The sequence below is a fragment of the Flavobacterium sp. genome, from assembly GCF_043722275.1.
GTDB lineage: Bacteria > Bacteroidota > Bacteroidia > Flavobacteriales > Flavobacteriaceae > Flavobacterium.
In genome coordinates this window covers 1-57,671 of sequence record NZ_JAYSPC010000028.1, presented here as the reverse complement: position 1 = coordinate 57,671, position 57,671 = coordinate 1, and the positions used below count along the sequence as shown (strand labels likewise).

The following is a 57,671-nucleotide window of genomic DNA, read 5'->3' as shown; positions in this document are numbered from 1 at the left end:
AATCAACAGATTCATAAGTGTCAATCTCTTTTTCATTTATATATATTGAATTCGTATGCTCATTAGATTCAATACCTGCTTTAGAATTATTTGCAAAAGTTTTTGAAATTGATATGTTTTTTGTGCAGTTTGTAATAACTTTTTTCTGTACATAATTTTCATTAGATACATTTAAGTTGTATTCAATCACTACATTTTTTACCTGAGCTTTCGCCGAAATTGTAAAAAGTAAAATTATTGTAAAAGCAAAATTTTTCATTTTCATTTTTTAATAAAATACGATTTAGAAATATTCTAAATCGCATTTTAGGTTTTGTTTTTGAACTATGGTTGCACCTCTTCTGGAGTGAAGCGAATACGAGGCTCCTCACCTATAAAATCGTCTGGAAAAGCTGTTGGTGCTTCAACTGACTGAAAAACGGCTAAAAGTTCTCTCATCATTTGATTGCAGCCACTTTGAGAACTAACATTTGGGAAACTCCATGTATTGGAGTAACTTCCGTGACCATCATGCCAGGCTATATATACTGAGCAGCCATAAATTACGGCAAAGCCATTTTCAAAATGCTGGATTTCAGTTGTTTTACTGTTTCCAATTTTTTTGTAATCCAAGGATTCTGATGCGAACGCTCCAGAAGCAAACATCGACAAACACAATGTCAATAATAATTTTTTCATAAATTAAGTTTTTAAAATTCGACATACTTAGACTCTCAAATTATCAAAAGCGCTTTTGAATATTCAAAAAGTTTTCAGTTAATAGATTTCAAATAAACAACATTAATTTTTCTTACAAAATGTGCAAATCACATAATGATTAAAGTTTAATCATTAAAATAGTATCTCTTAGTGAGTATGAAAAATAATAACTGTCCTCTTTGTTTTTAATACACTATTTCTGCTAAATAATATTGATAAAATTAATGGTTTTTTATAATTATGAAAATTGAATAAAAAAATAAGAGCCATACGAATGGAGAAAAAATTATCTCAAAGTTACATTGCTCATGAGTTAAGATTAGAGCAATCACAATATTGCAGAAGAGAAAAAGGTGAAATACAATTTACTTCTGACGAAATTATAAAAATTGCTCAATTGTTAAAAACCAACATTGCAAGCTTTTTTGGAGAAGAAATTAATAAACCAAATGACTCAGATCCAGAAGATTTAATAAAATACATAACAATACAACATAAATTTATTGAACAGTATGAACTTCGAATAAAAGAAAAAGATGATATCATAAAATTGCTAAGGCAAAAAGAATGATATACTTACGTTTTTTTTAAGACAATTTAAAGCAAAAAAAAAGTCTTTTCAAGAAAATGAAAAGACTTTTGTCGGGGTGGCAGGATTCGAACCTGCGGCCTCCTGCTCCCAAAGCAGGCGCGATAACCGGGCTACGCTACACCCCGTAAGCGGATGCAAATATAGTAATAAATTTGGTTTAGAAAAGGAAAATCTGAAAATAAATAAAACTTATTTTGAGATAGTTATTTAGGATTTGATTTGGTCGTAATTTTTTATAATAAAGTTTACCTTTGCATCACTTAAAACTATACATATTATGTCAGATACAATCGAAAAAATTAAATGCCTAATTATAGGTTCTGGTCCAGCGGGTTATACTGCGGCTATTTATGCAGCCAGAGCAAATATGAATCCGGTTTTATATCAAGGAATGCAACCTGGTGGTCAATTAACTACAACAAACGAAGTAGAAAATTTTCCGGGATATGTTGATGGTGTTACAGGTCCGGAAATGATGGTTCAATTACAAGAACAAGCAAAACGTTTTGGATCAGATATTCGTGATGGATGGGCAACTAAAGTTGATTTTTCAGGAGATATTAAAAAAGTTTGGATTAACGATTCAATCGAATTGCACTGCGAAACAGTAATTATTTCTACAGGAGCATCGGCTAAATATTTAGGGTTACCATCAGAACAACATTATTTAAACATGGGCGGCGGAGTTTCTGCCTGCGCCGTTTGTGATGGATTTTTCTACCGTAATCAGGAAGTTGTAATCGTAGGAGCAGGAGATTCTGCTTGTGAAGAAGCTCATTATTTATCTAAACTTTGTAAAAAAGTAACGATGTTGGTAAGAAGCGAAAAATTCAGAGCTTCGAAAATTATGGAAGATCGCGTTCGCAAAACCGAAAATATCGAAATATTAATGAACCATGATACTCTTGAAGTATTAGGTGATAACCAAGTAGTTCACGCAATTAAAGCGTTGAATAAAACTACTGGGGAAGTTCTTGAAATTCCTGCAACAGGATTTTTCGTAGCCATTGGTCACAAACCAAATACAGATATCTTTAAAGATCAAATTACTCTGGATGAAACTGGTTATATTATAAATATTCCGGGAACATCTAAAACAAATGTTGAAGGTGTTTTTGTAGCCGGTGATGCTGCTGATCATGTTTATCGTCAGGCAATTACTGCTGCCGGAACAGGATGTATGGCTGCATTAGATGCTGAAAGATATTTAGCATCGAAAGAATAAAAAATTTGTTTCAGGTTTTTATTGTTTCAGGTTTCAAGTTGTTGGAATTGAAATATAATATTTTATAAAACGAGAAAGTCCCATTCAATTAAGAATGGGACTTTTTTTATGTGAGATTGCTTGAGGAATAATCTTTCAGAAATCTATTGTGGTAAAGATGATTTTTCTTTTTCCTTATCCTTATCTTTTACAGCACTTGGTTTTTTAATCAGTTTTGCTTCTTCGCTAAAACGAGTAAGTTCTATTTTTGGATTTCCAAATAATGAAACTTCACTTTTATCTCCGGCTGCGATTGAAATACTGGTTCCGCCTAAAACCGTAGCAACTGATGAACCTTCGGTAGTAAGATTAGCTTCTTTCAAAGTAAATTTTGTTCCGTTAAAAACCGAATTATTATCTAAACGAATCGTTGCTTTATCAGCAATACCTTCAATATTTGCAGCGGCTTTTTGGTATAAATCACATTTGAATTTTATTGCAGAAACTAATGTTTTAATCGCTGAGTTTTTGCTCAACTGTAAATTAGCATCTTCAGATTTTAAGTTCAATTCGGTTCTTGTTTTATCATCAGCAAACAAAGTGAATTTTTTTGAGTTTACGTTCAGGAATAATTTCGAGTAATCAAAACTATTAAACGTAATATCATCTAATTGCAGTTCCTGAATTGCATATACAATGGCATCATTTTTTGTGATTACAGTTTTTAATGATTTTGTATAAGTAACCCGAACAGTAAGTTTTTTAAAAATAGTACTTTCTTTAGAGGTATATAACCGAAGCACTTTTTCTCTTAAATCCATCCCGATAATTTCATGTAAATTATCATCGGCTTCGATTTTAATTTCGTTTTTTTCTCCTCTTTCAAGGTAAACTTCTAAATTATCATCTGCTTCAATACCGTCAAATTCTCCTACTTCTTTAATGGAAGTAGTTACGATTTTAGATCCTTTTATTTTTTCTCTTCTTTGAGCAAAAGTTAGCGTCGTAACCAATAATAATAGGAGTAAGGCTGTATTTTTTTTCATTAATTCTAGATTTGATTTTCACAAATATAAAAAAATCATCCACTTTCGATGAATGATTTTTTTATATTTAACAGATAAATATCATTTTATCCCTGACTGATACTTCCTCCTGAACTTGCAGTTTTCTCGATTGTTTTAGGTGTAATGTCATAATTAATGCTTCCGCCGCTGCTTGCCTCCGCTTTTAAACTTAAAATAGGATGAACATTTGTGCTTCCGCCGCTTGAAACTTCTGCCTGAACTTCATTAGCAAATAATTTATTAGCATTTATGCTTGAACCGCTTGACGCTGAAGTTCTTATTCTTAATGCTTTTCCTTTTAGGTTAATCGTGCTTCCGCTTGCTGACTCAGCCGAAACATTATCAGATTCTAAATCAATATCCATTGTTGAAGCGCTTGAAGTTTCCAGATCAATATCCTCACCTTGCAATAGGCCTTTACTCATAACAGATGCAGCGCTTGAAGCTTCGATCTTGTTAATTTTAGGCATTTTTACGGTAACTGTTTTCTTGGTAACATTTCTAAAAGAACTGTATTTACATTTAATAACTAAAGTTCCATTTTCAACTTTTGTTGTAATTTCCTTCTGTAAATTATCATCGGCTTCAACCACAATTTCTGTAGTATCAGATTGAATAATTACTAAATCGATCGCATTGCTAACGGATACTTTACTAAAATCTCCCTGAACAATTCTTTTTTCAGTTGTAATATTTCCGCTTCCTTCAACTGAGTTCACGTTAAGGTTACATGAGGCAAACAATAATGCGGTAACAGTCGCAATAATGAATTTTGTAATATGAATGATTATTTTTATCATGGCTTAGTTAATTTTGATTATAACTCCGTTTTTGTCAGTGGTTAATCTGCCTTTGGTTTTTTTTCCGTTTAAAATTTCTTTTCCATTAATTTTAACCGAAACTTCGTTTACTGTATCATTTTGAATGTTTACATCTTCGTGCACATCTTCATTTACATCATTATATTCATCTTCTTCTGATGGGCAATTCAAACATTTAATTTTAGAACCTTCAACTTTATAATTGTAATTACCACTAAAGTGTAAGTTGAAGAAATCATCGTCAGAATCATCATAATTCTGTATAGATGCATCTGGTTTAAACAATTGTCCTTCCGGTAAATACAAATATACATCAACTTCCTGACCTCTGAATTTGTTTTTTACATCGGTTAAAAAATAATTATCAAGAACTAAATGATTCCCTTCAAGCTGCATTTTATAATTGATTTTTTCAGCTCTTTTTTTAGAATTTACAAATGAATTTCCTCTTGCACTTTTTTCTATTTGTAAATAAGCTGTCTTATTATCTGTGTGCAAAACATGCAGGCGAACGTCAGTTGAATAAATCAATTGGTTGTTGGCGGAATCTTGTACAAATTCAAAATCTCTGTGTTGATTTAAATCTTTTGAATAATAATCATTGTATCTGAATTTTACGTACAAAGTATCTTGTGGACTAATTCCGATTTCTTTTTTCTCAACCGTTTTATTGTCATATGAAAGCTCAGTTGCTTGTTTAATTCCAATGCTAATTGCAATAGCAACCGCAATAATCCAAATCGCTAACAAAGTATATTTTGTAATATTCCCGATAGATTTTAGGTTTGGAGATAATAATTTGAAACCTAAAAGTGTCAAAAAGAAAAACGGAATCCCAATTGCAAAAAATATTAATAAACCAAATGACCAAAGAGGATAATCTGTAAAGTTTCCTGCGTCAATAAAGTTTTGCCAGGGAAAATCAACAAAAACATTCGTTCCTAAAGTAAAAACTCCAATCAATAACATGATTAAAACACTAATACCTGACATGATTAAAATTACTCCTAAAAATTTAGCAAAGATTTTAAAAATCGTCATTACAAAGTCTCCAAATGAACTACTTATTCTCTCAGCTCCTGACTTTACCTGGTTTCCCATTGCATCATAATCAGCATTTTTAAATTTGTCTGATAATGACTCAATTTCCTCACGTACTTTTCTTTCAATATTCGAAATCGTAACCGGTTCACCAGTCATTTCTAACTTTTCAGATGTTGTAATGGCTTCCGGAGTAACGATCCAAAGAACGAAATAAGCTAAAATTCCAGTTCCAAAACCTGCAAAAACAAATACAAGGAAAATGATTTTTATCCATACAGCGTCAATCCCAAAATAGTGTCCTAAACCAGTTGCAACACCACCAATCATACCTTTTTCCTTATCGCGGTATAATTTTTTATGCTTTCTTGTAGCGTAATCAAACGACTGATGCGTTTTTTCTTCATCTTCAAGAATATAATCTTCAGGTTGACCCATAACCACAATCACTTCCTCAACATCCTTCAATCCCACAACATGTTTGTCGCTTTTTTGTTTCTCAAGTAATAATTCAGAAACACGCATTTCGATATCTTTAATAATTTCATCTTGTCCTGATGAGTTGTTAAGAGACCTTTTTATAGCGTCAAAATAGCGTGTCAATTTTAAATATGCGTCTTCATCTATATGAAAAACCATACCGCCTAAGTTAATATTTACTGTTTTGTTCATGATTATTGGTTTTGATTGGTGATTAGATTAACGGCGTCAGACAATTCTGTCCAGGTACCGCTAAGTTCGTTTAAAAATGTTTGTCCTATTTCGGTTAATCCATAATATTTTCGTGGTGGTCCTGATGTCGATTCTTCCCAACGATAATTAAGCAAACCGTCGTTTTTAAGCCTGGTCAAAAGCGGGTAAACAGTTCCCTCAACAACCAGTAATTTTGCGTTTTTTAAAGTGTCTAATATTTCTGATGTGTATGCGTCTTTTTCTTTTAATACAGATAAGATGCAAAACTCAAGAACACCTTTGCGCATCTGTGCTTTTGTGTTTTCAATGTTCATAATTTCATTTTGTTTTTTTTAGATTGAACAATTCGTTTTTTGATTGATGATGATTGATTGATGATGATTTTGATGATTGATCGTTTTTTTTGGAGCTATTTCCTGCTCCCGAAGCCTCGGGACGTTTCAATCTTTTATTTTTTAAAGAAAAAAATAAAAGGATTTCCACTTCTATCAGGGCTAAACCCTAAAATACTCTATAACTTTTATTCTTTTATTTCACGCTGAGCAAACTCAATGTCAGGCTGAATACTTATGTCAGGCTGAGCGAAGTCGAAGCCTCTATTTTATAAAAGGAATCGCAAGCGGATATTTGTATAACTCTCCGTTTGAAGCTTTGATTGAAGCGTAAATCACTAAAAAGAATTCAACAAATTTTAATAATCCAAAAAGTAAAACAGCCGTTGCACCAATACTTAAGATCCCAATATTTCCGTCGATGTTTAGATTTCTGATGATTAAATCCTCATCGTTAAAAACAGTATTTATTGGAAGGTTTTTTAACAATACGAACGCAAAAATCGGAATTGCAATTAAAGCCAAAACTAAAGTATAAAGCAAAAGACTTAATTGAAAATTCAACGTTTGCTTTCCGTGATCGTTTACAAATTCTGATTTGTCTTTGTAACTCGTCCATATTAATATTGGGAAGATATAATTCCCAAACGGAATGACATATTGACTTAAAGTACTTAAATGAGTGAACGCCGCAGTGTTCTTTTCTGATGTTTTTTCCATGATGAGTGGTGTTGTTGTTTCCATGATTAAAAGTATATAGTATTTTCTTATGCAAATATATATCTAAAGAACAGTATCTTGTTTTGCATAGTACTAAATATTAACAAAATATTAACAAAGTTAAAATTATAATACAACTTATAACGCATTGAAAATCATCTGCAACCCTTGTTATTATTGGGTGTTTATGAAAGTATTTCCAATTTATTGTGCGTGCATAGTTTTTTTGTATTTTTACATAAAAAAACAATCACATGGCATTATCGGTTTCTAAACTCAACAAATTTGTATTATTCAAACTACCATCAGCATACATTTGCGGTGTACGCGTAAAGGCAATCGACGACGATAGATGCGTGGTAAGTGTCAAACACAGATGGATCAATCAAAATCCTTTTAACTCCATGTATTTTGCAGTTCAGGCAATGGCAGCAGAATTAACAACCGGAGCATTGGTAATTTCACAGATTCAGCAAAGCGGAAAAAAAATCTCAATGCTGGTAGCAAATAATAAAGGGAACTTCACAAAAAAAGCAACCGGAAGAATCACATTTGTTTGTAACGACGGACATTTAATTGCCGATGCAATCAAAAAAACAATCGAAACAGGCGAGGGGCAAACCTTCTGGATGAAATCCATAGGAACAGATGAAAAAGGAATCCAGGTTTCTGAAATGGATTTTGAATGGAGCGTAAGGATTAAATAGTTTTATTTTTTGCCACTCTTAATAGTTATCCCATAAAAAGATTAAACATAAAGTAACCACAATTATTGTCCTCCCGAGGAACGAGGGATCTCCGCAAGAAACTACCGCAAAGTATTTTTTCTTGAATTGTCGAGCTACCTGCGGAGATCCCTCGTTCCTCGGGAAGACAAAAATGCGCAAAAAAACTTTGTCAAATTTAGAAACATATTTTTGCCACGGCCCGAGCGATAGCGAACAGGCGAAGCAATTTCACGAATTCCCGCGAATTATTTTTTCGCATTGATTTTAAAAATTAGTGCAAATTCGTGAAATTCGTGGCAAACAAAAACAATAAAAAAAGGCTTCGAATATATTTCGAAGCCTTTTTCTGTTAAATACGTTGCGATTATTTTTTAGCGCAACATGCTTTTTTGTCTTTTGCATCAGTTTTCTTGCAACAAGATTCCTTTTTAGCTTTTTCTTTTTTAGCAGGTTTAGTTTCCTGTGCACTCACGCCAATTGTAAATAAGGCAATCGTTAAAACAGTAATTACTTTTGTCATTTTAGATAATTTTAATTTTTTGTTTTTATGGTGATTCAAATATAAGAGTATTTGTTAAGGTTGATTCTTACAAGAAGTTAATGTTTCTATAATAATTGTTAATAAAGCTTAAAGTGTTTTTAGATATAGATTATAGAATTTAAAAGATTTCCAGACGAAGAACTTTGTCAAAGTTAGACACATAATTTTTGCCACGAATTCCAAAAATTTCCGCAAATTATTTTTCGCAATGAGTTTAAAAATTAATGCAAATTCGTGAAATTCGTGGCGAAAAAACCTTAAAAGGTCTTCGAATATATTCAAAATCTTTTTGTTGATATGTGAAACTTATTTTTAGAACATAATCGCAGATATTTAGACACACGTTTGATATGAACTTAAATTACTTATATGGCTTAAAAACAACTAATAATTCAGATTCAATCCAAAACCAACTCCCATATCACTATCATAATGCGTCGTAATTCCAAAGTTTCTGGCAACTATATATTTCAATCCAGCCATATATTCCTTATCTGTATTCCACATTAAATTCATTCGCAAACGTCTGGAAAGCGGAATATCCTTTCGTTCAAACTGAACTCTCACATTTCCATCGGTGTAAACCTCAACCTGAGCTTTTACAAGCATTGGCAAAGTATATTCTAAACCAGCGCTAAAAACCGAACGATTGTCTTTAGTATTGATTTGTCCGAAAAGGTTTTGTTCCTGTTCGTCCATTCCCATTCTTCGATATCGCCAGTCAAAACCGATAAATGGCATCAGCCATTGATTTTTTCCAATGTAGCGACCAATATGAGTTTCGGTTTCATAACCATGTTCGTTATTATAACCCAATCTCCATTCCGTTCCAATGCTCCAACGCGTGTTGCTGTACATTGCTTCACCGTCGTTTCCGTTTGAAGCAAAATCATTTTCGCCCATAAAATGAAACATACGATCGTCCATTTTTAGCATTTTATACGCCATTTCAGGATCATGAATCAGCGGATTTGGCGCCGAATTTTCATAACTAAAAACACGACCCATTCCAGCCATCATGTGATATAAAATGTGACAATGAAAAAACCAATCGCCATCGGCATTGGCTTGAAATTCGATCGTATCGGTTTCCATGGGCATAATATCAATCACATTTTTTAGCGGAGAATAATCGCCATGTTCATTAATAATCCTGAAATCATGACCGTGTAAATGCATTGGGTGACGCATCATCGATCCGTTGTACAATACGATTCGAACGTTTTCACCTTTTTTAATTAAAATTTTATCCGTTTCAGAAACTACTTTATTGTCTAAACTCCAAACATAACGATTCATATTTCCGGATAATTCAAAGCGTAATTCTTTTAGCCCCCCAGCCCCCGAAGCGGGAGTTGGAAGAGTGGTTTTATTAGGCGATTTCAGCATTCCGTAATTTAGAGTTGTTATTTGACCAACTTCTGTAGTGTCGCTGGACATTTGCATATCATCCATTTTCATATTTTCCATTTTCATTCCTTCCATATTATGACTGGAATGATCTTGGGTTTTTATAGATTTATCTTCTCCGGAAATTTCAGGATACATCACAGCATTCATGTCCATTTTGTTGAGAGACATTTGCATGCCCATATCATTCAATTCACCGTTCATTTTCATCATGCCGTTCATCATTTTCATCCCTTCAAAATATTTTAATTTCGGAAGATGTGAAACGGATTGTTTCGTTCCTCCCCCTAAAAATAAAGAAGCAGATCCGGTTCTGTCTTCGGCTGTAGCCAAAAAAGCAAAGGATTTTTTATCTTCAGGAATTGTAACCACAACATCATAAGTTTCAGAAACCGCAATAATCAATCGGTCGACTTCGACAGGTTCAACATCGTTTCCGTCACTTGCCACGACAGTAATTTTTCCGCCGCCATAAGTCAGCCAGAAATAACTCGAAGCGCCCCCATTTGCAATTCGCAATCTGACTTTATCACCCGCTTTAAATTGTGAAAGCTGTTGTTCGTTTTTTCCGTTAATCAAGAACTTCTCATAATAAACATCGCTAACATCCATCGCATTCATGCGTTTCCATTCGTTCGTGACTTTTGTCGAAAACTCACCATGTTTTATGGCTTCGGCATAACTTTGAGTAGTTCCTTTTTTTATCGCAAACCAATCATTGGCATTGTGCAGCATTCGCTGAATATTCTCCGGTTTTAGATCCGTCCATTCACTTAAAATTACCGGAACAGTTGGTAAATCATCAATTCCTTTTCGAAAAGTCGGATCGTCTTTCTTCTTATTGATAATGAAAAGTCCGTACAAACCTATTTGTTCCTGCAAACCCGAATGACTGTGATACCAATACGTTCCATTCTGGATAATTGGGAAAGAATATTTATGTGTTGTTCCTGGTTTTATTGGCATTTGAGTCAAATACGGAACACCATCTTCTTTATTCGGTAAAAATAATCCGTGCCAATGCAACGCGGTATCTTCGTTTTTTAAATCGTTGTGTACATAGATTTCGGCAATATCACCTTCGGTAAAAGTCAATGTCGGCATCGGGATTTGTCCGTTAACAGTAAGAGCGCGTTTTTCTTTTCCGGAAAAATTTACAATCGTATCACGAACGTGTAAATCATAACGAACTACTTTTTGAGCTTTTACTGAAAAGGCAATCAAAAAAGTAAATAGGATAATTTGTAGTTTCATATTGATTTTTTAAAGATTTAGATTGCGTAATCGCAAAGCATTTACAATTACAGAAACTGAACTCAGACTCATTGCCAAAGCTGCTAACATCGGCGAAAGCAAAATCCCAAATACAGGATATAAAATTCCCGCGGCAATGGGAACGCCCAATACATTATATATAAAAGCAAAAAATAAATTTTGTTTTATATTTTTCATAACCGAAAAACTTAGTTTTTTAGCTTTTACAATTCCGTTCAAGTCGCCTTTGACAAGCGTAATTTTTGCACTTTGTATTGCAACATCGGTTCCGGTTCCCATTGCGATTCCAATATTGGCTTGCGCCAAAGCCGGAGCATCGTTGATTCCGTCACCCGCCATTGCAACGATTTTACCTTCGGCCTGCAAGCGCTGAATTTCTTTTAGTTTATCTTCAGGAAGACAATCTGCTTTAAACGAACTTAAATGCAAATGATTCGCAACAGCTTTTGCCGTATTTGCATTATCGCCCGTCATCATAATCACTTCAACACCCTGATCGATTAATTCCTTAATCGCTTTTACACTATTTTCCTTAATTGCATCGGTAATCGTTACATAACCCAAAACGACTTTATTTACAGCAATATACGAAACGGTTTTACCTAAATTTTGTTCGGCAATAATTTTGTTTTCAATATCTTCAGAAACCGAAGCGCCAACCTCAATCATTAGTTTTTTATTTCCCAAAGCTATTTTTGAGTTGTTTACCGTTCCTATAACTCCTTTTCCGGCAATGGCTTCAAAGTCCGGAACTTCAATTAAAGTTTGATTTTTGGCTTTAGCAAAATTAACTACGGCTTGCGCCAAAGGATGTTCGCTATGTTGGTTTAGCGAGGCGATATTTTGTAATAAGAAATTTTCATTATTATTAATGGCATAGATTTTTTCTACAGATGGTTTTCCTTCTGTGATCGTTCCGGTTTTATCTGTAATCAGAACATCTATTTTGCTCATGTTTTCTAAGGCTTCAGCATTTTTTATCAGGATTCCGAATTGTGCTCCTTTACCTACGCCAACCATAACCGACATTGGAGTTGCTAATCCTAAAGCGCAAGGACAAGCAATAATTAAAACCGCAATTGCATTAATTAATCCGTAAATGTATGAAGGTTCCGGACCAAATTTAGCCCAGATAAAAAACGTCAAAATAGAAATAATGACAACCGTTGGTACAAAATACTTTGCCACACGATCTGCTAATTTCTGGATTGGAGCTCTTGAACGGCTTGCATCATTAACCATTTGTATAATTTGCGAGAGCAAGGTTTCTGAACCCACTTTTTCGGCAATCATCACAAATGATTTTGTTCCGTTTATGGTTCCTGCAATGACATTATCACCAATCTTTTTGTCAACCGGAATTGGTTCTCCGGTAATCATAGCTTCATCAATATTGCTTTCTCCCGTTGTAATTTTTCCGTCGACCGGAATTTTTTCTCCTGGTTTTACACGTAATAAATCTCCTTTTTTAATAGTATGAATTGAGATTGTTTTATCATTTCCGTTTTCCACCAAAGTAGCTTCGGTTGGAGCGAGTTTTAGTAATGCTTTTATTGCTCCGTTTGTTTGTCCGTGTGCTTTGGCTTCTAATAATTGTCCTAATAAAACCAACGTTATAATTACGGTCGCCGCTTCAAAATAAAGATGAATTGCTCCGTGATGTGATTTAAATTCGGTAGGGAAAATATCGGGAAAAAACATTCCGGCAATACTAAATAAGAAAGCAACGCTTGTTCCAATTCCAATTAACGTAAACATATTTAGATTCCATGTAATAATGGATTTGTAGGCACGGACAAAAAACATCCAACCCGCATAAAAAAGAACCGGAATCGAAAATAAAAACTGAACCCAATTCCATTTTTCAACAGACATTATATTATAAAGAGGATTGTTAGGAATCATTTCTGACATTGAAATAATAAAGATGGGAAGCGTAAATAAAATCGCAATCTTCATTTTCTTTAATAAGTCAGTATAGGTTTTGTTCTCTTCATTTTCAGAAGCTTGCATCGGGACAAGATCCATTCCGCAAATTGTGCAGTCACCAGGTTCATTCGAAACAATTTCAGGATGCATTGGGCAGGTAAATTGCGTAGCATTTATTGCAACTTCAGGAACTAAATCCATTCCGCAAACCGGACAATCTCCAGGTTTGTTGTATGTTTTATCACCTTCACAATGCATTGGGCAATAAAAAACTCCGGTTGTATTATGATTTACAGTAGATTCTTTTTTGTGTTGATGTTCTGTAGAATTGTCTTTCTTCTGACCAGAACAACACGATTTAACGGCAGGTTCTGTATGATTTTTAGAAGAAGTCATCTCAATAGTATATTTTCCGGCTTCGGTTAAGACTTCCTGAAATTTTTCAGTTGGAACATGTTTTTCCATTGTTATGGTTGCCAATGGAGGATTTAAAGTTACTTCAGCCTGAATTCCTGCCACCGTATTCAAAGTTTTTTCGACTTTTTTCCGACAGCCATCGCACGACATTCCTGAAATTATATATTGATGAGTCATTGTTTCTATTTTTAAGTATTACAATGCAAATTTCCGAAGTATGGTTTAGTTTGGTTTGCATAATTTTGAGAATGATTTGTAATATTATTTTAATCGTAAAGATTTATTGTTGGGTTTGATAAATAATCTCGCAAAGACGCAAAAGCGCAAAGTTTTTTTTCTCATTTTATGTCATTTCTGACGAAGGAGAAATCACATCTGGTATTCGACAAAGATTGGCAATTAGGAGCGGAGTTTCTCGTGTGATTTCTCCTTCGTCGAAATGACAAAACACACGTTTAATTAGTGGAAAAACTTTGCGCTTCTGCACCTGCGAGAAATAAACTCTTTACAAATCTTGATTTAATACTTTATGTTTTGAATGTTATACAAAAAATATATATTATCCTTTTAGCATAAATGCGTAAGAAAATATCACTATTGTTGTTGTAATAATAAAATAAGAGAATGACAACTATTACTATAAATGAGCGTACTAAAGCTGGTAAAATATTGCTAGAACTAGCAAAGCTATTAGCGGTTAGAAATAAAGGTGTAAAAATTCAGGAAGAAAGTTTTACAACCCTGAATTTGTTGCAAAGGTTAAGAAATCATATGCAGATTACAAAAGTGGCAAATCTAAAAGTATAACAGTTGATCCTAATGATATATGGGGAAGTTTAGGGCTGAAATAAAAACGTGCTAAATTATTAGCACGTTTTTTTATAAATTATAATTACAAATCCTCAATCTGAATACGGTTTTTATCTTTCAATTGCTTGAATGAAGTAGGAGTGAAACCAGTAATTTTCTTGAACTGATTGCTTAAATGTGCCACATTACTGTAGTTTAAAATATCAGCAATTTCGCTTAACGAAAGTTCGTTGTAAATCAATAACTCTTTTACTTTTTCAATTTTCTGACTGATAAAATACTTTTCGATTGTGGTGTTTTCAACTTCCGAGAATAAATTACTAAGCGTGCTATAATCCTGGTTGAGGTTTTCAACCAAAAAATCAGATAGGTTTACTTTGAGATCGTTGTTTTTATGATGAACTAAATCAACAATGAGATTTTTTATTCTCTCAATAGTTTTGGTTTTTTTGTCATCAATAAAATCGAAACCTAATTCCTGAAGGTTTTTAAGTAAAATTTCCTTTTGATTTTCGGTAATTGTATCTTTTAATTCAACTTCACCTAATTCAACTGAAATAGTATGAAGTCCGAGTTTCTCAAACTCAGACTTCACAACCATTTTACAGCGACCACACACCATATTTTTGATGTAGAATGTCATATTTATTTGATGGTTTCTACCACATTTCCGCAAGTCAACATTGATGAGCCGTAATACGGATTCTTAACTGCTTTTTCTTTACTTAACCAGTCAGCATCTGCCATTGGACAATATTGTTTGTAAACCGCCACATCAGATTTAGAAACTTTAATTAAATCATAAGTGTTTTTTGAAAGTGATTTAAAAGTCTCACGTTGCTTTTTGATGTCTGTGCTAGACGAAATACTTTTTGCGTCAGCAGTTAATTTTTTTACCACTTTCATCCAAACAGTATGTTCAGTACTTTTTAATTTGTCCATTTTTATGGCATTAATTGCGGTCAATAAATCTGTAGCTTTCGCCGAAGTTAATTTAGCATCACTTTTAATTAATGCATCTTTTACTGTGAAATACGCATCATAAACAGATTGTAACTGACTTGCATCAGCAATTTCAATCGAAGTCTTTTCTGTTTTGACAGTATTTGCCTGAACGAAATTTGCAGAGAATACTAATACAATTACTGCTGCTATATTTAATATTGAATTTTTCATTTTATGTGATTTTGTAGAGAATGTAAATTTTATCTCTAAGTTAAATAATTTTATTTTATTGAAGTTGCTTCTCGCAGAGAAGCAGAAAGCAAAGTTTAATTTTTTGCTTAGAACCTTAGCGACTTAGGAACTTAGGAGTTAAACCCAAATATGGCTGTCAGCAATAGAATTATTTTATTTTTGGTGGCAACCAGATCGAAGTAAAACCATCAGAAATACTAGCGGTTTTGTGATATGAAATAGATTTCTCAAGAGAGAAATTAAATAGATTAGCATTAAAATCAAATTCATTTATTGAAATCAAACTAAATGAAAGTCCAGAAGTTGTGCACCCTGAATGATCACATTTTCCGTTACAGCCATGATCTTTCTTAGAAGATTTATCTTTTTTGCAACAATCTTTCTGGCAAGAATCAGAAGTTTCTTCTTTTGAAGATGATTTCTTCTCACAATCCATTTTTTGTTCGACTCTTCCGCAGGCATAACCTGAATTGGACATCAAAAATAAGCCAAGGGTTATAAAGAGAAATAATATGTGGAATTTTTTCGTCAATGAATTGTTTTTAGAATGACAAATTTAGAAATAATTTTTTAGAGCTGCTATTTATTTAAGATTTCAAATTTTAAGTTTTCTTAAAATCACTAGGTTTCATGTTTTTTCTCTTTTTAAAATAGTTCGATAAATGGCTTTCATCTGTAAAACCAAATTCGTAAGCAATTTGTTTAATCGGTAATTGATCGTTATGAATTCGTTTTTCGATCAAAGTAGTTCTTAAATTATGAATGTAATCACGATAACTAATCGCAAAAGTCCTTTTGAAATAAGCACTAAAATAAGATTCGGCAATATTAAAATGATTGGCGATTACCTTAATTTGAACCAGTTTGGGCTGGTAAATATTCTGATGAATATAAGTTGCAATTTGTTCGTTATCTATATGCGTCGATTTCATTTGCAAATTCATGCATCGGATAGTTTCTTTGATTAATCCAAAAATGGAGAGAATCTGATAAAAAACAATTGGCGAAGTCGAAACATCGGTTTTGCAATTATAAGCCGTAATGTTTTCGACAGTATTTTTTAAAATCGTTTTGCACGGATCGTCTAATTTTAAAACGGTTTCTTTGAGCAATTTGTTTCGCATGAAATCTTCCGGCGTATTCAAAAGCAAATCATCACAAAAAAGGTTTTTATTTGAATCAAAATAATTGTCCGTGAACTTGATGTATACAAAACGAGTTCTTTTTTTGATATCAAAATAATGATAATCTTCGGGAGAAATCACAAATAAATCTCCGGTTTTATACGGAAGCGGGTTGTGATTTAAATGATGGATTCCGCTTCCTTTTTTAATATAAATGATTTCATAATAAGTATGTGTGTGCGGAACATGAGGAAATACGTCATCTTCAAATTCATGAATAACAAGTTTTTCAAACTGATTAAATTTCGGCATAGCTTAAATGTACAAGTTTATATCGCAAATATACAACTATTTTCATGTGTGATTGTGTTAAATTTGCACCATAGAAAGTCTAATCCTTTCTTGTAAAACAAATGAAAAAAAGTCTTATCGCACTCTCATTAGGAGGTTTAACGATCGGTATTACCGAATTTGTTATGATGGGTTTGTTGCCGGATATTGCCTCAGATATGAAAGTTTCAATTCCCGTAGCAGGATATTTAATTTCTGCTTATGCGCTTGGTGTTGTTATTGGCGCTCCGTTGTTAGTTATTTTAGGGAGAAATTTTGCTCCAAAGAAAATGCTTTTAATATTAGCTTTAATGTTAACCGTTTTTAACTCGCTTTCGATCATTGCACCAACCTATAATTTTTTATTCGCTTCAAGATTTCTTTCCGGTTTACCACACGGAGCCTTTTTTGGCGTTGGAGCAGTTGTTGCAAGCCGATTAGCTGATAAAGGCAAGGAAGCTCAGGCAATTGCAATTATGTTTTCGGGTTTAACCCTGGCGAATTTAATTGGGGTTCCAATTGGTACCTATATAGGACACAATTTTATATGGCGTTATACTTTTATATTGATTACGGTTGTTGGTTTGCTTACGTTTTTGTTTATCTCTTTATGGATGCCAAATCTGGAAAAAAGCGGAAACGTAAATATGAAAACTCAATTACAATTTTTCAGGAAAACAGAAGCTTGGTTAATCATCGGGATTACCGCGGTAGGATTTGGAGGATTATTTGCGTGGATTAGTTATATCGCGCCTTTATTAACAAATGTATCTCAATTTTCACCCGAAGATGTTTCATATATTTTAATTCTTGCAGGTTTAGGAATGGTTGTTGGAAACTTTTTAGGAGGCAAACTTGCCGATAAATATTCTCCGGCACCAACCGTTTTGGCATTGTTGTTTGTAATGTCAATTGATTTGGTTTTAGTTTATTTGTTCTCCTATAATCAATATGTTTCGTTATTTCTGACTTTCTTAACCGGAGCAATTTCTTTTTCGGTTATTGCGCCTATTCAAATGTTAATGATCCGTACCGCAAAAGATGCTGAAATGATAGCTTCGGCAGCACTTCAGGGAAGTTTTAATATTGGTAATGCTTTAGGAGCTTTTTTGGGAGGTTTGCCATTGGCTGCGGGATATAGTTATGCATCGCCAAATCTTATTGGTGTTGTAATGGCCGTGATTGGAATGGGTATTACTTTTATCTTAATGCAAAAACATAAAAATAATTTACAATTGCAGCGCGCTTAATATAATCTGCTTTATAAATAATATAACCCTTAAACGGAATTTCGTTTAAGGGTTTTTTTATGCTCAATTTTACCTTATTTCTTCTGTAAAGTTCTAATACAGAGTTGTTGAACTTTTTTATTCGTAAGAATAATATTGTTTTTATTCCTGATGATGTTTTAAAATTCAAATCAATTTAGATATTATGGTTTGATTATGAATAGATTTTTGATTTTTTTGCGTATTAGAAATCTAAATACAACACTTATAATACTGCAAACAGTTTTAGTGTAATCGATTGTTTTTTTAGATAATCGCAACAAATTATTAAATATTGAAAATATATTTAATATTTATATTGAACTTAAATTACACATGTCATATAAAAAAGCGCTTTTATTTTTCATATTAAATTTATTTTAGGAAATTTTTATGAATTTTAATTTTTTATATCAAAAAAATATTTATGTTTGTGTAATCGATTACAACTTTTAATTAAACTTAAAAAATGAATCTGTTTTGAAATTTATAACAGACGAAATCCCAAGTTATTATTGAAGAAATGATCTTGAATAATAAAAGAAAGCCCGAAAGATTAAAATTAGAATAACCACAAAAAACCACAAAAACTAATTAATAACTTAAACAATCAACCATGAATTTTAAAGATTTATTTAACAAAGGAGCACATTGTTACTTTGCAGTTGTTTTTTTATTGTGTTTACTCACGAGCAATCAGATGAATGCTCAGACAGGAACACTTGAAGGAACGGTTAAAGATGCTGCAGGGCTAACATTGCCGGGAGTTAATATTTTAGAAAAAGGAACAAAAAATGGAACCTCAACGGATTTTGACGGACGTTATAAATTAAAACTTTCAAATCCGAAAGCAGTTATAACCTTCTCTTTTATAGGTTTTAAAACCAAAGAAGTAGCCGTAGATGGAAAAACTAAAATTGATGTTGCCTTATCTGAAGATTCTAACAGCCTGAATGAAGTTGTTGTTATTGGATATGGAACAGCAAAAAAATCAGATTTAACAGGAGCAGTTTCTACTATTTCGGGTAACGATTTGAAAAAAGTTCCAGTTGCAAATGTAGCTGAAGCCTTAACAGGCCGAATTGCAGGTGTACAAGTAACTTCATCAGAGGGTTCTCCGGATGCTGATATAAAAATCAGAGTTCGCGGAGGTGGTTCTCTTACTCAGGATGCTTCGCCTTTGATTATTGTAGATGGATTTCCAATAAATAGTATGAATGATATTTCGTCATCTGATATTGACTCAATGACGGTTTTAAAAGATGCTGCTTCAACTGCAATATATGGATCACGTGGTGCAAATGGGGTAATTATCATTACAACTAAAAGCGGAAAAGACGGCAAAATTGCGGTCAATTTTAACATGTTTTATGGGATGAAAAAGGTGGCTAATCAAATTGATGTTTTGTCGCCGGATGATTATACTAAATGGCAATACGAATATGCTTTGCTTTCACAAACAGGAACTAAAGTAGCTTCTGATCCATCTTCATATACTAGGTATTTTGGAAATTGGCAAGATCAGGATATGTACAAAGGTTTGAAAGGGGATAATTGGCAAAAACAAATTTTTGGACGTACTGGTGAGGTACAAAGTCGTGATTTAGGAATTAGAGGCGGAACTGATAAGGTTAATTATAATTTTAATTACGCTCATTATGATGAAAAAGCTATTATGATAGGTTCAGATTATAAACGTAATAACCTTTCCCTGGCTTTAAAAAGTAAATTAAATGATAAAATTGATGTTAGTTTTACTATGCGTTATTCAGATACTGAAATTAACGGTGGAGGTGTAAATGAACAAAATGAAAAATCTTCAACAGATTCGCGTATGCGTAATATTGTTGGTTATGCGCCACTTCCGGTAGCAGGTTTAACTTCAGAAGATGTAACTGGAGATGGCTCAGATGTATTGATAAATCCTTTAACATCTGTTTCTGATAATGATCGTCAACAGTTTCGTAAAAACTATAATATGTTAGGTAGCTTTGGATGGGAGCTTGCAGAAAATTTAAAATTGAAAGTAGATTTAGGTTTGGACAATTATAACAATCTGGATTATCGTTTTTACGGACGAACTACTTATTATGTAGCTAATGCTCCACTAGGTCCATTGCAGGGTATGCCTGCAATGATTATGTCTGATACTAAAGAGAGACGTTTTAGAAATGCTAATACACTAAATTATGATTTCAAAAAAATAATGGGCGAAAATCACCATTTGAGTGCTCTTTTAGGAGAAGAAAGTATTTCATATAATTCAAATAGCGTTACTAGTACTATTCATGGATATCCTACATTTTTTGATTTTGATCAGGCAAAAAAATTAACAACACAGGGAACACCACAATCAGTAGATAATTATTACAGCCCGGATGACAAATTATTGTCGTTTTTTGGACGTGCAAATTATGACTACAAAAATCGTTACTTATTAACCGCTACATTTCGTGCAGATGGTTCAAGTAAATTTTTAAAAGAAAATCGTTGGGGATATTTCCCTGCTTTTGCAGCAGGATGGAAAATTTCTGAAGAGAATTTTCTAAAAGATCAAACCTGGATCAATCTTTTAAAAGTAAGAGCAAGTTATGGTGAAGCAGGAAATAATAACATACCTGTTGGTCAACAAATTCAAATTTTTCAATCTACACCAACACCATGGATTAATGGAGTTACCAGTGTTTGGGCGCCTTCTAAAACAATGCCTAATCCTGATTTGAAATGGGAAACAACAGTTACTCAAAATGTTGGTTTGGATTTTGGATTTTTCAAAAATCGTTTAAATGGTTCTTTTGATATCTATAAAAATGTTACCAGTGATTTATTAATTAATTTTCTAGTTCCGGGATCTGGATACGATTATCAATATCGTAACATGGGTGAAACACAAAACACAGGTTTCGAGGCTACGATAAATGTTGTTGCAATTGAAAAAGCAAAATACGGATTGAATTTTTCATTCAATATGGGAATAAACAAAAACCGTATTAACTCATTAGGCGTTATGAATAATTTTGGACAGGCTACAGGATGGGCCTCTTCACAAATTGGCGATGATTATATTATAGAGGTTGGTTCTTCATTAGGTTCTATGTATGGTTATAAAAATGATGGTAGATACGAAGTATCTGACTTTGATTATGTGGGAGGAAAATATACTTTAAAAAGTGGAGTAATTAGTACTGCTACAACTTTAGTTGGAGACGGAAGTTCTCTTAAGCCAGGAGATATGAAATTGAAAGATGTTAATGGAGATGGTAAAGTAGATTTAAATGACAAAACAGTTATTGGAAATGTTAATCCTAAAAGTTCCGGCGGTTTTGTCATTAATGGAAATGCGTATGGATTCGATTTAATGGCTGCTTTTAACTGGAGTATTGGAAATGAAGTATATAATGCTGATAAAATTGAATTTTCGACAGCAACTGCTTCAGGGAAGTACAAAAATTTAAATTCTACGATGGCTGACGGGCAGAGATGGACAAATTTAGATCCTGTTTCAGGTCAGTTAGTAACAGATCCTGCTGCATTAACACAACTTAATGCTACTACAACAATGTGGTCTCCGTATATGCGAAGCGCTATTTTTACTGATTGGGCAGTTGAGGATGCATCGTTTTTAAGATTGAATACTTTAACATTAGGCTATACGGCTCCTGAGATGTTTACTTCTAAACTTGGAGTTTCTAAATTGAGATTCTATCTAACGGCAAGCAATGTTTTTGTTTGGACTAACTACTCAGGTTCTGATCCGGAAGTTTCAACAAGAAGAAAAAATCCACTTACACCTGGGGTTGATTCAAGTCCTTATCCAAGAAGCAGACAAATGATTTTTGGGATGAATCTTAATTTCTAATTTTAAATTATTACAAAATGAAACATAAAATAATAATAGCAGGATTGATTATTTCTGGTTTATTCAGTTCTTGTCAACAATTTGAAGAGGATTATTTAGAGACACCTGCACAATCAACATTAGATGCGTCTGTAATTTTCTCTACAGCCGGACTTGCAAAAGGTGCTATTGATGGAATAAAAGTACCATTTGCCGAGACTAACTCTTACAGAGGGCGTTTTTTACCCTATTACGGATTAAATACTGACGTAGAATGGTATAATACTTCGCAAACAGCAGGAGATAAGTCTGATTTGTCTGTTTACGATGCAAAGCCAAGTAATACAGAAATGAATACCACTAATAATGCATATTCAATGATGTACTCAGGTATTGAACGTGCTAATGTTTGTATTAAAGGTTTACGTCAGTATGGAAATCCTTTGCCGGGAACAGAAATGGGTCAATTATTAGGAGAAGCCTTAACGCTGAGAGCAATTTATTATGCTGATTTAATTAAAGCATGGGGTGATGTTCCGGCTCGTTTTGAACCTATTACTTCAGCAACTTTATATTTGCCTAAATCAAGTAGAGATATTCTGTATAAACAATTAATTGCAGACTTAGGAGAAGCATCAACATTAGTTGCATGGCCTAACGAAACTGCATATACCAGTACTGTAGAGCACATAAATAAAGCATTTGTAAAAGCATTTAGAGCACGTTTGGCTTTGGCGGCAAGTGGCTATCAACAATATCCTAACGGAGTAAGAAGAAGTACTGATCCGGAACTTTCAGTTGGTATTATGTATGCATTGGCATTAAAAGAATCTCGTGAAGTAATTCAAAGTGGTTCCGCTCATTTAGAATCTACTTTTGAAGGATTATGGAGAAAATACAATGAGGAAAATACTATTGCCGGAGGAGAATCTCTTTGGGAGCTTCCTTTTGCTGATGGACGTGGTAGAATGTTGTTCACTTTTGCTGTAAAACACACCGCAGCTAGTGATCAGTTTCAAGCTAATGGAGCTAATCGTGGCGGAGTTGCAGGACCATTACCATTTGTTTTTTATGATTATGATCAGGCTGATGCCCGTAGAGATGTTACTTGTGTGCCTTACAAATATGGTGCAGCAGTTAATAATATAGCTAAACAAGAGTTGAATACATTAGATACCTGGTATTTTGGTAAATATCGTTACGAATGGATGAAACGTTATATTACTTCTACAAATGATGATGGAGTTAATAAAATCTACATGCGTTATGCAGAAGTACTTTTGATTGCTGCTGAAACAGCTAACGAATTAGAAGGTCCAGGTGCAGCAGCGCCTTATTTAAAAGAAATTCGCAGAAGAGCATTCCCTACTTCTCAGACTGTAAAAGTGGATGATTACGTAAATGCTTTAACGAGTAAAGAAGCAATGTTCAATGCTCTTGTTGAAGAAAATAAATTTGAGTTTACCGGAGAAATGGAGCGTAAACAAGCACTTATCCGTTGGAATTTACTGAAAGCAAAATTAGATGAGGCAAAACAAAAAATGACCAATTTATCAGCCCGCACAGGAGAATATGCTAATGTACCATCAACTTTGTACTATAAATATAAAGCAGATAATGTATCTCTTGATATCTACGGATTAAATAGAGGAGAGATAACAAATCCCGGAGCACTATATTCATCTGTTACCTGGACGTGGACAGGAACCGCAGCAGATGCTAAAATAAATTCATTGTATAAGCCGGGAGTTAATCCTGATAACAGACAATTCTGGCCAATATGGCAAGTATTTATTGATGGAAGCAATAATCAATTAACTAATGATTACGGTTATTAAGATCTTAGAAAAAATTAATAAAGTTATTACGATGAAAACAAAATATATACTAAAAGGATTAATAGCCACATTATTACTGGCATTTGCAATCACAAGTTGTGATAGTTATAATGAGCAACTGTTAGACGGAATTGGAAATACAAGAGAGTTTTCCCCAATTGGTCTTACAGCAAAAGTTAGAAATCAAACAACAGTCGAGTTAAACTGGACGACAAAAGAAGAGGCAGATCATTATGTTGTAGAATTTAGTGCAGATGATTCTGAATTCAAAACAATCTATAAAACTGTTGAGGTAACTCCTGCTCAATTGCCTGTTTCGGTAGCTTTAGAAGGTGAAACCACGTATTCAATAAGAATAAAATCAGTTAGCGCTTCAGGATTGGCAGATTCTAAATGGTCTGTTACAACAGCAACAACCTTATCAGAACAACTTTTTTTACCTGTACAGCCAATTGATATAGAAGCCAAACAAGTTACTTTAAGATGGACGCCAAATAGTAATGTAACGCAAATTACCGTTGCTCCGGGTGGTATTACACATGCAATAACACCAGCAGAAAAAACGGCAGGGGTTGCAATTGTAACCGGATTAACTGCAGAAACTGCTTATACGGCTACTTTGCTTAACGGTGCGAAAAAGAGAGGTGTTGCTACATTTACAACCGGAATCGATATTGGAACCGGTATTTTAGTTAAAGTTACTGATGACTTAATGCAAAAAATCGCTGATGCCGCATCTGGTGCAATATTAGTTTTAGAGCCAGGTGATTATACAGCGGCAAATCAAATAGGAGCAATTACTGTAAATAAAGCAATTACATTAAGAGGATTGCGCAGTTATGACAAACCTAAACTTCATGTGAATTTTGTATTAACTAACGGAGCCGCTAATATTAGTTTAATCGATCTGGATTTAAAAGGCGATAAAGGAGCTGCGGGAGCTGCGGTTTCAGTTATTAAATACAATGACAACAGTATTACATACGGTTCACTTTTAATAAGTGGTTCTAATATACATGATTATGGTATATCATTAATCAGTGCAAATTTAACCGCTGCTAAAATCACTTCCGTAATAGTTGAGAATACTATTGTGACAAATGTATTAACAACTGGTGGAGAATTTATAGATGTCAGAGGTTCTCAAATAGCACAATTAACCCTTAAAAATAGTACTTTTAATAATTGTGCAACAGCAAGATATTTTATCCGTATGGATGCCGGTCTTACAGGCTTAACTACCAATATATTAATTGATAGCTGTACGATCTCAAACCCAAATATGTTAGGTACTGCCGCTAATTCAATTTTATATACGCGTTTTGTTACCAATGTTATAGCTGTTAGAAATACATTGTTTGCAAATACACCTGCACCATATACAAGAGAAGCTGTTACGGCAAATCCAACTTTTGCAAGTAATAATTATTATAATTCGCCAAATCTAATTGCTAACCCAAATGCACTTGCCAATAACAGACCAGATACATCTGGAACTGCATTAGATCCGCAATTTGTGGGTGCAGCAACAGGTAATTTTACAATTAAAAATCAAACATTAATAGACAACAAAGTGGGAGATCCACGCTGGAGATATAGTTCTTTTTTAAGTTTTTAATTAAAAAAAGGGATGCAAAATTTTGCATCCCTTTTTTTGTTATAATTATCCACAAACTGAAGACTGAAAGCTGCTACTGAAAACTTTTCTAACTTATTCAATATCCAAATCAAATTTTTCAAGCAAACCCGCAAGTGCAGCTTGAGAAACTCTGGTTCTCTTAATTTTATTTTCAGATGGATCAAAAGCATAATTTCTTGAAGAACGAAAATCAGTTTTCTCTAAAATACAATCCTGGAAAGTCGCATTGGCAAGATCACAGTTTTTAAAAAGAGACAGAGACAAATCAGTATTTGAAAAATCAACATCTTTTAGAGAGCAGTCAATGAAGTTTGTTTTCTTTAATTTTTTATAAATAAAAGTCGAATAATCAAGTAGACAATCCTGAAAAGACATTGAAAATAAAAAACTATTACTCGCGCTAAAATCAAGTCCCATTAATTTACAACCAATAAATTTAATGTTTTTTAATCCGGTACTTTTAAGTGTAGAAAGCGAAAGATTGCAATTTTTAAAAGTACAATCTAAAAAGTCAATATAACTAAAATCACTTTTCGAGAAATTACAATTGATAAATTCACAGTTTATAAATTCATTATCAGATAATTTTTGATCCGAATAATCGATAGTGTCAAAAGTTTTGTTTTGATGCAATGCAGTATCCATAATATTTTGTTGATGTTGAAAAGTGTTTTTGAAAAGCGAATTTATTCTAATTCGATACAATCGAAAATTTCATTTTGAAGAGCTATTTCGTTTATTTCGTCTTCGCTTTCAATTCTTAAAATATTATCACAATCCTCAAGATCAAAATTCCAAACAGCATTTGGCAGTAATTCCCCAATCAATACATTTGCGAAATCTAATTTTGATTTTGAATCAACAGAAGTTTTAAAAACATAAATCATAATTTGCTTTTTTTACGGTACAAATTTCAACAAATGCTTTTGGAGTAAATAGGATTTTATAAGCAATAATTAGGACTTATCAATCATTTTCCGATATTGAATAGGCGTAATTCCTTCATGTTTTTTAAAGAATCGGCTAAAGTAAGAATGATCCTCGTGTCCTACCTGCATTGCTATTTCGCTGATAGAAAGAGTAGTTTGAAACAGTAAATACTTTGCTTCAAGTAAAATGGTTTCATCAATCCATTTAGTAGCAGGTTTGCCCGTGGTAGATTTTACCGATTTGTTTAAATGATTAGGCGTAACATTTAATAACGAAGCATAATAATTTACTTCATGATTTATTTTTATATGAGCTAAAATTAGCTCTTTAAACTTCGATGAAAGAACAGCAGAAGCATTTCCTGTTTTAGCAATTTTGACATTGTTTTTATTCATTTCAAAAAACAAAGCCATCAAATAGGATTGTACAATATTAAAATTGGTAATTCCAGGTTCAATATATGCAGCTTGTAACCGAATAAAAAGATTGGTTATAAAAACAGCATTACTTTCTGAAAGGCTAATCTTCGGATTTCCTCCAATCTTCAGGAAATCAAAATCATTTAACATTTCGGTATTACCATATTTTCCAATTAAAACCTCAGGATGAAACTGGCAAATAAAACCAACATGTTTTGTATTGATATGTTCGATTGCAAAAATCTGACCTGCCGGAACTATAATCATTTCATTTGCCTTGCTTCGGTATTCTTCAAAACCAATTTTTATGATATGCGTTCCTGATGTTAAAAAAAGAATAGTATGACAACTGTGTTTTGAAGGCGGAACAGCATATTGAAGCTGCATCATTTCTTCCATCTTTAAACAAAAAAAATGATCAGAATTTGATTTGAAAAGTAATTGCATAGGATTTTCCGGACCAAGAAATTTTTCACGAAATCCCTTTGCTCCATATGTTTTTACGTTTTCAGATGTCTTTGCCGTCATAATTAATAATACAATCTAAAATCGAGTAATTTGCACAAAGCATAATGTTTTTGATACAACTCTTCTACAACTTCTGTAATATCATCATTATCCTGATAAAGGCTAAAAAAAGCTTTGTCGATTGTACTGGAACTTGCAATTTTATTATATGTTGAACCATAACCGGAAATGGCACGGGCACCAGTTATATCAAGAAAATATTGAGCTTCATCATTATTTAAATCCAATACTTTAAGATTAGCAAAATGAATAATTTTGCCTTTCATTTTGCCTTCAAAAAGTTCCGCTATTTCTTCAAGACTATAATAATAATCGTGAAGGCAAATATTATTTGCTTCGCCTGGCATAACCAAATAGATAATTTCATAATCTTTAAAATTATGATCTTCATAAAGCAATACATTCAGGCTTTCTTCGAGACCTTCAATGGTATCGCAGGTTTTATAAATACTGGAAATTCCCTGGTCAATTGCAATTTCTTCTAAGTTCTTTACCGCTAGAGTTGCCGTGTCGTTGTCTACGTCCGGAACACCTTCGAGGCAGAAGATGAATTTTTCGTAATCCATACATTATATTTTCTGGTTGTAATAAGTCGTTGTTTTTCCTTTCTAACAAAAGTATTTTTTATTGTCGAAAAACAACTATCCAAAAAGTATTTTAACGCATTTTTTGACATTATGGAAAAATCCTAATTACCATAATCTTGTCATTCCGACGAAGGAAGAATCTCATCAAGAAATTTCATAAAGAAAAGTGATTCTTTTTAAACTTAGCAATTACCATAATCTTGTCATTCCGACGAAGGAGGAATCTCATCAAGAAACTCCATAAAGAAAAGCGATTATTTTTAGATTTAGCAATTACCATAATCTGTCATTCCCGACGAAGGAGGAATCTTCGCAAGAAACTCCGTAAGAAAGTAATTCTTTGTCGATTCAGCACATGAGATTCCTCCTTTGTCGGAATTGTAAAGGTTTGTAGTAATTAATTTTCAATTCGTTTAAAATATAAATTACTTCCAAAAATAATTGCTCCCATTACAAACGGAACAAAATGAGAAATTTGCCAAAAAAGTTCTTTTCCTGTTTTTAATCCATCATTTGACGTATCGTAGATTCCAATTCCAATAAAGAAAAGGGAAATGGCAAACAGACAAAATTGAATTTTATAATTGATCCTTATCATTTAAGTTTTCTTCTAAATGTAAGTAAAATTACATAATAATAATAATTAATCAGCTCTATTTAAAACCAATAATCTTTGCCACCATTTTGGAGATTCTTCGTGTAAAGTTTCAGCGTAGTTAATTAATTTAGATTCTCTTTTATTTCCGCATGCGGCACAAAAAGAAGCCTTAGGAGTTCTGTAAGGTTTAGAACAACTTTCGCATTCAGAACCGTAAAGTTCTATGCGATGATGCATAATTGCGTTAGGATTGTTTATTTCAAATCCTGTCAGATCTTTATAATAGTCAAGTAAATCTTTGAAACGTATTTTTCTGGTCATACTGCATTTACCTTTCTCAAAACCATCACGATAGAGTTTAGACGCAACTTTATATTCCTCTTCATTAAGCATAGGAACTTCCATTTTACAACGCCAACACCAAAGGTTTTTCATAGTTTTAAATTTTCAGGTTTAAATGTGTAACGATTTATGATTTTTGAGCTAATGTTTAGCTAATTTATGACACTTTATTAAGAATAGTTTACGGTTTCTCGTAATCTGAAACAAAAATCGTTATTTTAACATTTATAACACTACGTATAAATACCTGTTTTTTTAGAATAAAATTTAAATCTAAAAAAATATAAAAGCAGTTTAGATTTTAGGCTAATTATTTCAACACATAGAAACATAGATTTTTTATACCTAAAAAAGGCGTGTTAGTATCTATGTTATTAAGTTAAGCTTTTTAGAAAATAAAATTAATCTCGTAAAGGTGTTAGACCCAAAGCTCGAACGCAATCTTGTCATTTACGCAGGAGAAATTTCCGTGAGAAGCTCGACAAAGATTGGATTCACATCACGGAGTTACTTGTGGAGATTTCTCCTTCGTCGAAATGACATACTAAACGAAAACATTATTATGAAAATGATTGCCCTAGCCCCGATAGAAGTGAAAATCCTTTTGTGGCGGTCCCGAGGCTTCGGGAGCCACAAAAGATTGGAACGTCCCGAGGCTTCGGTAGCGGGATTAGCTCCTGAAAAAAAGATTTGGTTTTATCATAGAAATCGGATGACAATGCATGGCGATTTTGCGAGAGATTTGTTCGGCATAACATTATTGATTTTTTCTTGACTTAATGAAATTGAAATGGCTATTTGAAAGACATGTTTCTTTTTCTATAAAATCTATATTTCTATGTGATTAATAAATTATTTCAAATAATCTCATCAAGAGATTGGCGTAAAATTTCAACCGCATTTTTCATTTCAGCTTCGTTAAAATGTCCAAAACCCAAACGCGTGGCCGTAAGATTTTTAGTTTGATATAAAATCGTCTTCGGTAAAAATAAACCATTTATAGCACATTGTTTTTGCAGCCTTATCAAATTGAAATTATCCAGCCATTCCACCCAAATTGCCAAACCCCGAACCGGAACCTGAAATTTAATTTTCCCTTCCAGTTTTTCTTTCAGCAACAAAACAAAATAATCCCGGCGTTCTTTGTAAATCTTTTTATTTTTCTTAGAAAGACGATGTACTTCACCTTCCTTAATCCAATCGGTTAAAACCTGTTCCTTGATAACATCAATTCCCGGTTCAAGAATATTTTGGTGTTTTTCAAGTTCCTTTATAAATGCTGAAGGCGCTGCAATAAAACCATAACCAAAACCCGCCGGCAAAGACCTGCCAAATGACCCGATATAAACCACCCTTTCATTTGAATCTAAAGCGGCGAGAGGCAATACGGGATTGTTATCATAGTGGAAATCAAAATCATAATCATCCTCTATAATCACAAATCCGTAGCGATTAGCCAATTCTAAAATTTCCATACGTCTTTTAGCGCTCAGCGAAGTTGTTGTAGGATAATGATAATTTGAGGTCAGATACAAAATTCTGATTTGATGTTTCTCGCAAATTTGTTTGAGATCTTCCGTATTGATTCCGTCCTTATCAACCGGTATCGTGATAATTTGTGCGCCACTATCAGATAATGTCATGTTTGAAATATAATAACCCGGAGAAGCAACCACTACTTTATCGCCCGGCGAAATCAATAATTTGGTAACCAGATACAAACTAATTTCGTGACTATTTGTGGTGAGTAAATTTGAGGTCGAAATCCGAATTCCTCGTGTTACATTTAAAAAATTAGAAAATTGGGTTTTAAAATTCAAATGAGATGCTGTTTGAACTTGTTCCCATGTTTTAGTGCTTTTCTGGCTTTTTAGTTTTGAAACATAAAGCCTTGCGAGAACATCAGTTTGTACCAACCGTAAATCGGGTAAACCGTCGTTGAATTGATATGGTAAAGTGCTTATTTCTTTTGGATCTTCAAGAATCGTCGAATGTTTAAAGGTAAAAGCGGCACTTTGTGAACTATTTTTTTCTGCGGAAATATAATCGGTTTTCTTTTTTTCTTTTTTTTCTGATAAGATAAAAGTTCCCTTATTGGGTAAAATTTCGATCCAGCCTTGCAGTTCTAAATCCTGAAAAGCTTTAATCAAAGTGTTTCTGTTAATCTGTAATAATTTGCATAAAATGCGGGTTCCCGGAAGTTTTGTGCCTTCAGGAAGTAAACCTGTTTGTATCGCTTTTATAAACTCAAAAACAATTTGCAGATATAAAGCAGTTGCATCTTCGGGCTTAAGCTGAATGAAACTTTTAAAAGGAATTTGAACCGGACTATCCATTTTTGTAAAACTGGTATACATTAGTAGTACGGCAAGATACTACTTTTGCAAAAAAATAAAACAAATGACAAAACTTTATTTTGCAATACTGACTCTCTTAAGTCTTGGTTTACAAGCTCAGGTGCAAAAAGACACCATTAATATTGATGAAGTAATTATTCATGAAAATAGATTTAGCACGCCAATTTCTAAGAAAAACCGAAACGTTTATGTAATTGATAAAGCCACAATTGCAAAATTACCGGGACGATCTGTTCAGGAAATTCTGCAATATGCAAATGGCGTTGACTTAAGACAAAGAGGACCTTTTGGGAGTCAGGCTGACGTAAGTATTGACGGCGGAAGCTTTGAACAAACCGTTGTACTTTTAAACGGAAGTAAAATTATCGATTCTCAAACGGCGCACAATATGCTGAATCTGCCTATTCCGGTTGAGGTAATCGAAAGAATCGAAATAATTCGTGGTCCGGCAGCGATGACTTATGGAATCAATAGTTTGACCGGCGCGATTAATATTATTACTAAAAAACCAATGAAATCCGGAATTTTAGTAAATACGTATGCTGGTTCAAATTTTGAAAAAGATACACAAGATACCGGAGATACTTTTTATGGCAGCGGAATTCAGGTTGGCGGAGTTTTGAGCAAGGAAAAACAGCAACATTCGCTTTTTGCATCTCACGATAAAAGCAACGGATATCGTTACAATACCGCTTTTGAAAATAATAAAATATTTTATCAGGGAAATTATCAATTGAACGATAAAAACGAAATTTTAAGTTCATTTGGTTACATCAATAATGGTTTTGGCGCGAACGGATTTTATGCTGCTCCGGGCGATAAAAACTCAAGCGAAGTTGTACAGACTACTTTTGCAAATGTGCAATCGAAACATCAGTTATCTGAAAAATGGACGTTAATGCCCAGATTGAGCTACAGATATAATTATGACGATTACCGTTATTACGGAATTGCCAATCTTAAAGCGGGCAGAAGCCAGCATTATACCAACTCATTTGCGGCCGAAGTGAATACATCATATAAAATGGAAAACGGAGAACTTGGTTTTGGAGCCGAAGCAAGAAGCGAAGATATAAGTTCATCAAATATTGGCGATCATAATCGGGAGAATTACGGACTTTATATGCAATATAAAACCACTTTTATAGAGAAACTTGATGTGAATTTTGGCGCCTATTTAAATTATAATTCAGATTATAAATGGCAGGTTTATCCGGGATTTGACGCAAGTTACGCCATTACAGATGCTTTTAAAATCATCGGGAATATTGGAACAAGCCAACGTATTCCGTCGTTTACAGATTTATATTTAAACCAGCGTCCGGGAAATATTGGGAATCCTAATCTTGAAACCGAAAATGCTTTTCAAAGCGAAATTGGTTTCAAATACATCAAACGTAATTTTAATTTTAATGCGAATTATTTCTATAGAAAAATCAAGAATTTTATAGACTGGACAAGAAACGTAACCACAGAACCTTACCAAAGTAATAATTACGGAAACCTGAATACCAATGGTTTCAACTTGCGTACGAATTACAATGCTAATTTATCCAGCGAATCTAAACTGAATATTAGTCTTGCATATTCGTATTTAGATTTTGAATTTCAGGATGTTATTCCGGTAGTTTATTCAAAATATTCGGTTTCATCATTAGAACATCAAATAACGAATACAATCGATTTTCAGCATAAAAATTTTACGGCTTTATTTGCGACTCGTTTTAGTCAAAGAGTAACCGGACCATCATATTGGGTGAATGATTTTAGAGTAAGCCAATCTATTAAAAAATTTACCGTTTATGTTGATGCACAAAATATTTTCAATACAACATATTATGAAGTTGGCGCGGTTCCGCTTCCTTCAAGATGGTTTAGTTTAGGAGTAAAATTTGTAACTTTTTAAAGTTAAATCTAAGAACTTCTAAAATGATAATCTTAGAAATAAAATTATTGCAAATCAAATCTGTTTTTATCCGTGTTTTTTACGAAGTAAATCTGTTTTATCCGCGTCAAATTAGTCGCTGATTTTACTGATTCGCTAAAGCGAAAACGCTGATAAAAACGGATTTTTCCAATTAATTTCTCGGTAAAAGGGTTAAATAATTTCTAAATTAATGTTTTCCATTTTGAATATTAATAAAATATAAAAACGCCTTTAATCAGTTTAAGATTAAAGGCGTTTTTATATTTAGACACCATCTAATTGGCAGAAGAAAAAACAGGACTTCAATTTAATAATCAGTTATTTGTGATTGAGTTGTTGAAATTTGATACAATTTGGAACAACTAAAATCAATCTTTTTTTGTCTTTAAATAGTAGTTTTGACGTTAAACAAATTTAGTTTTTAAACCACTAAAAAGACGCAAAATGGTACATGAAAGAGTGATGGAGAAGTTGGGCATTTTAGCTGATGCCGCAAAATATGATGTGTCATGTTCCTCCGCTTTAAGCAATCGAAAAAATAAAGATAAAGGATTAGGCGACGCTAAAGGATATGGTATTTGCCACTCATTTACAGAAGATGGCCGATGTGTTTCTCTGCTAAAAATTTTACTGACAAATTATTGCATTTTTGACTGCGCATATTGTGTAAGCCGAAAAAGCAACGACATTAAACGCGCTGCTTTTACGGTTGAAGAGGTTGTTGATCTTACCATAGGATTTTACAGAAGAAATTATATTGAAGGACTTTTTTTAAGTTCCGGCATTTTTGATAACGCCGATTATACAATGGAACGTTTGGTTAGAATCGCAAAAAAATTAAGATTAGAACATAATTTTAATGGATATATTCACCTAAAAGCCATTCCCGGAGCAAGCGACGAATTGCTGAAGGAAGCTGGATTATATGCAGATCGTTTAAGTGTAAATGTCGAAATGCCAACAGAACAAAGTCTGAAATTACTGGCGCCTGATAAAAATCACAAAGATGTGATTAAACCAATGGAATACCTTAAAAATGCAATAGTAGGGTATAAAGAAGAAAAGAAACTCAATTATAAAGCACCGCTTTTTGCTCCCGCAGGTCAAAGTACACAAATGGTAATTGGTGCAACTAAGGAAAGTGATCTTGAAATTTTAGGCATGGCAAATTATTTTTACCAGCAAATGAATATGAAACGCGTGTATTATTCAGGATATGTGCCTATTAGCGATGATAACCGACTTCCGGCAATAGGAACGCCGGTTCCTATAATTCGCGAAAACCGTTTGTATCAGGCAGATTGGCTGATTCGCTATTACGGATTTAATGTAAATGAAATGGTAGGATTCAATCAGCCTAATCTTGATCTGGATATAGATCCTAAATTAGGATGGGCGTTGCGAAACCTGAATCAATTTCCGGTCGATATCAATACTGCTGATTTAGAACTCATAAAACGAATTCCCGGAATTGGTTTTTTAAGTGCCAATAAAATTGTGGCGGCACGACAATTTAAAAAACTAATGCCTCAGGATTTGCAAAAATTAGGAATTGCGTATTCGCGCGCCAAATATTTTCTGGCATTTGCGACTCCGTTTCAATTGCAGAAAGATTTAACTTCGATACAAATCAAAAGTCATATTTTAAACTCTCAAAAAAGCAAATATAAAAACGATTTCTCGAACCAACTTGCTTTATTTTAATCAAAATGACACAAGTAATTTACGACAGTACCTACGAAGGATGGCTCACAGCAGTATTTGAAATCTACGAATACAAATTGAATGATATTGTTTTTGTCAAAAATGAAGTCTCAGATTCGTTACTTTTTTCAACGACACATTTTACAGCAACAGATCCTGAAAAAGCAAAACGCGTTTTAAGTGGTTTACAGAAACGCCTTTCGGCAGAAGGGCTTTCGAATATTTACAAAGCTTTTATGTCAGAAGTAAAGCAGATTGACGAAACCATGTTTCAGTTTGTGAAATATGTACTCGCAAGTCCCATAAATATTGAAGGAGATTTAAGCAACGATGCGGTTTTAGGTATAAAAAAAGCCGCACGATTAACCGGAAAAGAAAGTCACCGAATGGAAGCTTTTGTCAGGTTCAAGTTAACCAAAGACGAATTGTATTATGCAGTTGTTGAGCCCGATTGTGATGTTTTGCCATTGATCGAAACTCATTTTAAAAACCGATACGCAGATCAGCGTTGGTTAATATATGATACAAAACGTAAATACGGAATTTATTATGATCTTGAAAATGTTCAAACCGTTCAGCTTCAATTTAATACAGAATCGAATTCATCAAAATTTTTAGCCGAAGTCTGCGATGAAGGCGAAGAACTTTTTCAGCATTTATGGAAACAATATTTTAGCAGTGTAAATATTGAATCAAGAAAAAATATGCGTGTTCATCTTCAGCATTTGCCAAAACGATATTGGAAACATTTGACAGAAAAAATTCCGACAATAAAAAGATGAAATTAAATAAAATTTTTTGAAAAAAAATACGCAAAGTCAATGACTTTGCGTAGCTTTTATATAATAAGTTGGAAGAAAAAGTATTATTTTCCTTGTAATAATTTTTCTAAGTATTCGATTTTATCTTTTTCAGATTGCAGCAAACGTTCGTAAAGCTTTTTGTTTTCGTCTACTGATTCCATTAATTTATCCAATGGATGAAAAGTACATTCATAATTAGTTCCAGCATTAACGATACCATTAACAGTAGTATCATTAAAAGTATTAAAATAGCTAATCATACCTTCCTCTGAGAAATTTTTAATTGCTTCTACACTTACACCAAGTGCTTTTGCAACATCTATAAGTTTTTCTTCATCAATAGTTTCGCTGTTTTCTATAGCCGAAACCGCTTGTTGATTTGTTCCTAAAGCTTGCGCCAAAGCTTCTTGTTTCATGTCTTTCAGTTCACGAATACGGCTAATTTTTCGCCCTATATGATATGGTTTTGTTACTGTGCTCATAGTTCAAAGATATCTAAAATTCTTTAAAATTTTTTAGGTTTGGTAAAACACATTTCTGAAGATGTACGATACATTTTTATGATTTAGCATAAAATTAAAATCTCAATTGAGAATATTTACAAAAGATTTTTTGTGATGTAACTAGGTTTTGAGTAAGGTAATTATTTTTCTTGTGTTATTTTTTAGCGAGTTTCTGCTAGTTTTTTAGATAGAGCAACAGAATTTTCATCATTTCCAATAAATTTAGAAGCGATTTCTATTTTGTTCTTTCCAAATGATTCGTCTAAAGAATTTCTTTTGTCTTTATTTGCAAAAGTAACAGCTGTCTTTTTTCCAGATTTCTCTAAAAGGTTTTTTAATATATCTTTCATAATAAAAAAATAGTATGTTGTAAATGTACTGAAATTATTTTAGTGTTTCAATAAGTTCAAATGTTATAAAACTGTAGTTGCTACTATTATTAGGGATGTATATTTCATAAATAATATTGTCAATGTTTATTTTTGATAACACATCTTTTCCTTCTATAGTTTCTTTTACTTTTAGATTCTCTATTATTCCTCCTTTAACAATAAAATATTCTTGTAGTGCAAATAAGTTTTTATTTAAGCTTGTTTTATATATTCTATGTTTTGAAAATGTATTTCCGTAAAAAGTTACAATTGAATTTGGAGATAGTGAGAGAAAATCTAAAGCACAGGTAAAAACCGTGTTTAATACCCTATCCTTGTCACCCAAATTATTTTCTCTTGACATATCAGATACTTTTTCATTTCCATTTTCATCAATACTTAAATTTCCAAAACCTAAATTATAATATTTTTCAAGTCCTAAAGCATCATATTGTCTGAATGCAACTCTTTTTGGTATTTGCCTTTTACCAATACTTACAAAATCATATTTTACATTTGTTAAATTATTGTCAACTAGTTCGAATTCATATGACGAATTAATTAAATTTTCCATTATTTTTATTAAAACTGAATGGCAAATTTAATTTTAAAAACCTATAAAACCTACTATATTTGAAAATTTTGTAAGAAAATATATATTTATATATTTGAAATGAAATTAGAACTTTAGATGATTTTATTTTCCTTCTTCTAAACCATCAACAGCAGAAATTTGATCTAATATATTAGTTTGGTTTGGCGAAATGTAGTTTTTTGATTCGGCAGGAGTTTCTTTCTTAAAAAGCATATCTAATGCATTATATAGTCTTAATAAAACATCTTTGTCTTCTTTTTCAATTTCTAAAGCAGTATTGAAATTAAAAACGTAATTATTCGAATTGCGTACTTCTACTTTTATCGTTTTTGATGTGATTTTAAATTTGACTATATCCATGTTGTCTAAAATTAATTAATTTTCAAATTTTATTTTAATGACGCTAATCGTCGTTACGTTCGCTTTAATTTGATTGAATTATTTGTATCTAATTTAAGTAAATCTATAATAAGATGGTTTAAAGTTACTCTTTTAGAAACAATATTCAAATAAAAAACCCCTAATCAATTGATGATTAGGGGTTTGTTTTTTGTAGCGAGGACGGGAGTTGAACCCGTGACCTCAGGGTTATGAATCCTGCGCTCTAACCAACTGAGCTACCTCGCCAAGATTGCAAGCGAACCGTGTTCCTCATTGCGGGTGCAAAGATAGAAATATTATTAAAGCTTACAAGAATAAAATGAAGAAAAAAAAATATTTTTAAAAATGCATTGTTTTTGGACATATATTCTTATATTTCGAAAAAATTAAAAGTAGCACATGGAGCAAAAAATACGTTACGAAATCGAGTTTCCCATAAATTCTTCGCCGCAATTATTATATCAATATATATCAACGCCATCGGGTTTGTCAGAATGGTTTGCAGACAATGTAAATTCAAGAGGCGAATTTTTTACTTTCATTTGGAATGACTCGCAGGAAAAAGCGCGTTTGGCTTCTAAAAAAACAGGAGAAAAAGTAAAATTCAAATGGGTTGACGAAAGCAGTAAAGACACGGAGTATTTTTTTGAATTACATATTTTAGTTGATGAATTAACTAAAGATGTATCGCTAATGGTAGTCGATTTCGCTGAAAAAGAAGAAGTAGGAGAAGCTAAACAATTGTGGGAGAATCAGATCTCAGACCTGAAACATCTTATAGGATCTGTTTAGTAAATTTCTATTTTATATCTTATATTTGCCCTGAACAAAATTCAGGGTTTTTTTATGATCAATTTTAACGGAAACATAGTAGCACAAGAAGAGAATGTATTAACTCAAAATCGTGCTTTTTTGTACGGCGATGGTGTTTTTGAAACGCTAAAAATAGTCAATAATAAAATCTTATTTCTTGAAGATCATTATTTTAGATTAATGGCTTCAATGCGTGTTGTGAGAATGGAAATTCCGATGAACTTTACTATGGAATTTTTTGAAGAACAGGTTTTAAACCTCGTAAATCAAAAAGGAATTTCGGCATCGGCAAGAGCCAGAATCACCGTTTTTAGAAACGATGGAGGTTTATATTTGCCTAAAACAAATGAAGTGTCGTATTTAATTCACGCAACTTCTCTTGAAAACGTTTCTTATATCCTAAATACGGCTGAATATGAAGTTGATTTGTACAAAGACTTCTATGTAACAAAACAGTTATTATCGTCGATTAAAACGACTAATAAATTGATAAATGTTACCGGGAGTATTTTTGCTCATGAAAATGGTCTGGCAAACTGCCTTTTAATAAATGATGCTAAAAATGTGGTAGAAGCATTGCAAGGCAATTTATTTATGGTGATGGGCAAGAAATTAATCACGCCGCCAATTTCTGAAGGTTGCCTGAACGGAATTATGCGTAAACAAATATTAGCTTTGGCTAAGAAAGTAGAAGGCATAGAAGTGCTTGAAGAAATAATTTCGCCATTTGATCTTCAAAAAGCTGACGAATTATTTCTAACAAATGTAATCACAGGGATACAACCGATAACTAAATACCGGAAAAAGGAGTTTACAAGTAATCTGGCGCATTTATTAGTGCAGAAACTAAATGAATCCATTTCTGAAAATTAATTCAGATATGGATTTTCAGGTGCATTCGACCATATAACATAATCACCGCCGAGCTCAATAATTTGCTCTTTCCAAAAATGGGTGGTCGATTTACCAATAATTTTGTTTTTATAACTATTATCAGTAATGATCCAGGAGTTTCCCTGCATTTCATTCTCAAGCTGATTTTCGTCCCAACCGGTATAACCTAAGAAAAAGCGAATATTGTTTTTACCAATAGATCCGTCGTTTATTAAGTCTTTAGTCGATTCAAAGTCACCTCCCCAATAAATCCCATTTGAAATCTCGACACTATTAGGTATCAATTCCGGGATATTGTGAATAAAATAAAGATTGTCCTGTTCAACAGGACCTCCGTTATATATTTTGAAACTGGCATCAATCTCAGGTATTAAATCATTAATAGTATATTTTAATGGTTTATTAATGATAAAACCTATTGATCCTTCTTTGTTATGGTCTGCTAATAAAATTACCGATCTATTAAAAGATAAATCTCCAATTATAGAAGGTTCGGCAATAAGCAGGTGTCCTTTTTTTAATTTTTCTGAAATCATACGGCTACAATTTTTATTAAATTTAATAATAAAATATTTAAAAACCCAAATAAAATCGTTAAACCGCATAAAAAAACCCTCCATGAGGAAGGTTTTGATTATATTATAAGTTTAGAGAACTTTCTTACTTAGTTCACTGCACCTTCTAATTCAGCTCCGGCTTTGAATTTTACAACATTCTTAGCAGCGATTTGAATAGTTTTTCCAGTTTGAGGGTTTCTTCCGTCTCTAGCAGCTCTAGCAGATACTGACCAAGATCCAAAACCTACTAAAGAAACTCTACCACCTTTTTTCAAAGTAGCTCCTACGTTTCCTAAAAATGATTCTAAAGCTAATTTTGCCGCAGCTTTTGTAATTCCTGCATCAGCAGCGATAGCATCGATTAATTCTGATTTGTTCATAATAATTAGTTATTAATTGTTGGTTAAAAAAAATTGTTAATACACAAATTTAGTAGGAAATCCGTTCCTTGCAAGTGTTTTCTTTAATTTTAGCAAAAATTGTTAATAACTTGCTTTTTTTGTTCATAACGCTAACTGATTATCAGGCAAAAACAGGTAAAAACCCCTGTTTTACTGACCTTAATAGACTTTTGCGGTATCAGTAAAAGTTATGCCATTTAGCAATTCAGCAACTTGCATTCTCTTTTTTCCGGGTAATTGCAAACTCAAAAGCTGAACAAAACCATTTTTGATCGCAATTTTGATTTCTTTTTTGCTGCTAATCAAGCTTCCAATCTCATAAGAATGATCTTCCTCAACCAGTTTTGATTCGTATATTTTGATGCTTAATTCTTCATTTTTATCTTTCAGGAAACACCATGAAGCAGGATAAGGACTTAAACCGCGGATCAAATTATTAATTTCATCGCCTGATTTTGTCCAGTCGATCTTACAATTTTCCTTGTTTAATTTGTAAGCAGTTTTAATTTCTATGTCGTCTTCCTGAATCGTTGTAGTTACACTTCCGTTTTCGATCACTTTTAATGTGTCAATTACAGTTTCACTTCCTAACAACATTAATCGGTCATGTAATTGTCCCGCATTTTCTTCCGGCTCAATCGCAATCTCTGAATTTAAGATCATCGCTCCGGTATCTATTTTATCATCAATAAAAAAAGTTGTAACTCCCGTTTTAGTTTCTCCATTAATAATTGCCCAGTTAATAGGCGCAGCTCCGCGATAATTTGGCAATAAAGAAGCATGAAGATTAAAGGTTCCAAGACTTGGCATTTCCCAAACTACTTTTGGCAACATTCTAAAAGCAACAACAATTTGTAAATTGGCGTTTAATGCTTTCAATTCGGCAAGAAAATTTTCGTCTTTTAAATTTGTTGGTTGCAATAAAGTAAGGTTGTTCGCCAATGCATATTCCTTCACTGCCGAATATTTTATTTTTTGTCCACGTCCTGCCGGTTTATCTGCCGCTGTAATAACGCCAACAACTTCATAATCGTTTTTAATAATGGTGTCCAGAATGCCAACGGCAAATTCCGGAGTTCCCATAAATATGATTCTTAATTTTTCCATTATAATTTTAAAGTATATTTATTATTCGCCTGAACGGTGATGTAATTGTTTTTCAGTAATTCCTGAAGCGCAACAACAACATCGTTAGCGTCTAGTTTTATTTTTGTTTGAATTTCTCTTGATGATAAAGCCGCCGTTTTCAACTGATGCAAAATTTTATCTGCAATAGAATCAGCTTCTGTAATTTTACCTTTTTGTGTAATACAATAGGAGCAGACGCCACAATTCTGAGTGGTTTCTTCTCCAAAATAATCCAAAATCAATCGGTTCTTGCAGGTTTTATTGTCCTTTATATAATGTAGCACAGATAAAAGCTGGTCTTTTTTAAGCTGATTTTGTTTTTCAAGATATTTTGAAACCCTGTTAATTGTCAAATCATCTTCGCGAACTTCATTAAATAATATAGTTGCGTCGTTATTTTTTGATTTGTATTCGATAATATTTTTCTCGTTCAGTTTTTCCAGAACTACCGAAACTTGTTCCTCAGAATGATTTGATTTTTTAGCAATCAGCGAAATATTAAAAGGCGTTTTCATTTCGTAAATTCCGGGATACGTTCTTAAAATCGCAAGCATAATTTCTTCGTCATTTGAGTTTAAACTCATATAACGAATAACTTCTTTTGATTCCAATAAAAACTGCATTGTAATCTTTTCAGAAAATTCCTGTGACATTGTAATAATTCCCTGTTGATTCAAAAACTGCAAAGCATTATAAGTTTTAAGAGTAGGGAAGTCGTATTTCTGGCAAAAATGATTCAGTTTAAACGAAAATGAATCGTTTAAACCTTCACCATAAGCAATCTGAAAATAATTGCAAAGCTTTATATAGACTGTGTTCAGAAACTTTTTATCTGGCAGAATGCTTAAAAATTGCTGCTCTGATTGATTTCCATCAGATGAATTCGTCAAAACCACCGAAAAAGCTTTTTCGCCATTACGTCCCGCTCTTCCGGATTCCTGATAATAATTTTCGATATTTTCAGGCAATTGTGTATGAATAACCGTTTTTACGTTGTCTTTGTCAATTCCCATTCCAAACGCATTTGTAGCAACAATAACCTGCGCTTGTTCAGACATCCACAATTCCATGTTTTTGTCTTTTTCTTTTGCCGAAAGTCCACCGTGATAATACGTTGCCTTGAATCCTAACGATTGCAATTGAGTTGACATATTCAGGCACGATTTTCTGTTTCGTACATATATAATAGAAGGCTGTGGGTTTTTCTTTAAAATTTGTTCTGTACGATATAGTTTGTCTTCGACTTCAAAAACCATATAAGCAATATTTTTTCTTTCAAAAGATTGCTGAAAAAGTATCGGATCCTTCAAGCCTAATTCGGTTTTAATATCTTCAATAACTCTCGGAGTTGCCGTTGCAGTCAAAGCCAAAAACGGAATCTTAGGGAAGTATTTTTTAAGTTCCGAAATTTTCAAATAAGCCGGACGAAAATCGTGTCCCCATTGCGAAACACAATGCGCTTCGTCAATAGCAATTAAATTAATTGGGAGATTTTTAATGCGTTCCAATATCCAATCAGACTGAAGCCGTTCCGGAGAAAGATATAAAAATTTATAATTCCCATATTGGCAATTGTCCAGAAGATCAATGATTTCCTCAGTATGAATTCCTCCGGTAAGTGCAATCGCTTTAATATTTCGCTTTTGTAAATTCGCCACCTGATCTTTCATCAAGGCGACCAAAGGCGAAACAACAAGACAGATACCTTCCTGCATCATTGCCGGAACCTGGAAACAAATCGATTTTCCGCCTCCGGTTGGGAGCAGTGCAAAAGTATCCTGACCGTCTAAAACCGAGTCAATAATCTCCTTTTGCAACGGTCTAAAACTGTCGTGTTTCCAGTATTTTAAAAGAATTTCCTGCGCTTCTGGCATTGGTCTCGTTTTAAAGTTAAAAAATTTAGAAAATCAGTTTCTAGTTTTGCAACTTTAAAACGCGCCTAAATTTTATCTAAGATATAAAGAATTCTGTTCTCCACCGTATCTTTAGGTACTTCAATTAAGTCGTAACCGTATTTTTTATAGGTGTCAACAAGGTGTTTTTGTATTGTCAAAGCTTGCTCAAAATTCTCGTAGCGTTCAGTGTCGCATTCGTAAATTTCTTCCCAAGGTGGTAAAATAAAAGTTTTGGTATATTTAAAATCTTCACAAGCTTTTGTAAAATGCTCAGGATAATCATCGCCAATATAATCCATATAAGCTACAACGTCAGGAATTCCGCGATCTATAAAAACTACATTATCAGGTTCCTGACCAGCATCTTGAAATTGTTTAATACGACCTTCCAGCAACATTTCGCTAAATAATAAAGGTTGTTCCAGAAACAATTGATCGATACCTCGCTGCTGAGCTTCGAGTGTAACTTGTCTGGAAATTTCAGGATAACAACAGTAGCCACGAGCTACCAATTCGTTGATAAGAGTAGATTTTCCCGTTCCCGGGCCACCAATGAGAACTATGATTTGTTTTTGCACTTTCTAAAAATAAAGCGCAAATTTACCTAAACTTATTGATATTTAAAAAGTTTATTTCGTCTTAAGCGAACGATTTCGCAATTTTAGGTAAATCCCGAGACTTCGGGACGTGTTGTCTGCTACAATGTTTTGCTTTTTTCTTTAAAAAGCAAAAGGATTTCTCTCAAAGATTCTGGACGTTTGCTAATAAAATTAATAAAATAAAAATCGGCAATAGGTGTGGTAAATATTATTGCAACTGGACTAAAGTCCAGCTCTACAAAATAAATCGTTCCTCTGGAACTAAATCCAAAGAGACGTAGAGTTGGTAAATATTGTGGGGTGGACTTTAGCAATTGGGCTAAAATCTAGCTCTAGAAAATAAATCGTTCCTCTGGAACTAAATGCAAGAGTCGCAGAGTTGGTAAATATTGTATGGCTGGACTTTAGCAATTGGACTGAAGTCCAGCTCTAGAAAATAAATCGTTCCTCTGGAACTAAATGCAAAGAGTCGTAGAGTTGGTAAATATTGTATGGCTGGACTTTAACAACTGGACTAAAGTCAGGCTCTACAAAATAAATCGTTTCTCTGGAGCTAAATGCAAAGAGTCGTAGAGTTGGTAAATATTGTAGGGTGGACTTTAGCAATTGGGCTAAAATCTAGCTCTACAAAATAAATCGTTCCTCTGGAACTAAATCCAAAGAGTCGTAGAGTTGGTAAATATTGTAGGGCTGGACTTTAGTCCAGTTTATGAAATTGTAGTGTTAATATGTGGATTTTAGGATTTGCAGGGTTTTTGAAAACCTTGTAGAGAAAACAGAATCAATTTTTGACTAGCCGTAGGTTTTAACGAGCGGATTTATGGGTTAGTTCGTTTTCGGCTTTAGCCAAATATATTCCACCATTTCTTTTTAATGTTTTTGTGAATTATTCTAGGATTATCTTCTATCTGGTTCCCTTCAAAGTCGAGAACATATTCATTCGATTCAAAATCAAATAATCTTATTCCGTTTTTTTCAATACAGAATTCGGTTTTGCCTTCAGTATTCAGCCAAATATCTCTTCCGCCAAAACACCAAACAATTTCTCCTTCTTTTGTAATTCTAAAAATTTCTAATTCTCCATGAATTATAAAATCATTTTCGAGTTTATGAATAGAGAAATTTGTAAAAGCGTCGAATTCTTTCTGCCATATTAATTCTAAAGAAAAAACTTCTAAACAATAAATTTTATTACAGATAAGAATCCATATTTTATCATCTTCGAGAATAAAAGATCTTTTGCTAATTCCAGTCGCTCCACCACTCTCACATATTATTGTACTGGTAACTTCAATATTAAATTCTTTAACAATAATGGCATATTTACTTGTCGTCCGGAATTGATTTTCCAGGTCATAATAAACTTTCTTATATTGTCGCAAATTGTCAGCGGAATTTAAGATGTAATTTGGAGCATCAGATAGTTCAATTTCGAAATTTTTATAATTCAGTTTTATTGCCATATAAAGTTTATTGTGGGAAATTATATCCTAACCAACTAATAGTTATCATCAGTAAAGTCAATATAGATATTGAGCCATATAAAATTCCCCAGCCTAAATGATTTAAATTAATATTGCGGTTTTTGTGAAAAAGTTTAATGCTTAATCCAATTATTATTGATGCAAATAAAATTATTAGAATTGAATTAAAATCATCTAACAGCTTTAATGAAAGAATAATTGAAAAATGCAGGAATAGTGTAACTATAAAAGAGATTATTTTCATTTTTGATTTAACTTAATTACTCACAAAACAAATATTTTCCAGAATCCTTGCCTTTTTTCTCCGAAGGTATAATAATATGCGATTCGAATTTTTTTCCTTTCAAAACATCATTTACAAAATCCAAAACATATTGTTGTCCCTGATGAAAAAGATAACCGGAGAATTCATGTCCGCCGCCACAAAAAGTAATCAGTTCAATGTCCTTATGTAAATCATGCATATGATTATAAACCGCATAAGATCCAAAAAGAATTAGCCAACCCGAAGCATTTGTTGGACAAGATCTATGTGAACCTGCACAATAAGGAACTGTATCATCATTATTTCCGTGTGCTAATAACATCGGAATCGCCTTTTCTTTAGTAATCAAATTAATATCCTGAATAGCTCCGGAACCCCCAATAAAACCTGTGTATTTGAAATTTTCAGGAAGATTATTTTTATATAAATTCATCAGTTTATAATCCCAGAACGAAGCTTGGAAACCAATTTCGGCACCGGCGCTGATTCCGGAAATAAATATTTTTGAAGCATCAAGATTGTATTTATTGGCATTTTCGATCAAAAATGAAGTTGCCTGCCACATATCGCTTACGCCAATTTGGATTGCCTTTATTTTTTCGGTTAGTGTTCCTTTGCATCCAAAATCTTTTCCTTTCATATATAAACTGTATGAAATACTCGCAACTGCATAACCGTTTTTTGCCATAAACATTCCAAAATCTTTCTCGCTCGTGCGCTCCCCACCGGAAAATCCTCCTCCAAAAGCAAAAATAATCAACGGCATCTTTTCGTTGGTTTTCTTTTGAGGCAGATACAAATCTAAATCCAGTTTGATAGTATCATTCTGGAAGTAAGTCATTGTTTTGATTTCCTGTGCCTGGATATTATTGAATATGATTGCTATAAAAAGTAAAAGGATTTTTTTCATTCTGATGTGTTTTAATCGTGCAAAGTAGCAAAGTGCAAAGTTTGATATTATGACCTAAAAAAACTTCGCGTCTTGGCGACTTTTCGAGTGAATTTCTGTGCAATGTTTTCTCAAATATAAGAGGAAATTTTACAAAGAAATAAAGTTACAAAGCTTTTTTCTTTGCACCTTTGCGCCTCTGTAACTTTGCGCCTTTTTCGAAAGAAAAAAATCTAAAATCTAAACTCAAAACCGTATATTTGCCTTTATTTTTAATTACGAATGGAAAACGATAAAGAAAAAGAAACCGCTGAATTTTACGAAAGATTAAAGGTAGAGTTAGATAACTCAAATACTTGGCCTGCAGAATATTTGTATAAATTTATAATGCCGTCGGTAAACGATAATGTCGAACGGGTTGAAAAAGCTTTTGACAATTTAGGCGCGGTAATTAAAACAACAAAATCTAAAACAGGTAAATTTACCAGTGTTTCTGTAGATGTTACAATGCATAGTGCTGACCAGGTGATTAGCAAATACAAAGAAGTTTCTACAATAGAAGGTATAGTTTCATTATAACTTATGGTCGAAAAATATAAAAAAGAAGTCGCGAATGACGTTGTTTTTAATTTAGAATATAATTCTGAAAGACAGCGCTTACTTATTCCGGAATATGGTCGTCATTTACAAAAACTGATCGATCAGGCTACTATTATTGAAGATGTAGAAACGCGTAACAAAGCCGCGAAATACATCATTCAGGTAATGGGAAGTCTGAATCCGCATTTGCGTGATGTACCGGATTTTCAACATAAATTATGGGATCAGCTTTTTATAATGTCTGATTTTAAATTAAATGTAGAATCTCCATACCCAATTCCGTCAAGAGATGTATTACAGCTAAAACCTGATGTTTTACAATATCCGCAAAACTTTCCTAAATACAGATTTTATGGTAATAATATCAAATATATGATAGATGTTGCCAATAGATGGGAAGATGGTGAAATGAAAAATGCATTGGTATTGGTAATTGCCAATCACATGAAAAAATCATATTTGAGCTGGAATAAAGACACAGTAAAAGATGATGTGATTTTTGAACATTTATTTGAATTGTCTGAAGGGAAAATCAATTTATTGCAAAGTACAGAAGAGCTTTTAAACACAACAGATTTATTGCGTACCAACAAACGTATGTCTAACAAGATTACGCCGCCGGGACAGCCAAAAATCCAAAGCAACAAAAATATTAAAGGACCTGGAAAACCAAAACCTTTTCAAAAAAATAATAATCAGAAGTAAAAAAAAGTGTCTAAGATGCTAAGTTGCTAAGTTTTTTTAGCTCAGAACCTTAGCAACTTAAAAAGAAGAACCTAAAAGAGAAATATGGGAATTTTTAAAATCGAGGGAGGAATTCCTTTAAAAGGAGAAATCACTCCGCAAGGAGCAAAAAATGAGGCATTACAAATTTTATGTGCCGTGCTTTTAACGGGGGAAAAAGTGAAAATTAATAATATTCCCGATATTATTGACATCAATAAATTAATCACATTGTTGGGTAATTTAGGGGTGAAAATTCAACGAAATGAACCAAGTTCTATTACGTTTCAAGCCGATGAGGTTAATGTTGGATATTTAGAAACCGAAGCTTTCAAAAAAGAAGGCGGCGCGCTTCGTGGTTCTATTATGATTGTTGGACCGCTTTTGGCACGTTTCGGAAAAGGATATATTCCAAAACCAGGAGGAGATAAAATTGGCCGTCGCAGATTAGATACACACTTTGAAGGATTTATCAATCTTGGAGCAAAATTCAGATACAATAGAGAAGATCACTTTTACGGAGTAGAAACTCCCGAAGGAGGATTACAAGGAACAGATATGTTACTTGACGAAGCATCAGTAACAGGAACAGCAAACATTGTTATGGCAGCTGTTTTAGCTAAAGGAAGAACTACAGTTTACAACGCAGCTTGTGAGCCTTATTTACAACAATTGTGTAAAATGTTAAACTCTATGGGAGCTAACATTACAGGAGTTGGATCTAACTTATTGACAATTGAAGGTGTTGAAAGCCTTGGAGGATGTGAGCATACAATCCTTCCGGATATGATTGAAATTGGTTCTTGGATTGGTCTTGCGGCGATGACAAAAAGCGAAATCACGATCAAAAATGTAAGCTGGGAAAACTTAGGGTTAATCCCAAATACATTTAGAAAATTAGGGATTACAATCGAAAAACGTGGTGATGATATTTATATTCCTGCTCACGTTAACGGATACGAAGTAAAAACAGATATTGACGGTTCTATTTTAACAATTGCAGATGCGCCTTGGCCAGGATTTACACCTGATTTATTGAGTATCGTTTTGGTTGTGGCAACACAAGCAAAAGGCGATGTGTTAATTCACCAGAAAATGTTTGAAAGCCGTTTGTTTTTCGTTGATAAATTAATCGATATGGGCGCAAAAATTATGTTATGTGATCCGCACAGAGCGGTCGTTATGGGACATAATTTTGAATCTCAACTAAAAGCTACAACAATGTCATCTCCTGATATTCGTGCGGGGATTTCATTATTAATAGCAGCCCTTTCAGCAAAAGGAACAAGTACAATACAAAATATCGAACAAATCGATCGTGGATACGAGCGTATTGATGAACGTTTAAGAGCAATTGGAGCAAAAATTGTTAGAGCATAAAAGACAAATATTTAGTTAAATAAATATTCTAAAAATACCATTAAGAGGTTAAGGGAAATTAAGTTATAATGGCTTAATGAATCTTAATATCTTAATGGTTTTTATATCTTAAAACTTGATTTAAAATCTGTTAAAAGGCGCAAATGACAAATGAACAAACAGCTATAAAAGCTACTATATTTAGTATAGTCGGGAACACCTGCTTAGCCATAATAAAAGGCCTGGCAGGTTTTTTTGGCAATTCCTATGCCTTAATTGCAGATGCAATTGAGTCGACTGCGGATATATTTTCGTCCTGTTTGGTTTTATTCGGAATCAAATATTCTAATAAACCAGCCGATGAAAACCATCCATACGGACACGGTCGCGCTGAACCTTTAATTACCTTTTTGGTAGTTGGCTTTTTGATTACTTCGGCAACAATTATTGGTTACGAAAGTATTGCAAATATTCAGGAACCGCACGGTTTGCCAAAATCATGGACTTTATATATCCTGGCCGCAATTATTATCTGGAAAGAATATTCGTTTCGTTTAGTAATGAAGCGAAGTAAAGAAACAAATAGTTCCTCTCTTGCGGCAGATGCGTGGCATCATCGCAGTGATGCCATTACATCTGTAGCGGCGTTTATAGGGATTTCGATTGCACTGATTATGGGCAAAGGTTATGAATCTGCAGATGACTGGGCGGCGCTTTTTGCTGCTTTTTTTATCTTATACAACAGTTATAAAATTTTCAGACCTGCACTTGGCGAAATAATGGACGAAAACATGAATGATGATTTAGTCGAAGAAATTCGGGTAAAATCTTTAAAAGTTGAAGGGATTCTAGGAACCGAAAAATGCTTTATTCGTAAAGCCGGAATGAAATACCACGTTGATCTTCACGCGATAGTTTCGGCACAAATTTCAGTAAAAGAAGGGCATGATTTGTCACACAAATTACAAGACACTTTAAGAGAAAAAATTCCGCAATTAGGAAATGTTCTAATTCATATTGAACCGGATGATTATCATTGAGAAAGTTTCTAAGATTCTAAGTGCTGAGGTACTAAGTTTTCTTTAGAAACGATAAAAATCAAAATCCGCTTATTCTTTTGAGTAAGCGGATTTTTATTTTCTGGGCGTTCCCTCCGGTCGGGCTATCCGCTATATCTTTTTATTTTTAAAGGAAAAATAAAAAGGATATCGCTTCTATCCCTAACGCAATCTTGAGTAATAAGAAATTTGCGGTTTTTTTGTCACTTCGACGTGGGAGAAGTCACATCCAGCTTCTCGTCAATAGTGCTTCTTAACGGATGTGATCTCTCCTACGTCGAGATGACAAGATTGTGAAAACTTAGGAACTTAGAACCTCAGTAACTCAGCAACTTTTTAATTCAGAACATTCAAAATCTTCAGCCCAAATACAACACCATTTTGTTGAAATCCGCCTTGATAAGAATGAACATAATCTAATCTGAACAATTTAAATTTCCCAAATCCCAGATTGTCTAAACCTATAGTAAATTCAGAATAAGGTTTTCTGTCCGGAATTGCTAAACTGTGAAAACCTAAATTCATAGTCGATTTCAAGAGATTCAATAGCGGGATTTTATTCATTATAAACCCCGTATCATTATATTCTGAATGCATTTCAAAATAACTGTCGTTTGTGCTGTTCGCGTAATAGGGCATTAAATTGAAAACGTTCAAATAACGATCACTTGTTCCTATGTGAGTTTGGTTTCCGTTAAAATGTCTGTAATCGATAAACGAAATATTTTCGGCATTAAAGAATTTTCCCGCTCTTAAATTCATTCCCACAATTCCTTTATTTCCAAGAGATAAATCATATTGTACAGAAGCTCCAATTCGTTCAAATTCATATTTTTTCTCGCTTGCAGCAAATGCCTTTTCAAAACTTAAAAAGACGGTGGTGTATTTATCATCTTTAAAATTATACCTTCCGTCAGGTCTTGAAATGTATTTGTTCCCAAAATTGATTTGGGCATTTAGCGACGCTTTAAATAAATGATGCGGATCAAAAGCCGGAGTTGTAAAATCATTTGGCGCCAACGGATTATTTGATGAATAAATATCATCTTTTTTAAAGAAAGAATAATCGGTGCTATTGAAAAGAGGTTTTCGTTGCTCGTAAGCCACTTTTCCAATCAAATTCACACCGTTTAAAACATCTTGAGAATAATTAATTTGAGCAAATTCAAGATTGTACAACTTCATATAATTATCTTTAAAAAATAAAGAACTTATTGAATTTACCAATTTACTAATAGGTTGTGCGCTATTAAATTGCGCCGTTTTAGTCCCTCCCGAAGCCGAAATAGTAGCGTAATTTATATTGTTGAATTTATGACTGAATTCACCAATAACACGAAAACGTTCATCTGAAAAGCCATAATTAAAAGTGGTACTTAATGACGTATTTTTCCCTTCGTTTTCACTCCATTTTTTAAACGAAAAACCAGAATCTAAATTAAATCCCTGAACAGTATTAAAACTCAATGAAGTAACATTTAATAATCCTTTATAATCAAATGAATATTTTTTGAAAGTGTTTTTATAATCATAACCCATCAAGATGTCCGTCACTTTGAACTTGTTGTTTTTGGCATCTATTGAATCAGTATATTTCTGAGATTTCCGAATAGTTTGCAAACTGTCTTTCTTCGTATAATCTGTACTTTCTTCAAGCGTTAACGGAATCGGGCGAATTTCATTCCAGAAAGCCTCATCTTTTTTATTGGCATTAAGTTCAAAAGCCACAACTTCGTTTCCAAAAGTTTTCTTTTCAAAAGAACTCGGAAACTCATAATTAGAATAAACGTAATTGAATTTTCCGGAGAATTTTATTCCAAAGATTCCCGCAGTAAAATCAAGAGTTTGTGCGTTTTTTGTCCAGATTTTATTTTTTGCATTGTAACTAAAGCTTTGTTTTAAGTTCATTACTTCGGTAAATTCATTTTTCATGCGATATCCTTTTATATCTAAATCAATCGCATAAATCGCAAAACTGTCATCAACAATATAAATATAACCTTCAAAAACAGGTTCTTTATCGCGTTTTGGGATTACTTTAATTTTATAGATTTGTTGATTATTATCGTCATAAAAAGTGCCTTCAAGTTTGTATTTATAATAACTGAAACCATTATCTGCAATAGGAGAAATAAGTTTGATGTCGAAATCTAAATTGTTATCATAAAAATCATAAGTCGATAAAGATGCGGTGTTGTAACTGTATCCTTTATTGTTTCCGGAGATTTTAGAAGCAATAATTTTCTCTTTTAATTTATTAGGCTTTTCAAAAGTAATTTTCGAAATAGTTTCAGATAAATATAAAATTCCTGTTCCTGTAGAATCCAAATTTGATGACATATCATCGCCAAGATCTACTTTTTTGCCAAGAATTTTTTTAGGCAAATCTTTGACTTTGAACATTCCTTTCGAATAAAAATCTGCGGTAAATCTCGCAGTTTTATCTGAGTTGTCTTTTTTATTCGCAATTGCGTTTTTTATAATAGCATTTGCAGGATTGTTTTTTGGATCAATTACAACTTCATTTAATGCAAAACTTTCTTCAAGCATTTTCACATCTAAAGTCATTGTTTTTGAATCAGCAGAAACGGCAATTTTTTGGGTTTTGAATCCCAGATATTGAAAAGTGATTTTGTTTTTACCAACTTCTTTTATGTTAAGTTGGTATTTTCCCTGTTCGTTAGAGGTTGTTCCGCTATACGTGTTTTCTTCATATACAGAAACAAAAGGCAGCGGATTCCCTTTTTCATCGGAAATAGTTCCCTTTATTTGGGCATAATTAGAAATTGAAAAAAATAAAAAGGCGAATAAAGTAATGTTTTTCATGAAAGTGGTTTCTCTAACAAAAATAGAATAAGTTAAAAATGAGCTTATTAAAAATTTGTTAAATAAAGCCTTACAATAAAGATTGAATTGCCAATTCGTAGCTTTTTAATCCAAAACCTAAGATAACGCCTTTAGCATTTCCGGACAAATATGATTGGTGTCTGAAACTTTCGCGCGCATAAGTATTCGAGATATGAACTTCGATAACTGGAGTTGTAATAGCTTTCATCGCGTCGCCCAAACCTATTGAAGTATGTGTATAAGCGCCGGCATTCAGAATAATTCCGTCAAAAGAAAAACCAACTTCCTGAATTTTTCCAATCAATTCGCCTTCAATATTACTTTGAAAATAGGAAAATTCAACGTTTGGGAATTTGGTTTGCAACGTTTCAAAATAATCTTCAAAAGTTTGACTTCCGTAAACTTCAGGTTCTCTTTTTCCTAAAAGATTCAAATTGGGTCCGTTGATAATGCAGATTTTCATATTTAAAGGTATATTTTGCGAGTTAAAATATTTAGATTTTTTGAACCATATAAGCAATATAAGTTCAAATAAGCTAAATTGATTTTATATTTGACATTGAAATTGCAATTGATTTTTGCAATTGACATTGAACTTGGTAAAAATAAAAAAACCGTTCTAATTAATAGAACGGTTTTAATAAAAGTATGTGATATTCTTTTTAGAACAGCATTATTCCAGCAGAAAGTTGGAATACAGAGTTTTTAAGATCAGCTTTAGAAGAAACTTCCGTTAAACCAAAACCATAACGACCTTGAATAAATATTCCTTCAGTAATTTTTAAACCAAGTCCTGCATTAATTGCAAAGTCAAAAGTTTTAGGATCCTGAGCATCAAATTCTTCTTTATTGCTTAATAGGAAGGAAGCTTGTGGACCTACTTCTAAACTTAAAGATTTAGTTACATAGATTTTAGCCATTACCGGAATAGATAAATATCCTAATTCATTTTTAAATTCTCCTAGTGCATTTTTATAAGTAGCACCTTGAGTAGAATATAAAAGTTCTGGTTGAATAGCAAATTTCTCTAATAATTTCACTTCAGCAACTAAACCTACGTGATAGCTTGTGATCCCGTCTTTGCTATAGTCTATTCCTTCAAAACTGGCATCTCCTGTTTGATTTGCAAAGTTAACCCCTGCTTTAACCCCAATTTTTAATAATTGTGCTTGTATTGTAGCTGATGTTGCTATGAACAAAACAGCTGCTAAAATTATTTTTTTCATAAAAGTGTTTTTTAAAATTTGGTATTTTTAAATGTTATCTATTAGTCAAAACTACATTATTTTGATTTTATTGTTTTATTAATCGGATTAAATAATTTATAAAATTAACATCTATTTGTGATTTTTTAGTACCTAATTTTATGATTTGAGTTTTAATGTGCTGAATTTCAGATTATTGTTTGTAATTAAATTCTGTCGTATTTTAATACTTACTAGGCTTATAGAGGATATAGTTTAACAAGTATAAGCTTAGTTTTATAAGATAGTAACAAACAAAATAAGCAACCATGAAAAAAATTATTTTAGCTGCGATTGCAGTATTGACAGTTAGTTTTGCTAACGCACAGGAGCAAACTAAAAAAGGAAAGTACCTTATTGAAGGAAATACTTCTTTTGGAGCAACCCGAACAGGAAATACAGGTTTTGCATTAAGTTCAGAGGACGGTACAACATCCTGGAATATTGGTGCTGAAGGTGGATATTTTGTAATGGATAATTTAGCTGTAAAAGCCGGATTTGGTTACGGAGATAATGGTGAGGATTATGCAAGTTCTATTTTCTCTTATAAAGTAGGAGCGAAGTATTATGTAATCAATAAAATTCCTGTAGAGCTTTCATATACCGGAGCAAGTATTAAAGATGCTGATGAAACCCCCTCTTACTTAGGAATTCAGGGAGGTTACGCATGGTTTATTGGGAAAAATGTTTCTGTTGAGCCAGGACTTCGTTATAACATAACTTTAAATGAAGATTATGGTAAAGATGTTTTACAAATATTGGTTTTGCATTACATTTCTAAGATTTTCATGAAGTAATAATTTTTAAAAGCCTTTCAGATATGAAAGGCTTTTATTTTTTGTATTTATTTGATATATAACAAATTATAATTTAGTGGTTTATTTTTTAATAGGATTAACTCTCTAGTTACCACTTTATTTGTTAAAATACAAGTTCTTTTTTGGGAAGTATATTTTTATATTTGATTATTAAATTTAATCAAAACTTATAAAAATGAAAAAAATAATTTTATCTGCAATTGCAGTAATGGCATTTGGATTTACTAATGCACAATCAACTAGATTTGGAGTAAAAGGAGGATTAAACCTTTCTAATATCGTTGGTGGAGACGTTGACGGTACTAAATCACTGTGTTGAAGCCGGACCACAACTTGGATTATTAGTTTCCAGTAAAAATATTGATGATGAAAAATCAGTTGATGTTGCCTTTAATTTAGGAGCAGGATATAATTTTACCGATAATTTTTCTGTAGGTATTCGTTATACTATTGGTTTATCAAGTGTTTACGATTACAACGATTATAATAATGGTTATTATTATAATGACAGATATACAAACAATGTTTTAGCATTAACTGCTGCATATAAATTCTAATCTATATTTTATATTTTTTAAGAACCTTCCCTAATCAGGAAGGTTTTTTTATGCCCAAAAATGTTTTACTTTGTACATATGAATTGGAACAGGTATATAAAAGATTATCAATCGTATTTGCGAATCGAAAGAGGTTTGTCTAAAAATACAATCGAAAACTATGGCTTTGATATTGAGCGATTATGTCTGTTTTTAGAAACCAATCAAATCGATGTTTCACCTTTAAAGATTACCGATGAAACTTTACAGCAATTTATTTATGCTGTTGCCAAAGAAGTAAATCCGCGTTCGCAAGCCAGAATTATTTCTGGTTTAAAAAGTTTTTTTGGTTACTTAATTTTTGAAGATTATAGAAATGATAATCCTTTAGAATTAATCGAAACACCAAAGACAGGTCGGAAATTACCGGATACTTTATCCGTTAAGGAAATTGATTTGCTTATTGCTGCTATAGATTTAAGTTCTAATGAAGGCGAGAGAAATCGCGCGATGTTAGAAACGCTTTATGGTTGCGGACTTCGGGTTTCAGAACTCGTTTCGCTAAAAATTTCAGATTTATTCTTTGATGAAGGATTTATAAAAATTACCGGAAAAGGAAATAAAGAACGTTTTGTTCCCATTGGCAAACTGACTCAAAAATACATGCAGATTTACCAAAAAGAAGTTCGCATAAATCTCAATATTAAAAAAGGTTGTGAAGATACTTTGTTTTTAAACAGAAGAGGAAATCAGCTTACGCGCGCGATGATTTTTACGATTATAAAAGATTTGGCTGTTAAAGTAGGTTTGAATAAAAACATAAGTCCGCATACTTTGCGACATTCTTTTGCAACGCATTTACTTGAAAATGGTGCTGATTTAAGATCAATCCAGTTAATGTTAGGTCATGAATCAATTACTACTACAGAAATATACATTCATTTAGATCGAAGTTTCTTGAAAGAAGTCATACATTCATATCATCCTAGAAAATAATATTTTTTGTAAAACGCTCATTAGTTCACAAAGATAGGTTAACACAAAGCTTTGTGAACTTTGTGTTTGTCAACACACTCTACTGTAAAAAAATTTGCGTGCTTTGCGGTAAAAGTCATCAGTATATAAATGTACTCTCCTAAAATATTTTTTATGTTTTTTTACAACATTTAGTCCTGATCCAAAATTTATATATAGTATCAATCAGGAATTTGAGAGCATAAATTTAGATCTTTTGTTGGTTTTTTAAAGCAACGAAATATTTAAAATTAATATAAATAATAAAGGCTATCCGTTAAGATAGCCTTTATTATTTTATATAAATATGGAGATTACTTCGCGATATTTACCGCTCTTGTTTCTCTAATTACAGTAACTTTTACCTGACCCGGATAAGTCATTTCAGTTTGGATTTTTTGTGAAATTTCAAAAGATAAGTTTGCTGCATTATCATCAGAAACTTTTTCACTTTCTACAATTACACGTAATTCTCTACCAGCCTGAATCGCGTATGCATTTTTTACACCGCTAAAACCGTACGCCACTTCTTCAAGATCTTTCAAACGCTGAATGTATGAGTCTAAAACCTGACGTCTTGCGCCTGGTCTTGCGCCTGAAATAGCATCACAAACCTGAACGATTGGAGATAGTAATGATTTCATTTCGATCTCGTCGTGGTGAGCTCCAATTGCGTTACAAACTTCTTCTTTTTCACCATATTTCTCCGCCCATTGCATCCCTAATAATGCGTGAGGTAAATCACTTTCAGTATCCGGAACTTTACCAATATCATGAAGTAAACCTGCTCTTTTAGCCAGTTTTACATTCAGGCCTAATTCGGCAGCCATGATACCACAAAGTTTAGAAACCTCTCTTGAGTGTTGTAATAAGTTTTGTCCGTATGATGAACGGTATTTCATTCTACCTACAACTTTAATCAATTCAGGGTGTAAACCATGAATTCCTAAGTCAATAACAGTACGTTTACCAACTTCAATAATTTCGTC

At 32.9% G+C, this 57,671-nt stretch carries 57 protein-coding genes, 2 tRNA genes and 1 pseudogene (1 of these 60 running past the window's edge); 22 read left to right on the top strand and 38 right to left on the bottom strand.

Going from position 1 to position 57,671, the window contains the following annotated elements:
* Positions 1-259: the 5' end (the start) of a GLPGLI family protein gene (locus ACHZDT_RS03605; protein ID WP_394773290.1), read on the bottom strand. 515 nt of this gene lie to the left of the window's left edge; 259 of the gene's 774 nt are visible here — the first part of the coding sequence; it begins with the start codon at positions 257-259; its stop codon lies off the left edge, out of view.
* 65 nt (positions 260-324) lie between these two features.
* On the bottom strand, positions 325-678 hold the full coding sequence (locus ACHZDT_RS03600; protein WP_394773289.1) for a hypothetical protein: 354 nt from the start codon (positions 676-678) through the stop codon (positions 325-327).
* A gap of 268 nt (positions 679-946) precedes the next feature.
* Between ACHZDT_RS03600 and ACHZDT_RS03595 the strand changes: the two genes are divergently transcribed.
* Positions 947-1,270 (top strand): helix-turn-helix domain-containing protein, encoded by a 324-nt coding sequence (locus ACHZDT_RS03595; protein WP_394773288.1) that lies wholly within the window; start codon positions 947-949, stop codon positions 1,268-1,270.
* A 71-nt stretch (positions 1,271-1,341) separates the two neighbouring features.
* On the opposite strand, the gene ACHZDT_RS03590 is transcribed toward ACHZDT_RS03595, so the two are convergent.
* A tRNA-Pro gene (locus ACHZDT_RS03590) sits at positions 1,342-1,416 on the bottom strand.
* Positions 1,417-1,568: 152 nt separating this feature from the next.
* On the opposite strand from ACHZDT_RS03590, the gene trxB reads away from it, so the two are divergent.
* Complete coding sequence (gene trxB / locus ACHZDT_RS03585; RefSeq protein WP_213302061.1) at positions 1,569-2,516, top strand: thioredoxin-disulfide reductase; 948 nt, start codon at positions 1,569-1,571, stop codon at positions 2,514-2,516.
* A 143-nt stretch (positions 2,517-2,659) separates the two neighbouring features.
* Here the strand turns inward: trxB and ACHZDT_RS03580 are convergent, their stop codons facing one another.
* The 5 genes from ACHZDT_RS03580 to ACHZDT_RS03560 all read right to left on the bottom strand — a co-directional run bounded on the left by ACHZDT_RS03580 (position 2,660) and on the right by ACHZDT_RS03560 (position 7,193).
* Positions 2,660-3,541, bottom strand: coding sequence for a GIN domain-containing protein (locus tag ACHZDT_RS03580; RefSeq protein WP_394773287.1), 882 nt, complete (start codon positions 3,539-3,541; stop codon positions 2,660-2,662).
* An 86-nt stretch (positions 3,542-3,627) separates the two neighbouring features.
* Positions 3,628-4,362 carry a head GIN domain-containing protein gene (locus ACHZDT_RS03575; RefSeq protein WP_394773286.1) on the bottom strand — a complete coding sequence of 245 codons (735 nt, stop codon included), beginning with the start codon at positions 4,360-4,362 and terminating at the stop codon, positions 3,628-3,630.
* A gap of 3 nt (positions 4,363-4,365) precedes the next feature.
* The gene (locus tag ACHZDT_RS03570; RefSeq protein WP_394773285.1) at positions 4,366-6,096 is read right to left on the bottom strand and encodes a PspC domain-containing protein; all 1,731 of its coding nucleotides are present in this window, start codon (positions 6,094-6,096) and stop codon (positions 4,366-4,368) included.
* Positions 6,097-6,098: 2 nt separating this feature from the next.
* Positions 6,099-6,431 (bottom strand): PadR family transcriptional regulator, encoded by a 333-nt coding sequence (locus tag ACHZDT_RS03565; RefSeq protein WP_008464689.1) that lies wholly within the window; start codon positions 6,429-6,431, stop codon positions 6,099-6,101.
* Between the two features lie 282 nt (positions 6,432-6,713).
* On the bottom strand, positions 6,714-7,193 hold the full coding sequence (locus tag ACHZDT_RS03560) for a DUF4870 domain-containing protein (RefSeq protein ID WP_394773284.1): 480 nt from the start codon (positions 7,191-7,193) through the stop codon (positions 6,714-6,716).
* A 230-nt stretch (positions 7,194-7,423) separates the two neighbouring features.
* On the opposite strand from ACHZDT_RS03560, the gene ACHZDT_RS03555 reads away from it, so the two are divergent.
* On the top strand, positions 7,424-7,876 hold the full coding sequence (locus tag ACHZDT_RS03555) for a DUF4442 domain-containing protein (protein WP_394773283.1): 453 nt from the start codon (positions 7,424-7,426) through the stop codon (positions 7,874-7,876).
* A 385-nt stretch (positions 7,877-8,261) separates the two neighbouring features.
* Here the strand turns inward: ACHZDT_RS03555 and ACHZDT_RS03550 are convergent, their stop codons facing one another.
* The 3 genes from ACHZDT_RS03550 to ACHZDT_RS03540 form a co-directional block, all read right to left on the bottom strand.
* Positions 8,262-8,417: a hypothetical protein gene (locus ACHZDT_RS03550; protein WP_394773282.1), complete on the bottom strand. Its 156-nt coding sequence runs from the start codon at positions 8,415-8,417 to the stop codon at positions 8,262-8,264.
* A gap of 405 nt (positions 8,418-8,822) precedes the next feature.
* Positions 8,823-11,102 (bottom strand): multicopper oxidase family protein, encoded by a 2,280-nt coding sequence (locus ACHZDT_RS03545; RefSeq protein WP_394773281.1) that lies wholly within the window; start codon positions 11,100-11,102, stop codon positions 8,823-8,825.
* Positions 11,103-11,111: 9 nt separating this feature from the next.
* Positions 11,112-13,646 (bottom strand): heavy metal translocating P-type ATPase, encoded by a 2,535-nt coding sequence (locus ACHZDT_RS03540; RefSeq protein WP_394773280.1) that lies wholly within the window; start codon positions 13,644-13,646, stop codon positions 11,112-11,114.
* Between the two features lie 447 nt (positions 13,647-14,093).
* On the opposite strand from ACHZDT_RS03540, the gene ACHZDT_RS03535 reads away from it, so the two are divergent.
* Together ACHZDT_RS03535 and ACHZDT_RS03530 are read left to right on the top strand one after the other, a co-directional pair.
* Complete coding sequence (locus ACHZDT_RS03535; protein ID WP_394773279.1) at positions 14,094-14,276, top strand: hypothetical protein; 183 nt, start codon at positions 14,094-14,096, stop codon at positions 14,274-14,276.
* A pseudogene (locus ACHZDT_RS03530) lies at positions 14,243-14,320 on the top strand (hypothetical protein); the annotation flags it as partial. The gene ACHZDT_RS03535 and the pseudogene ACHZDT_RS03530, both read left to right, overlap by 34 nt.
* Before the next feature lie 41 nt (positions 14,321-14,361).
* On the opposite strand, the gene ACHZDT_RS03525 reads toward ACHZDT_RS03530, so the two are convergent.
* The 4 genes from ACHZDT_RS03525 to ACHZDT_RS03510 all read right to left on the bottom strand — a co-directional run bounded on the left by ACHZDT_RS03525 (position 14,362) and on the right by ACHZDT_RS03510 (position 16,912).
* Positions 14,362-14,922, bottom strand: coding sequence for a helix-turn-helix domain-containing protein (locus ACHZDT_RS03525; RefSeq protein ID WP_394773278.1), 561 nt, complete (start codon positions 14,920-14,922; stop codon positions 14,362-14,364).
* A gap of 2 nt (positions 14,923-14,924) precedes the next feature.
* A complete protein-coding gene (locus tag ACHZDT_RS03520) occupies positions 14,925-15,455 on the bottom strand; it encodes a DUF3347 domain-containing protein (protein ID WP_394773277.1) in 531 nt (176 codons plus the stop codon).
* Positions 15,456-15,624: 169 nt separating this feature from the next.
* Entirely contained in the window at positions 15,625-16,008 is a 384-nt protein-coding gene (locus ACHZDT_RS03515; RefSeq protein WP_394773276.1) for a hypothetical protein, read from the bottom strand.
* 70 nt (positions 16,009-16,078) lie between these two features.
* Positions 16,079-16,912: an AraC family transcriptional regulator gene (locus ACHZDT_RS03510; RefSeq protein ID WP_394773275.1), complete on the bottom strand. Its 834-nt coding sequence runs from the start codon at positions 16,910-16,912 to the stop codon at positions 16,079-16,081.
* A gap of 101 nt (positions 16,913-17,013) precedes the next feature.
* On the opposite strand from ACHZDT_RS03510, the gene ACHZDT_RS03505 reads away from it, so the two are divergent.
* From ACHZDT_RS03505 to ACHZDT_RS03490, 4 genes are all read left to right on the top strand, one after another.
* The gene (locus ACHZDT_RS03505) at positions 17,014-18,180 is read left to right on the top strand and encodes an MFS transporter (RefSeq protein ID WP_394773274.1); all 1,167 of its coding nucleotides are present in this window, start codon (positions 17,014-17,016) and stop codon (positions 18,178-18,180) included.
* A 634-nt stretch (positions 18,181-18,814) separates the two neighbouring features.
* Positions 18,815-22,057, top strand: coding sequence for a SusC/RagA family TonB-linked outer membrane protein (locus ACHZDT_RS03500; protein ID WP_394773273.1), 3,243 nt, complete (start codon positions 18,815-18,817; stop codon positions 22,055-22,057).
* Positions 22,058-22,074: 17 nt separating this feature from the next.
* A complete protein-coding gene (locus ACHZDT_RS03495; RefSeq protein ID WP_394773272.1) occupies positions 22,075-23,874 on the top strand; it encodes a RagB/SusD family nutrient uptake outer membrane protein in 1,800 nt (599 codons plus the stop codon).
* Positions 23,875-23,905: 31 nt separating this feature from the next.
* Positions 23,906-25,492: a DUF4957 domain-containing protein gene (locus tag ACHZDT_RS03490; RefSeq protein ID WP_394773271.1), complete on the top strand. Its 1,587-nt coding sequence runs from the start codon at positions 23,906-23,908 to the stop codon at positions 25,490-25,492.
* A gap of 93 nt (positions 25,493-25,585) precedes the next feature.
* Here ACHZDT_RS03490 and ACHZDT_RS03485 read toward each other — a convergent pair whose 3' ends face one another.
* From ACHZDT_RS03485 to ACHZDT_RS03455, 7 genes are all read right to left on the bottom strand, one after another.
* Entirely contained in the window at positions 25,586-26,158 is a 573-nt protein-coding gene (locus ACHZDT_RS03485) for a pentapeptide repeat-containing protein (RefSeq protein ID WP_394773270.1), read from the bottom strand.
* A 41-nt stretch (positions 26,159-26,199) separates the two neighbouring features.
* Positions 26,200-26,400, bottom strand: coding sequence for a hypothetical protein (locus tag ACHZDT_RS03480; protein ID WP_394773269.1), 201 nt, complete (start codon positions 26,398-26,400; stop codon positions 26,200-26,202).
* Between the two features lie 69 nt (positions 26,401-26,469).
* A complete protein-coding gene (locus ACHZDT_RS03475) occupies positions 26,470-27,390 on the bottom strand; it encodes a helix-turn-helix domain-containing protein (RefSeq protein WP_394773268.1) in 921 nt (306 codons plus the stop codon).
* Positions 27,391-27,392: 2 nt separating this feature from the next.
* Positions 27,393-27,956, bottom strand: coding sequence for a DUF6642 family protein (locus ACHZDT_RS03470; RefSeq protein ID WP_394773267.1), 564 nt, complete (start codon positions 27,954-27,956; stop codon positions 27,393-27,395).
* Between the two features lie 418 nt (positions 27,957-28,374).
* On the bottom strand, positions 28,375-28,575 hold the full coding sequence (locus ACHZDT_RS03465; RefSeq protein ID WP_394773266.1) for a hypothetical protein: 201 nt from the start codon (positions 28,573-28,575) through the stop codon (positions 28,375-28,377).
* Between the two features lie 45 nt (positions 28,576-28,620).
* Positions 28,621-29,010: a hypothetical protein gene (locus tag ACHZDT_RS03460; RefSeq protein ID WP_394773265.1), complete on the bottom strand. Its 390-nt coding sequence runs from the start codon at positions 29,008-29,010 to the stop codon at positions 28,621-28,623.
* 764 nt (positions 29,011-29,774) lie between these two features.
* Positions 29,775-31,274: a PLP-dependent aminotransferase family protein gene (locus ACHZDT_RS03455; protein ID WP_394773264.1), complete on the bottom strand. Its 1,500-nt coding sequence runs from the start codon at positions 31,272-31,274 to the stop codon at positions 29,775-29,777.
* 43 nt (positions 31,275-31,317) lie between these two features.
* Here ACHZDT_RS03455 and ACHZDT_RS03450 point away from each other — a divergent pair, with 43 nt between their 5' ends.
* The 3 genes from ACHZDT_RS03450 to ACHZDT_RS03440 all read left to right on the top strand — a co-directional run bounded on the left by ACHZDT_RS03450 (position 31,318) and on the right by ACHZDT_RS03440 (position 35,687).
* The gene (locus ACHZDT_RS03450; RefSeq protein ID WP_394773263.1) at positions 31,318-33,180 is read left to right on the top strand and encodes a TonB-dependent receptor plug domain-containing protein; all 1,863 of its coding nucleotides are present in this window, start codon (positions 31,318-31,320) and stop codon (positions 33,178-33,180) included.
* Positions 33,181-33,645: 465 nt separating this feature from the next.
* Positions 33,646-34,905 (top strand): putative DNA modification/repair radical SAM protein, encoded by a 1,260-nt coding sequence (locus ACHZDT_RS03445; protein ID WP_394773262.1) that lies wholly within the window; start codon positions 33,646-33,648, stop codon positions 34,903-34,905.
* A 5-nt stretch (positions 34,906-34,910) separates the two neighbouring features.
* Complete coding sequence (locus ACHZDT_RS03440) at positions 34,911-35,687, top strand: TIGR03915 family putative DNA repair protein (protein ID WP_394773261.1); 777 nt, start codon at positions 34,911-34,913, stop codon at positions 35,685-35,687.
* Positions 35,688-35,770: 83 nt separating this feature from the next.
* Here ACHZDT_RS03440 and ACHZDT_RS03435 read toward each other — a convergent pair whose 3' ends face one another.
* The 5 genes from ACHZDT_RS03435 to ACHZDT_RS03415 all read right to left on the bottom strand — a co-directional run bounded on the left by ACHZDT_RS03435 (position 35,771) and on the right by ACHZDT_RS03415 (position 37,804).
* Positions 35,771-36,190 carry a helix-turn-helix domain-containing protein gene (locus ACHZDT_RS03435; protein ID WP_394773260.1) on the bottom strand — a complete coding sequence of 140 codons (420 nt, stop codon included), beginning with the start codon at positions 36,188-36,190 and terminating at the stop codon, positions 35,771-35,773.
* A gap of 182 nt (positions 36,191-36,372) precedes the next feature.
* Positions 36,373-36,561 (bottom strand): hypothetical protein, encoded by a 189-nt coding sequence (locus ACHZDT_RS03430; protein WP_394773259.1) that lies wholly within the window; start codon positions 36,559-36,561, stop codon positions 36,373-36,375.
* Positions 36,562-36,595: 34 nt separating this feature from the next.
* A complete protein-coding gene (locus ACHZDT_RS03425; protein WP_394773258.1) occupies positions 36,596-37,156 on the bottom strand; it encodes a DUF6934 family protein in 561 nt (186 codons plus the stop codon).
* 123 nt (positions 37,157-37,279) lie between these two features.
* Positions 37,280-37,537, bottom strand: coding sequence for a hypothetical protein (locus tag ACHZDT_RS03420; RefSeq protein ID WP_394773257.1), 258 nt, complete (start codon positions 37,535-37,537; stop codon positions 37,280-37,282).
* A 193-nt stretch (positions 37,538-37,730) separates the two neighbouring features.
* Positions 37,731-37,804: transfer RNA gene (locus tag ACHZDT_RS03415), tRNA-Met, on the bottom strand.
* Between the two features lie 153 nt (positions 37,805-37,957).
* Between ACHZDT_RS03415 and ACHZDT_RS03410 the strand changes: the two genes are divergently transcribed.
* Together ACHZDT_RS03410 and ACHZDT_RS03405 are read left to right on the top strand one after the other, a co-directional pair.
* Positions 37,958-38,350, top strand: a complete 393-nt coding sequence (locus ACHZDT_RS03410) for an START-like domain-containing protein (protein WP_394773256.1) — start codon at positions 37,958-37,960, stop codon at positions 38,348-38,350.
* A gap of 54 nt (positions 38,351-38,404) precedes the next feature.
* Positions 38,405-39,244 carry an aminotransferase class IV gene (locus tag ACHZDT_RS03405; protein ID WP_394773255.1) on the top strand — a complete coding sequence of 280 codons (840 nt, stop codon included), beginning with the start codon at positions 38,405-38,407 and terminating at the stop codon, positions 39,242-39,244.
* On the opposite strand, the gene ACHZDT_RS03400 is transcribed toward ACHZDT_RS03405, so the two are convergent.
* The 7 genes from ACHZDT_RS03400 to ACHZDT_RS03370 all read right to left on the bottom strand — a co-directional run bounded on the left by ACHZDT_RS03400 (position 39,241) and on the right by ACHZDT_RS03370 (position 46,504).
* Entirely contained in the window at positions 39,241-39,801 is a 561-nt protein-coding gene (locus ACHZDT_RS03400; protein ID WP_213301895.1) for a YqgE/AlgH family protein, read from the bottom strand. The genes ACHZDT_RS03405 and ACHZDT_RS03400 overlap by 4 nt on opposite strands.
* A 128-nt stretch (positions 39,802-39,929) precedes the next feature.
* On the bottom strand, positions 39,930-40,202 hold the full coding sequence (locus ACHZDT_RS03395) for an HU family DNA-binding protein (RefSeq protein ID WP_017498096.1): 273 nt from the start codon (positions 40,200-40,202) through the stop codon (positions 39,930-39,932).
* Positions 40,203-40,382: 180 nt separating this feature from the next.
* On the bottom strand, positions 40,383-41,330 hold the full coding sequence (gene fmt / locus ACHZDT_RS03390) for a methionyl-tRNA formyltransferase (protein WP_394773254.1): 948 nt from the start codon (positions 41,328-41,330) through the stop codon (positions 40,383-40,385).
* Complete coding sequence (locus tag ACHZDT_RS03385; RefSeq protein WP_394773253.1) at positions 41,330-43,225, bottom strand: ATP-dependent DNA helicase RecQ; 1,896 nt, start codon at positions 43,223-43,225, stop codon at positions 41,330-41,332. The genes fmt and ACHZDT_RS03385 overlap by 1 nt, the downstream gene beginning before the upstream one ends.
* Before the next feature lie 65 nt (positions 43,226-43,290).
* Complete coding sequence (locus tag ACHZDT_RS03380; RefSeq protein WP_394773252.1) at positions 43,291-43,824, bottom strand: AAA family ATPase; 534 nt, start codon at positions 43,822-43,824, stop codon at positions 43,291-43,293.
* Between the two features lie 863 nt (positions 43,825-44,687).
* Positions 44,688-45,308, bottom strand: coding sequence for a hypothetical protein (locus ACHZDT_RS03375; RefSeq protein WP_394773251.1), 621 nt, complete (start codon positions 45,306-45,308; stop codon positions 44,688-44,690).
* 281 nt (positions 45,309-45,589) lie between these two features.
* Positions 45,590-46,504: an alpha/beta hydrolase family protein gene (locus tag ACHZDT_RS03370; protein ID WP_394773250.1), complete on the bottom strand. Its 915-nt coding sequence runs from the start codon at positions 46,502-46,504 to the stop codon at positions 45,590-45,592.
* 261 nt (positions 46,505-46,765) lie between these two features.
* Here ACHZDT_RS03370 and ACHZDT_RS03365 point away from each other — a divergent pair, with 261 nt between their 5' ends.
* From ACHZDT_RS03365 to ACHZDT_RS03350, 4 genes are all read left to right on the top strand, one after another.
* Positions 46,766-47,062: a DUF493 family protein gene (locus ACHZDT_RS03365; RefSeq protein WP_394773249.1), complete on the top strand. Its 297-nt coding sequence runs from the start codon at positions 46,766-46,768 to the stop codon at positions 47,060-47,062.
* Between the two features lie 3 nt (positions 47,063-47,065).
* Positions 47,066-47,788, top strand: a complete 723-nt coding sequence (locus ACHZDT_RS03360; RefSeq protein ID WP_394773248.1) for a DUF4290 domain-containing protein — start codon at positions 47,066-47,068, stop codon at positions 47,786-47,788.
* A gap of 84 nt (positions 47,789-47,872) precedes the next feature.
* Positions 47,873-49,186 carry a UDP-N-acetylglucosamine 1-carboxyvinyltransferase gene (murA, locus tag ACHZDT_RS03355; RefSeq protein WP_394773247.1) on the top strand — a complete coding sequence of 438 codons (1,314 nt, stop codon included), beginning with the start codon at positions 47,873-47,875 and terminating at the stop codon, positions 49,184-49,186.
* Positions 49,187-49,329: 143 nt separating this feature from the next.
* Entirely contained in the window at positions 49,330-50,205 is an 876-nt protein-coding gene (locus ACHZDT_RS03350; RefSeq protein WP_394773246.1) for a cation diffusion facilitator family transporter, read from the top strand.
* A 354-nt stretch (positions 50,206-50,559) separates the two neighbouring features.
* On the opposite strand, the gene ACHZDT_RS03345 is transcribed toward ACHZDT_RS03350, so the two are convergent.
* The 3 genes from ACHZDT_RS03345 to ACHZDT_RS03335 form a co-directional block, all read right to left on the bottom strand.
* Entirely contained in the window at positions 50,560-53,049 is a 2,490-nt protein-coding gene (locus ACHZDT_RS03345) for a DUF5686 and carboxypeptidase regulatory-like domain-containing protein (protein ID WP_394773245.1), read from the bottom strand.
* Between the two features lie 70 nt (positions 53,050-53,119).
* Positions 53,120-53,533, bottom strand: coding sequence for a type II 3-dehydroquinate dehydratase (aroQ, locus tag ACHZDT_RS03340; RefSeq protein ID WP_394773244.1), 414 nt, complete (start codon positions 53,531-53,533; stop codon positions 53,120-53,122).
* Positions 53,534-53,732: 199 nt separating this feature from the next.
* A complete protein-coding gene (locus ACHZDT_RS03335; RefSeq protein WP_394773243.1) occupies positions 53,733-54,296 on the bottom strand; it encodes a porin family protein in 564 nt (187 codons plus the stop codon).
* 287 nt (positions 54,297-54,583) lie between these two features.
* On the opposite strand from ACHZDT_RS03335, the gene ACHZDT_RS03330 reads away from it, so the two are divergent.
* The 4 genes from ACHZDT_RS03330 to xerD all read left to right on the top strand — a co-directional run bounded on the left by ACHZDT_RS03330 (position 54,584) and on the right by xerD (position 56,664).
* On the top strand, positions 54,584-55,111 hold the full coding sequence (locus ACHZDT_RS03330; protein ID WP_394773242.1) for a hypothetical protein: 528 nt from the start codon (positions 54,584-54,586) through the stop codon (positions 55,109-55,111).
* Positions 55,112-55,307: 196 nt separating this feature from the next.
* Positions 55,308-55,451 carry a hypothetical protein gene (locus tag ACHZDT_RS03325; RefSeq protein ID WP_394773241.1) on the top strand — a complete coding sequence of 48 codons (144 nt, stop codon included), beginning with the start codon at positions 55,308-55,310 and terminating at the stop codon, positions 55,449-55,451.
* Entirely contained in the window at positions 55,426-55,689 is a 264-nt protein-coding gene (locus tag ACHZDT_RS03320; protein ID WP_394773240.1) for an outer membrane beta-barrel protein, read from the top strand. Before ACHZDT_RS03325 ends, ACHZDT_RS03320 begins: the two co-directional genes overlap by 26 nt.
* Positions 55,690-55,767: 78 nt before the next feature.
* Positions 55,768-56,664 carry a site-specific tyrosine recombinase XerD gene (gene xerD, locus ACHZDT_RS03315; protein WP_394773352.1) on the top strand — a complete coding sequence of 299 codons (897 nt, stop codon included), beginning with the start codon at positions 55,768-55,770 and terminating at the stop codon, positions 56,662-56,664.
* A gap of 332 nt (positions 56,665-56,996) precedes the next feature.
* Here the strand turns inward: xerD and ACHZDT_RS03310 are convergent.
* A partial coding sequence (locus ACHZDT_RS03310) for an HDIG domain-containing metalloprotein (protein WP_394773239.1) occupies positions 56,997-57,671 on the bottom strand: 675 nt, incomplete at its 5' end.

Bases quoted from the DNA above. Each gene is read 5' to 3' on its own strand.
- ACHZDT_RS03440 (WP_394773261.1), top strand. From the start codon at position 34,911: ATGACACAAGTAATTTACGACAGTACCTACGAAGGATGGCTCACAGCA.
- ACHZDT_RS03405 (WP_394773255.1), top strand. From the start codon at position 38,405: ATGATCAATTTTAACGGAAACATAGTAGCACAAGAAGAGAATGTATTA.
- ACHZDT_RS03395 (WP_017498096.1), bottom strand. From the start codon at position 40,202: ATGAACAAATCAGAATTAATCGATGCTATCGCTGCTGATGCAGGAATT.
- ACHZDT_RS03495 (WP_394773272.1), top strand. From the start codon at position 22,075: ATGAAACATAAAATAATAATAGCAGGATTGATTATTTCTGGTTTATTC.
- ACHZDT_RS03335 (WP_394773243.1), bottom strand. From the start codon at position 54,296: ATGAAAAAAATAATTTTAGCAGCTGTTTTGTTCATAGCAACATCAGCT.
- ACHZDT_RS03480 (WP_394773269.1), bottom strand. From the start codon at position 26,400: ATGATTTATGTTTTTAAAACTTCTGTTGATTCAAAATCAAAATTAGAT.
- ACHZDT_RS03400 (WP_213301895.1), bottom strand. From the start codon at position 39,801: ATGATTTCAGAAAAATTAAAAAAAGGACACCTGCTTATTGCCGAACCT.
- ACHZDT_RS03420 (WP_394773257.1), bottom strand. From the start codon at position 37,537: ATGGATATAGTCAAATTTAAAATCACATCAAAAACGATAAAAGTAGAA.
- ACHZDT_RS03535 (WP_394773279.1), top strand. From the start codon at position 14,094: ATGACAACTATTACTATAAATGAGCGTACTAAAGCTGGTAAAATATTG.
- ACHZDT_RS03450 (WP_394773263.1), top strand. From the start codon at position 31,318: ATGACAAAACTTTATTTTGCAATACTGACTCTCTTAAGTCTTGGTTTA.
- ACHZDT_RS03505 (WP_394773274.1), top strand. From the start codon at position 17,014: ATGAAAAAAAGTCTTATCGCACTCTCATTAGGAGGTTTAACGATCGGT.
- ACHZDT_RS03350 (WP_394773246.1), top strand. From the start codon at position 49,330: ATGACAAATGAACAAACAGCTATAAAAGCTACTATATTTAGTATAGTC.
- ACHZDT_RS03550 (WP_394773282.1), bottom strand. From the start codon at position 8,417: ATGACAAAAGTAATTACTGTTTTAACGATTGCCTTATTTACAATTGGC.
- ACHZDT_RS03385 (WP_394773253.1), bottom strand. From the start codon at position 43,225: ATGCCAGAAGCGCAGGAAATTCTTTTAAAATACTGGAAACACGACAGT.
- ACHZDT_RS03370 (WP_394773250.1), bottom strand. From the start codon at position 46,504: ATGAAAAAAATCCTTTTACTTTTTATAGCAATCATATTCAATAATATC.
- ACHZDT_RS03555 (WP_394773283.1), top strand. From the start codon at position 7,424: ATGGCATTATCGGTTTCTAAACTCAACAAATTTGTATTATTCAAACTA.
- ACHZDT_RS03580 (WP_394773287.1), bottom strand. From the start codon at position 3,541: ATGAAAAAAAATACAGCCTTACTCCTATTATTATTGGTTACGACGCTA.
- ACHZDT_RS03325 (WP_394773241.1), top strand. From the start codon at position 55,308: ATGAAAAAAATAATTTTATCTGCAATTGCAGTAATGGCATTTGGATTT.
- ACHZDT_RS03575 (WP_394773286.1), bottom strand. From the start codon at position 4,362: ATGATAAAAATAATCATTCATATTACAAAATTCATTATTGCGACTGTT.
- ACHZDT_RS03525 (WP_394773278.1), bottom strand. From the start codon at position 14,922: ATGACATTCTACATCAAAAATATGGTGTGTGGTCGCTGTAAAATGGTT.
- ACHZDT_RS03510 (WP_394773275.1), bottom strand. From the start codon at position 16,912: ATGCCGAAATTTAATCAGTTTGAAAAACTTGTTATTCATGAATTTGAA.
- aroQ (WP_394773244.1), bottom strand. From the start codon at position 53,533: ATGAAAATCTGCATTATCAACGGACCCAATTTGAATCTTTTAGGAAAA.
- ACHZDT_RS03330 (WP_394773242.1), top strand. From the start codon at position 54,584: ATGAAAAAAATTATTTTAGCTGCGATTGCAGTATTGACAGTTAGTTTT.
- ACHZDT_RS03345 (WP_394773245.1), bottom strand. From the start codon at position 53,049: ATGAAAAACATTACTTTATTCGCCTTTTTATTTTTTTCAATTTCTAAT.
- ACHZDT_RS03435 (WP_394773260.1), bottom strand. From the start codon at position 36,190: ATGAGCACAGTAACAAAACCATATCATATAGGGCGAAAAATTAGCCGT.
- ACHZDT_RS03600 (WP_394773289.1), bottom strand. From the start codon at position 678: ATGAAAAAATTATTATTGACATTGTGTTTGTCGATGTTTGCTTCTGGA.
- xerD (WP_394773352.1), top strand. From the start codon at position 55,768: ATGAATTGGAACAGGTATATAAAAGATTATCAATCGTATTTGCGAATC.
- ACHZDT_RS03375 (WP_394773251.1), bottom strand. From the start codon at position 45,308: ATGGCAATAAAACTGAATTATAAAAATTTCGAAATTGAACTATCTGAT.
- ACHZDT_RS03570 (WP_394773285.1), bottom strand. From the start codon at position 6,096: ATGAACAAAACAGTAAATATTAACTTAGGCGGTATGGTTTTTCATATA.
- ACHZDT_RS03410 (WP_394773256.1), top strand. From the start codon at position 37,958: ATGGAGCAAAAAATACGTTACGAAATCGAGTTTCCCATAAATTCTTCG.
- ACHZDT_RS03500 (WP_394773273.1), top strand. From the start codon at position 18,815: ATGAATTTTAAAGATTTATTTAACAAAGGAGCACATTGTTACTTTGCA.
- ACHZDT_RS03470 (WP_394773267.1), bottom strand. From the start codon at position 27,956: ATGGATTACGAAAAATTCATCTTCTGCCTCGAAGGTGTTCCGGACGTA.
- ACHZDT_RS03460 (WP_394773265.1), bottom strand. From the start codon at position 29,010: ATGAAAAACCTTTGGTGTTGGCGTTGTAAAATGGAAGTTCCTATGCTT.
- murA (WP_394773247.1), top strand. From the start codon at position 47,873: ATGGGAATTTTTAAAATCGAGGGAGGAATTCCTTTAAAAGGAGAAATC.
- ACHZDT_RS03365 (WP_394773249.1), top strand. From the start codon at position 46,766: ATGGAAAACGATAAAGAAAAAGAAACCGCTGAATTTTACGAAAGATTA.
- ACHZDT_RS03360 (WP_394773248.1), top strand. From the start codon at position 47,066: ATGGTCGAAAAATATAAAAAAGAAGTCGCGAATGACGTTGTTTTTAAT.
- ACHZDT_RS03475 (WP_394773268.1), bottom strand. From the start codon at position 27,390: ATGACGGCAAAGACATCTGAAAACGTAAAAACATATGGAGCAAAGGGA.
- ACHZDT_RS03560 (WP_394773284.1), bottom strand. From the start codon at position 7,193: ATGGAAACAACAACACCACTCATCATGGAAAAAACATCAGAAAAGAAC.
- ACHZDT_RS03455 (WP_394773264.1), bottom strand. From the start codon at position 31,274: ATGTATACCAGTTTTACAAAAATGGATAGTCCGGTTCAAATTCCTTTT.
- ACHZDT_RS03465 (WP_394773266.1), bottom strand. From the start codon at position 28,575: ATGATAAGGATCAATTATAAAATTCAATTTTGTCTGTTTGCCATTTCC.
- ACHZDT_RS03520 (WP_394773277.1), bottom strand. From the start codon at position 15,455: ATGAAAAATTCAATATTAAATATAGCAGCAGTAATTGTATTAGTATTC.
- trxB (WP_213302061.1), top strand. From the start codon at position 1,569: ATGTCAGATACAATCGAAAAAATTAAATGCCTAATTATAGGTTCTGGT.
- fmt (WP_394773254.1), bottom strand. From the start codon at position 41,330: ATGGAAAAATTAAGAATCATATTTATGGGAACTCCGGAATTTGCCGTT.
- ACHZDT_RS03545 (WP_394773281.1), bottom strand. From the start codon at position 11,102: ATGAAACTACAAATTATCCTATTTACTTTTTTGATTGCCTTTTCAGTA.
- ACHZDT_RS03425 (WP_394773258.1), bottom strand. From the start codon at position 37,156: ATGGAAAATTTAATTAATTCGTCATATGAATTCGAACTAGTTGACAAT.
- ACHZDT_RS03565 (WP_008464689.1), bottom strand. From the start codon at position 6,431: ATGAACATTGAAAACACAAAAGCACAGATGCGCAAAGGTGTTCTTGAG.
- ACHZDT_RS03540 (WP_394773280.1), bottom strand. From the start codon at position 13,646: ATGACTCATCAATATATAATTTCAGGAATGTCGTGCGATGGCTGTCGG.
- ACHZDT_RS03445 (WP_394773262.1), top strand. From the start codon at position 33,646: ATGGTACATGAAAGAGTGATGGAGAAGTTGGGCATTTTAGCTGATGCC.
- ACHZDT_RS03490 (WP_394773271.1), top strand. From the start codon at position 23,906: ATGAAAACAAAATATATACTAAAAGGATTAATAGCCACATTATTACTG.
- ACHZDT_RS03430 (WP_394773259.1), bottom strand. From the start codon at position 36,561: ATGAAAGATATATTAAAAAACCTTTTAGAGAAATCTGGAAAAAAGACA.
- ACHZDT_RS03485 (WP_394773270.1), bottom strand. From the start codon at position 26,158: ATGGATACTGCATTGCATCAAAACAAAACTTTTGACACTATCGATTAT.